This window comes from Bartonella sp. AP19HLJMH, assembly GCF_042196245.1.
In the GTDB taxonomy this organism is placed as follows: Bacteria; Pseudomonadota; Alphaproteobacteria; order Rhizobiales; family Rhizobiaceae; genus Bartonella.
In genome coordinates this window covers 1-57,671 of sequence record NZ_JBHIPX010000001.1, presented here as the reverse complement: position 1 = coordinate 57,671, position 57,671 = coordinate 1, and the positions used below count along the sequence as shown (strand labels likewise).

Genomic DNA, 57,671 nt, shown 5'->3' with positions numbered 1-57,671 from the left:
TTTGGTATTTAAGTAGAGCTTCTGGAGATACGGAAGGTTCTAATTCTGAAGTAGAGTGTGTGAATAAGAAAGCGAAGATTCCTCTTGCATTGTCTGCTGATACGGGTATACAGTCTGATCAAGGGGCTTCTTCTGAAGGAAAAAATACCGGTCCTCGTCCACTTACTAAAAAACAGCCATCTAAACCACGACCTCCACGTCATTTAAGAGGGGTACAGAATGTCTCTAGTGTTTCTGTATCTCCCTCTCAAGAAAATCAGACTCTTGTAGCGTTTCCTCTATCAGGTCTTCATCCTTTTTCTGATGAAAAACAACAAACTGCTGTTTCAACCTCTTCTCAATCTTTAGCCGATCAAATGACTTTGCGTCCAGTTCATAAAGAACACCCTTTTCCACAATTGAGTGAGAAACTTTCAGTTTCTCACTTTTTGACTACTCCCTCTACAGATGCGGTATTGTCTATGTCTGCGGCTCCAGCGATGATTTTTCACAATGAAATGCAAACCGTACGTGCGGGAAGAGGAATTCTAGATAAAAGTAAAAAGAATGCAGCTTTATGGACCTATGCGATTAAATCTAAAGAGAGTATTGCGACAGAGCATATAGATTTTAAGTTAGATCAGACAGGTATTGTTTTAGGGATCAATGGTTTAAGCGAGTGGGAAAATGGAGAATTTTATATAGGTGGTTTTGGCAGTTATGATCGTGCCCGTGTTGCGCATGCACGGGGGGGTAACAGTGGAATCAATACTTATGGTATTGGTGCTTATGTCACTTATTTTGATCATAGTGGATGGTATCTCGATGGTATTTTAAAATACAATCATTATCAAAATACTCTAAAAGCCGTTTCAACGAATGGTTTAGAGATTGAAGGAACATATACTCAAAGGGCATTGGGAACTTCCTTTGAAGCTGGTTATCGACTTAAGACGTCAAAGAACAGTTGGTTACAGCCTTATGGACAATTTACATGGTTACAAGTTGAGGGTAAAGAAATCAAGTTATCGAATGACATGACAGGTGACATGCGTCCATTCACTTCATTACGCAGTGAGGTTGGCTTATCTTTAGGATATGAATTTGGTTCTCACATGGATTCCTCATCGCTTGCGTATATTACAGCAGCATGGTTGCGTGAGAATAAAGATGACAATCAAACGTTAATTAATCAACGCCATCCATTTACCACTGACTTATCGGGGAATGCAGGTAAATTAGGAATAGGTTTAAGCAGTTTAGTGAGTGAGAAGTTAAAGTTATATGGTGAGGCACATTATATTAAAGGGCGTAAAACAAAACAGTCCTTTCAGGGTATTTTAGGTGTACGCTATCGTTTCTAACGATATGGTTATTTTTTAATTGATCTCAATGATAATTTTGATGGAAAGCGTTGAGGAATATAAAAGAAGTTCAACATTTGCTGAGGGGCGGTAGCGCATCTTTATGATGGGATGAGCAATTGCAGGTATTTTTATTAAAGTCTTCTTTATAATTCATTCTATATTTTTGAGAATTTGTATAGATTTTTGCAGAGTCACTTGGCAAAGGGCTCCTTGCTCGCTATAGAGATGGCTAGAGAATATTATAAATGAAATAAAGGTGGTTAAATGGCTTTAGAGCGTACTTTTTCGATGATTAAACCAGACGCAACCCGTCGTAATTTGACTGGCGAAATTACTAAAATGCTTGAGGATGCGGAGCTACGTGTTATTGCATCTAAACGTGTCTGGATGAGTAAACGTGAGGCTGAAAAATTTTATGCTGTTCATAAAGAACGCCCTTTTTTTAGTGAATTGGTTGAATTCATGTCTTCTGGTCCAACCGTTGTACAAGTTTTGGAAGGCGAAAATGCAATAGCTAAAAACCGTGAAGTAATGGGGGCTACGAATCCTAGTGATGCAGAAGAAGGGACAATTCGTAAGGTTCATGCTTTATCGATTGGCGAAAATTCTGTCCATGGATCCGATAGTGCTGAAACGGCAAAAACAGAAATCGCCTTTTGGTTTTCTGAGGCAGAAATTGTTGGTTAATAAAGCGTTTATAATAATAAAGCGTATATAAGAAGCAAAAATCCGAAACACTATGTTTCGGTTTTTTGCTTATAAGATTATAGATTTTTTTGAAAGTATATGAAGCATTAATCGTTTTTTTAGCTTTTAATATTGCAGCTGCTTTTACGAAAATATAAAGCCTATTTACTCTTTTCTGAAGAGTTTTTATCTACACGCTACCCTTACTTGTAATGTGCAAAAAAGTGTTTTATTGATCTATCATTAATAGATTTAAAATAAATCAATCTTATGCTATTCTCATCTCTTATTTAAGTACAAAAAGATAAATCACCATTATAAAATTCCATATGATTCATAGGATAACGTGTTTTAAACCTGCACGAAAATAATCCCACCCTGTCCACAATGTAAGGAGGGCAGAAATCCACAACATAGTAATGCCAAACTCTACTGTGTAAGGGAAAATTTTATTACCGGCTGGTCCAGCTAAAAGAAATACAATAGCGATCATCTGTACAAAAGTTTTCCATTTTGCAAGACGAGAGACAGGAACACTAACTTTTAACTCAGCCAAATATTCACGTAATCCTGATACAAGAATTTCTCTGCAAAGAATGATAATAGCTGCCCATAGTGTCCACCCAGCGATGGTACTGTCTGCGGCAAGCAAGAGCAAACAAGCAGAGACGAGAAGTTTATCGGCAATTGGATCTAACATGCGACCAATATTGGATGTTTGTTCCCAAATACGAGCAAGGTAACCGTCAAGAAAGTCAGTAATGGATGCAACGATAAAAATGGAAACAGCAATCCAGCGAGTGATATCACTTGATTGTAGCCGCCCTTCTAAAAAAAAGCATGCAACAACCATTGGGACTGCAACAATTCGTGCATAAGTTAAAATATTTGGAAAAGAAAAAGTATGATTTTTCATGGAGCCATTTTTAATTCTTGTGAAAGAGAATATATTTCCTTAACGTAACAAGGAGAAGGTTATGAAACAAGCCTATTTTTCATGAAAATGGTTATGAATTTTTTGTGCAATTGTCATAGAAATTCCCGTAACTTTTTTTAAATCTTCAAATGAGGCACTAGCAACAGCTTTGGCACTTCCAAAATGATGAAGCAATGCACGCTTTCTTGTCGGACCAATATTTTCGATTTCATCAAGTGGGTTTTTGAATGTTGCTTTCTTTCGTTTTATCCTATGAGTTCCAATCGCAAAACGGTGTGCTTCATCACGCAGACGTTGCAAAAAATAGAGGATAGGATCACGTGGAGGAAGTGTAAAGGGGGGAATACCTTTTATAAAAAATCGTTCACGTCCCGCATGACGGTCAACACCTTTGGCGATTCCAACAACTGTGAAGAGATCATTTAATTGTAATTCAGCAAGTATTGCATGTACGCTGTTGATTTGTCCTTCACCACCATCGATTAAGATAAGGTCAGGACAAATGGGAAAAAGATCATCATCTTTTATGTCATGACTTCTATTTGGCAGATCATACTCTTTGATAAGGCGTGAAAATCTTCGTTTAATCACTTCTTTCATCATGCCAAAATCATCGCCAGGCGTGATATCTGTTGAGCGAATGTTGAATTTTCGATATTGATTTTTAATAAATCCCATTTGACCAGCAACAATCATAGCCCCTACAGCATTTGTTCCCATGATATGAGAATTGTCATAGACTTCTATCCGGCGTGGAGGAACAGGTAGTTGGAATGTTTTAGCAAGACCTTGAAGCAATTTTGTATGGGTGGCTGTTTCAGAAAGCTTATGTTCAAGTGCTTCATGAGCATTGAGATAGGCACGATTAACAAGAGTTTTCCGTTCACCTTGTTTGGGTAAAGAGAGGGATACTTTGTGGTTTGCTTTGAGACTAAATGCTTCTGTAAGAAGTGCCTTTTCTTCAATTTCTTCAGATAAAAGGATGCTTTTGGGAAGTGGTTTATCATCGTAAAATTGGGCAAGAAAACTCGCTAAAATTTCAGTACGGGAAAAAGAGGGATCTGCTTTAGGAAAATAGGCACGGTTTCCCCAATTTTGCCCCATGCGAAAAAAGAACACTTGAATACAGGTCATTCCTTCTTTTTGCGCAATTGCAAATACATCCGCTTCTTTTATCGTTTGAGGATTAATACCTTGATGGCTTTGTATGTGAGAAAGGGCTGATAAGCGGTCACGATAGGAAGCTGCTTGTTCAAAATCAAGATTTTCTGCGGCTTTATGCATAGCTTGAACCATATCGCTTTTAATAGATTGATCTTTTCCCGAAAGGAACGCTTTTGCTCCTTTCACCAGTTCTTTATAATCACTGTCACTAATTTCATGAGTACAAGGTGCAGAACATCGCTTAATTTGATAAAGCAAACAGGGGCGTGTACGGTTTTCAAAAACTGAATCAGTACAGGTTCGTAATAAAAAGGCGCGTTGTAAAATATGAACTGTTTGTGTCACTGCACCAGCAGAAGCAAAAGGACCAAAATAGTGAGCTTTTCGTGTTCGAGCACCACGATGTTTGTAAAGTGCAGGCGCTCGATGATCATCTGTAATCATAATATAAGGAAAACTTTTATCATCACGTAGGAGTACATTAAAATGTGGATGCAATCTTTTGATGAGATTGGCTTCTAAAAGGAGTGCTTCTGTTTCTGTATGGGTGACGATAAATTCCATATGATATGTTGCACGAATCATGCGGGTAATACGATTATTGTGTCCTTGTTCACGTGTATAGTTTGAAACACGTTTTTTGAGATTACGGGCTTTGCCAACATAGAGAATATCACCATTTTCACCAATCATCCGGTAAACCCCTGGCTTATGCGGAAGGTGTCTAACAAACTCTTGTATGAATTTGATACCTTGGAACTGATTTTTCTCATTGCTTTGATTGGCATTATGCCATGTAACATTAGAGAGAAAAGAAAGTTTTTCCCGTTCATTTTGCGGACAATTTGTATTATTTTTCAGGACCATTCCGTTTGTTACGAATATGTTGTTTGTTGAATATATGAAATATTCTTTTTTATTAAATAATGATTATTTATGTCTTTATAATTTTTTTCTATAAATAATATCTTATAGCATAAGAGTATGATTTTAGAGAGCCGATCTTTCATAAAAAATATGAGAGTTGTTATTCTAAGACAGCTTTATGAATTTGCCCAATTTATCCATTAAAATGATTGAAATAAGAAATCCATGATGATTAAGAGGATAGACTTTCTAAAAGGAAAAAAATTAATTCACGCTGATCGTTATTAGCTTACCATTATAATATGTTGGTATTATCCAAAGAATCAAAGAACTTTATCATTTAATGCCTTTGTATTTTACAACATGATATTTGATTTAGAAAAAATATCAGAGAAAGATCTAACATAACAGATGTTCTTTTTGAAGCCACTTATGCGTTATTTGGGCATTTTCATCTTGTCCCAGACGGTTGATAAGAAAGGGGCTGAGTTTTTTCATTTCTTCTTCCAAAAGGTAGGGAGGGTTAATAATAATCATACCACTTCCATTCATTGTCGGTGGACTTGAACTTTTTCGGATACGCATTTCAAGCTGTAGAATCTTAGGAATTCCGGTTTGATAAAGCGCGTGAAGAAAACTTTCAATTTCTTTGTCATATTTAACAGGATACCATAAAGCGTAGATTCCTCCAGAAAAGCGACGATAGGCTTTCGTTAATCCATCAATAAGGCGGGAAAACTCTCCAGTTTTTTCAAAGGGAGGGTCAACAAGGATAAACCCACGTTTTTCTTTTGGTGGTACATGAGCATTTAAGGAAAGCCAACCATCTAAATGCAGAACTTTTGTTTGATAATCTCCTGCAAAGTTTTTTGCTAAAATATGATAATCTTCATTGTGCAATTCTATTGCGGTGAGGCGATCTTGTTTCCGTAATAATTGACGAATAAGAACAGGAGATCCAGGATAAAATACAATTTCTTTTTCCCCTTTATTGAGGGCATCAATGATATCACACCATGGACAAAGGAGTGTTCTTAAATCTTCTGGGATAGGAGTTGAAAAAAGTCGTTGGACACCTTCGCGCCACTCTCCTGTTTTATGTGCTTCTAAAGAAGAAAGGTCATAAATACCGATTCCAGCATGCGTATCTATAACGCGAAAAGCTTTTTCTTTGCGTTTGAGATATTCTACAATGCGAGTGACAATAATGTGTTTAAAAACATCAGCAAAATTGCCAGCATGATAAATATGCCGATAATTCATGGAGTAAACTCTATCATATGTATAACTGTACCGGATTATTAGCATAGAATAATAGAATTGATATCCATAAAAATACTCTTGTAGAAATCAAACAATACCCTCACTCCCACATTATACACTACAGAAAAAATATTAATGTCATCAGAGCATTTATTCACAGAGCTATTTTTATATAATGAGATTAATCGTTAAAATTTTAATTTTTTTATATGAAAGATAGACAAGAAGAGATCAAACATTTCAATAGAGATATTTATGTTGTAAGAGAATTTTTTTATGACCGCGGACTCTTTCAGGAAAACTATAAAAAACTCAATTAACGAGAATATTAGTGAAGTTTGTTGAAAAATTGAAGGGTATCTTTCAAATTCATTTTGTTTAAAGATTAAAGAATTTCAAATGCTTGATAAAAACATTGTTACATTTATAAGTTTTTTAGCAAGCGTAAAATTATGGATAGAGCAATAAAGTGCTGGTGTTATAGTGATAGATTTTTGTAAAAGTGTGAATGAATTTCATTGTTTTAAGCGGAGCCGAAGCTTTACATTATACACGCTAAATAGCTAGGTTATTGTGTATGATGCTAAAATAAAACTTTTGAAAATTGATATGTGCTCTGCAAGCTATCTCAATCAAAATGAGGAATTTTAAACTAAAGTAAATAGGTTTATCTATCTCTAACACTGTATTATCGAGCGGCTTTATGAGGTAATCTTATAAAAAAGGCTAGGATAAGAAATTCTTTTTATATGGATTATGCTTCTATACCATGCTTTTGATTGAATGTAATTTTCTATTCATGCCCATTCTGTTTTCAATACTGAGATAGGTTAAACACATGATATTATGAGAACGCATGCCCAGAATCCGGAGACTTGTAATAGTTAGAGCATACAGTGGCTTAGAGAGCTGGTTATATGGAGGTATTTTACTGAATAAAGGCACAAGCTGGTACCTTTTTTATTTTTTAGCAGTATTGCCATACCTCTTGGCACTTGAGTTGGTTCATAAAGTGCATTTTTACTCTTTCCGCTAATAGTTTTTACTTACACGCCAGATATTTAACTGAACGCGATGATGGCTCATATTTCGTATTGTACATAGAATAATGAATGATAAAATTCCTACCCCAACGCAAAGAATAAATGTTGTGCGTAAGATGATAGTTTTTGAAGAGACTGATGATGTGTTAAGAAAGTTTTTTAGAGATTTTTCTTTCTGAATTTTTTAATTGAATACGTAAAGTGTTTTACAACATGTTATGATCTTTATCAGTAAAGGATAATTTGACGGAAATGTTTGTAATGATACGTAAAACATTGTGTAAAAGGAGAGACATTAGCTATAGTATTTACAGGAAGATGAGTAACCTAGGAAATCAGATGAAGTTATTTTAGAAAAGTTTTTAAGTGTTTTGAATTTTGTATGAGGCGGTTTATCATTGTTGAATGGTTTGTGTTATAGTACGCTAAAAAGGGATGAGAGGATAAAAAGTTCTTTTGCAATAAAAGCGTGTAATTGTTTTTAAGTTAAGAAGAAAATATACAAGTAAGATATTATATTTGATACATTCTTCAGAGGAAGCATGAATAAATGAAATCAAATTTAAAAGCATAAGTTAGAGAGAGTAATGGGTAATATTTTTTCACCAACGCATTTAATTGTAATTTTATTGATTATCTTTGTGCTTTTCGGTCGCGGTAAAATTTCTGAATTAATGGGCGATGTTGCTAAGGGAATTAAAGCCTTCAAAAAAAATATGAAGGAAGAAGATGACAGCATTGAGGATAAAGTTGAAATGGCTCCTACTTCCCAAATAATTGATGTAGAATCACAACAATCTCAGCCGTTATCGGTAAAACATGCAACAGCGCGCAGAAAGGTTTCTTCTGCTTCTAAAAAACGCAAAACATCTGTTGCTAAAAAACAGTAACAAAAACGCAATCATCATTGTGCATTATTTTTTGATGAGAAAGTCGAATTAAGAGATGTTTGGGATTGATGGACCAGAGTTTATCGTAATCTTACTTGTTCTCATCATTGTCGTTGGACCGAAAGATTTACCTAAAATATTAAAAACAGTAGCAAAGGTAAGAGCTCATATGTGTTCAACAGCAAATGAATTGCGTCATCAGTTTGATGATGCAATAAGACAAATCGAGCTCGATGCTTTGCAAAAAACATGTTCGAATATTAGCGATTCAAGTAAGAAGTTGACAGAGACTTTTGATCCCATTCAAAATACATTAGAAGATATCCACGATAATTTGGATGTTAAGGCAACACACCATAAATCAAAAAAAGATAAAGAAATTTTGGAATGCGATCAAAACGTAACCAATAAAGATACGACAGTATCTATTGCTTCTAAAGAAAAAGAAGATGTGTCATGAATGTAAAAAAAAATGAAGTTGATGCTAATATGGCTCCACTTTTAGAACATTTAATTGAACTTCGTCAGCGAATTATTTCTGCCTTGGTTGCATTTATGATCGCTTTTATGATGTGTTTTCTTGTTAAAGATTATATCTTAAATTTTTTACTATGGCCATATCAGTGGGCAATGAAAATAGCAGGGGGTAACCCTGAGGGTATTCGTTTGCAATCAACGCAAGTATGGGAAACTTTTTTAACGAAGATGAAGCTTTCTGCTTTTGGGGGAATTATTTTATCTTTTCCCTATACGGCTTTTCAGTTTTATAGTTTTATTGCACCAGGGCTTTATAAAAATGAGCGGATGGCTTTTTTACCATTTCTCATTGGGGGGCCTATTTTATTTTGTATTGGGGGAGCGTTTGTTTATGGTCTATTAGCGCCAATAATACTATGGTTTAGCCTTTCTCAACAATTTCTTCCAGATGTTCATTTAAAAATAGAGTTTATAGTGCGTATTTCTGATTATTTGGGCTTTATGACATCATTTATCCTAATTTTTGGTTTGATTTTTCAATTACCTCTTGTCATCAGTCTTTTAACAAAAATTGGATTTTTAACGTCTCATGATTTGGTGTCTAAACGAAAATGGGCTATTTTGCTCTCTTTTATCATTGCGGCAATCATAACGCCGTCGGATTTTTTTACGATGTTTGCAGTGGCTTTACCAACAATAGCACTTTACGAGATTTCAATTTTAATTGCTTACAGTATAGAAAAGAGAAGAAAATCCGCTTAAGAAAAGTGTATAATCTTATGCGATAAGGAATGAATAAAAACAATATAAATGAGGAATTTTTATGCTTGATATTAAGTGGATTCGTGACAATCCTGAGAAATTAGATAAAGCACTCGTAAGTAGAGGTCTTGAGCCACAAGCTGAAAGGTTAATACAACTTGATCTTGCACGTCGGTCGCATATTGCTAAGGTGCAATTGGCGCAGGAACGTCGCAATGCTGTTTCAAAGGAAATAGGACAGGCTTTAGCGGTATCGGATCAGCAAATGGCTGAACGTCTTAGAGCTGAAGTTGAAGAGATTAAAGCTTTTCTTTCCTCTGCAACAGTGGAAGAAAAACAGCTGACGGAGAGTCTTGAGAAAATTCTTTCAGCACTTCCAAATATTCCATTAGATGATGTTCCAGAAGGTAAAGATGAAAGTGATAATGTCGTCATTCGACATTTTGGTACACCTCCAATATTTAATTTTACACCAAAGGAACATTTTGATCTTGGTCAAGATCTCAAACAGATGAATTTTGAACGAGCTAGTCGTTTGTCTGGAACACGTTTTACAGTACTTTCAGGGGCGTTAGCACGGCTAGAACGAGCATTAGGCCAATTTATGCTTGATGTGCATGTCAATGAGAATGGTTACACAGAAGTCTCAGTACCTCTTCTTGTTCGTGATGAGATTGTTTACGGAGCAGCACAATTACCGAAATTTGCTGAAGACCTTTTTCGTACAACAGATGGTCGATGGCTTATTTCCACAGCAGAAGTGCCATTAACCAATTTGGTCAACGATGAAATTTTTGAAATATCAGATTTACCACTGCGATTTTCTTCTTTATCTCCCTGTTTTCGTTCAGAGGCGGGAGCAGCCGGTCGTGATACGCGCGGTATGTTGCGTCAGCATCAATTTTGGAAAGTTGAAATGGTCTCGATTACCAGTGAAGAGCAGTCTTTAATTGAATTGGAACGTATGACGGAATGTGCAGAAGATATATTAAAACGGCTTGGTTTGCCTTTTCGCACAGTGGTTCTTTCTACGGGTGATATGGGGTTTGCAGCGCGTAAAACCTATGACATCGAGGTTTGGCTTCCTGGTCAAGAATGTTATCGTGAAATTTCTAGCTGTTCAGTTTGTGGAGATTTTCAAGGTCGTCGTATGAATGCGCGCTATCGTAAAGACGGCGATAAAAAATTGCATTTTGTTCATAGCCTTAATGGTTCTGGTACGGCTGTTGGACGTTGTCTTATTGCTGTACTTGAAAATTATCAACAGGCTGATGGATCAATTATTATTCCAGATGTTTTACAACCTTATATGGGAGGCATGCGCTGTATTACTGCTTAATTTTACGAAAGGAGAGACAATATGCGTTTATTGCCAAGAGGTGATGATACACAGACGCAAGTTTTTGCCATTTTAAAAGAAGCAGTTTGTCAGTATGATAAAAGTGTACCTCCATTGGAGATTGAATGATACTATGGGGCAAAAGGGTATTTTACAATTTCGTGAGGAGTTAGCCGCTCTTGTACTGAAAATGCGTAGCAAAGGCATTGATGACGTGCGATTTTTTTCGGCATTAGAGAAAATTCCGCGTCAACAGTTTGTTGCTGCTCCTTGGTTCAATAGTGCTTATGATAATAAAGTTATTCCCCTTGAGTGTGGTGAATATATGGAACGTTTGGAAGAACAACTCTTAATTCTTTCGGCATTATCGTTGAAAAAAAGGCATCGTGTCTTAGAAATTGGTACAGGATCTGGTTTTTGTACTGCTCTTATGGCATGTCTGAGTGACCGTGTGACAACGATTGATCGTTATAAAACGCTTGTTGATTTAGCACGCCAAAAATTTCAAACTTTAGGAATTGAAAATATTGTTATACGGCAGATTGATGGAAGTCATAGCGTGACAGGCTTAGGATCATTTGATCGCATTCTTATTTGGCCATCACGTTTTGATGAACCAAAGGAATTTTTAGAACTTTTAGCTGAAAATGGAATTCTCATTCAGGCGATAGGACCTGACGAAGGGGTACAAACGGTGACGCGCTATACAAAAATTGGTAGTCGATTTGAGTGTTTAGAACTGTTCCAAGTGCGTTACCAACCTTTTATTAAAGGCATTGCGGAGATACTTTAATTTTTACAAGCTAAGAAGTTTCTGCAAATTGTCTACGTTAAGTTCATTTTGATCTTATATAAAGATATTTATGAATAAAACATCTCATTTTAACTCTTCGGTAATTTAAAAAAGCTTTAATGGAGTGAGTTGATTATTGATGAGTGAGCAAAACGATGTGTCTAAAAGCTTTGGATAATATTTTCCAGCATAATTTTCAGAGAATAACTTTGTTAGCGGTGGTAACTATTGTTGCTGGTTGTAGTTCTGGTACACAGCGTTTTTCCAATACGTTCTCTCATCGTACGGTATCATCTCAATCAAATATATCAAGCACTATGTATACAGACCCGCGAATGCTATCATACGGTAGTGGTATGATACAAAGCACTGAATTGCCACCTGTGGAATCAAGCGATGATTCGTGGGGAGATGATAATTCCCCCTATAATTTTCCACATCAAGATAGGATAACTTCTTCTGATGGTCGCGTTATGGGCTCCCCTCCACGTAATCTTGGAACACTTTCTCGTTCACAAATGGATAAATCTCCTATTTTTCGGCGGAATTCTTATATTGTCCAGAGTGGAGATACACTGCTCAATATTGCACGACAAGTAGGGGTTAGTGTTGAGGCATTAAAATTAGCAAATGGTATAAACAGCAATTCCATTTATATTGGTCAGGTCCTTGTTGTTCCAAGCAGGCGTACATTAGCATCTTCAAATGCACACAATAATAACGATTGGGCAGTGTCAACAACAGAATCTGCATCCCAATCTCAAGTGATGTCCTCTATAAAAAACAAGAAGTCCTCTCCTATATATAAAGCTCCTGTAACAACGCCACCCTCTGCAAAGATGAACAAATCAAGTTCTGAGAAAAATTTTTCTAAACAGATGACGCAATTGAAACATGAGACTGGTTTGTCAAGTACTGTTACGAATACAGATAATATGACGACTCCGCAAGCCACAGGAATTTCTAAGATGCGTTGGCCAGTACGAGGGCGTTTATTAAGCCAGTTCGGTCAAAAAAAGGGAACAGTAATGAATCGAGGAATAGATATTGCAGTGCCTGAAGGGTCTTCGGTAAAGGCGGCAGAAAATGGTGTGGTTATTTATGCGGGAGATGGACTAAAAGAGCTTGGTAATGTTGTGATGATTCGACATGAAAATGATATTATCACTATTTATGGATGTAATAGTAAGCTTGTTGTTAACAAAGGACAAAGGATAAGGCGCGGTGATGAGATTGCTAAATCTGGTGTTTCAGGAAATGTTAAAACGCCACGTGTCTATTTTGAGATGCGTAAGAATTCATTACCTGTTGATCCCCTTAAATATTTAGAAAACTAATTTATTGATAACTTTGACATTTGAATAGTCTTACAGTTTATAGAAAATTCATGAAAAACAATTGATTTTCTTAAATCAATAATATAGCAGCAAAAAATCATTGGTTTCAGGAGAGTAGTTCGTTGGGGTCGTTAGATATTACCATCTTTGTATTTATGAAAGTGTAAGACAATAGTATCATACTGTTTGTCAGCTTTGAGTATTCCAATTGCTCTTGCATTTGAGAGAAGCATGAAAAAAGATATTTCACGCCTTTCTTAAAAAGTTTTTATCGACAGGCTCGTTTCATATGTGTGACGTGCAAGAAAATCGTTTTGATTAATTCAGAAGGTTTGAAATGAGATCGTTTTATTGTATTTAGATCTGTCATTTGATATCAAAAACGATAAATTATCTATATAAATTAAGTTTGTTCATTAGAAAAATTATCTTGTATAATTTATTGAGTTAGTGAAAAGATTTGTATTGTAGGATATACAATAGGGGAAAGTGAATCTATTTTTTAAGATTTTTCTCATTGTATTTTGGTATTCTGCCTCTTAAGGATTTATTGTATTTTTGTAAAGCTGTGATTAGATTATGTAGTTATTGCTTTTTATGATAAATTCTTTAGGAATTTTTTCTGTATCGGAATTTCATTTTAATAGAGTGGGAAATACCTGAGGTTTAACTATAGGAGATAAAAATGTTTATTACGAACGCTTATGCTCAAGTTGCAGGCGATGTTTCCGGTGGAATTTCATTTGCTAGCGCTGTCCCATTCATTTTAATTTTTGCAATTATGTATTTTTTTATCATTCGTCCACAGCGTGCCCAAATGAAAAAACGCCAAGAAATGCTTAATGCAGTACGTCGTGGTGATACAGTTATAACGGGTGGTGGTATTATCGGCAAGGTTACGAAGGTTCACGACGAGAGCGGTGAATTAGAGGTTGAAATTGGTGAGAGTATGAATATTCGTGTTATTCGCTCAACATTAGCTGATGTGCGCGTTAAAGGTGAGCCGGTTGCAGAAAAAAAATCAAAACTTAATGCTAAAGCAAAAAGACCACAAAAGTCTAAATCTAAAACGACAACGAAAGAAGATATGAGTATCTCTAAAGAGAAAAAAGCTATATCAAAGGAAAATGCATCTTAAGGTGTAATGGCAGTTTATTACATTTTTTAAGCATTTTTATAAAAAGCTTGGCAAGATCAAGACAATTTCATTGAAAAAGAGGCTTTTATAGTGGCTACAGAAAATGGAGTTTTTGTTTTCTTTAGATGATTAAAATAGTTGTTTTATTTATAGAATATTACGCAATTTTTTTCTGTTTTTTAAACAAGATCATTGTTTTTATAAAAAGCAATTTGTGAGTAAATAAGCTGAGGAAACTTTTTAAAAGATAGATTTATTTAAGCAGGTATAGCATTTTACCGCGGTTTATTCGCAAATTTTCATATATTTGTTGTATGAGAAGATTAGGGCATTATATAAAATTTTCACTTCAATACTAGGCTATGTTTAACATATCAATGTTTATATTAGCCTTACTTTAATTTTTATGATGAGAAGAAGCAAAGACAATTGGATTATTCAAAAATAAAAGGTGCATATTCATGTTCGATGCAATTCAAATTCGTGAAGCACATTTTCCAAGTCGCGCACCTATTGATGCTTATGGAAATGGTGGGTTTCGTTTTGCTGATATGTCTCATAGAGGTTCTATTATTTGTGTACCATCAGGTATTTATGGCATTGAGATGGCAGGGCCTGTTCCCACTCAAAGGGATATATCTCGTATTTTAGAAGAAGCTTCTGAAATCGAAGTTTTATTAATAGGTACTGGAATTGAATTATTACGATTACCTGAAGAGTTACGGGTGCTTTTATGGGAAAAACGTATTTCATCAGATACAATGAGTACGGGAGCAGCGGTGCGTACATTTAATGTTTTATTGGCTGAAGATCGCGCTGTTGCGGCGTTATTATTTGCGGTAGAATAGAGTATTGTTTAATAAAACAAAGGCTCTGGTCTAGCATGAAAGACTTGTGTGATTATTTTCTGCGCTGTAAAATACTGTCGTTTAAGGCGGTGATATAAGGGTATAGAATATACATAACTTAACACATTAAGTGTTTTTTAAATACAGCAGCAAGTATTCAGGACAAAGTTTGCTCATAGTTCCTAATGAATCACATGAGTGATCACCTCTTGGGACTTAAGACAGTTCATAAGAGGCATTTTAATTCTTTCTTATACAATTTTTACCTACAAGCCAGTTCCGCTTATGACGTGCAAGGGAATAGTTTTTATTGATGTAACATGGAATTGGTTTGAAATGAAAGCATATCTACGATATTTGGGATTCTAATTTAATATACAAAACACAAAATTATCATTATAAATCAATGCGTTTATAGTAACAGAAACGCACCGAGAGCAATTGGATTTTTTACAAATTGGTGTTGGTAAGAACCTTTGTCTTTTAGGATGGGGAGGAGGTCAATGATTGATGAAGTTTTTGTGATCAGTGCATTTTTTATAAAATAACATTGTCATCTATCCACTGAAAAAGTGTTTTGCGTTGCTTGTTGTTCAAGTTTTACTATGCATGTTACGATAGGTTTTTAGCTTTTTTATTGCAAATGAAAACTTGAAGTCCGATAAGATAAGTTTTATCAGAAAAATTATTTATTTAATTTTTTTCTTTCTAAAACGAAAAGGGATTAGAAAAGAAATTTTAATTCATAATACAGTTAAGAGACACATTTAAAAATCTTATTTTCTGAACTGTATTTGCTTATCCTTCATTTTTTAATATGAATAAAAAGAGGGTATTAATTTAATTGCTAAAAAAGGGACGTTAATAGGTTCATAGAATGATAGGCTCTCTTCCTTATTGTCTTGATATTTTACGTACCATAGATCGTGATCGCTATATATCGGTTTTATTTGCACCTAAAAAAAAGCGCCAAGCATTGGCTGCTCTTTATGTATTTAATGCTGAAGTTTCTCGTATCCGCGAAAGTGTACATGACCCACTCATAGGAGAAATACGGTTACGTTGGTGGTATGATGCTATTGCTCATGGTGAAATGCAAACGAGTGGAAACAATCCGATTTTGAATGATTTATTAAAAGCAATCACTCTTTTTAATTTACCTAAGACAGCTTTTTTACGTTATTGTGATGCGCAAATTTTAGATCTTTATCACAATCCAATAGAAACACTTCATGATCTAGAGCATTATTGTGGTGAGACAGCAGGCATAATTTTACAGCTTTCTTGTCAGATATTAGATCCTGAAACTGCACAAGAGTTTACAGATATCTATGAACATGGAGGGATTTCTCAAGGATTAAGCGGTGTATTGCGTCTTTTATCATTCATGCAATCACGATATCAATATTATTTACCCACTGATATATTAAAGGCTGTAGGAGTGAATAGGGAAGATTTGGAATCTCATCGTCTCAGCGATCAACAAAAGGGTTGTATTGTTGAAGCTATGGTAGCATTATCGCGCGATCATTATACCCAATTTTACGAGTATTCTTGTACTTTACCGAGAGTTCTTAAGCCAGCTTTTCTTCCATTGGTCATTGTACCAGCTTCTCTTCAAAAAGCTATACAGCTGGGGGCAGCAATTTTTCAAGAGAGTGCAACTTTGCCATTGATGTATCGCTATTGGTTGATAACAAGGGCAGCAATAAGCGGCAATTTTCCAAAGATATTGTAAAAAAATATTACTACGTTGGAATGCGTAACATGTAGACTGATTTTTTCATATGAAGATAAAAGGAGCTATTGTGATTCCAAACCATTTTTTTGTTATAAAAAATGTTGATGTTTTGGTTGTTATGAACGCAAAAGAATAAGAAATTTTATGATCTTGAAAATACGCTGTATTTCTTCATCAGTAATATGTTTTATTCAGTGTATTGGATGGGTGAGATGCAGAGAAAGAAAAACATGAGATAAATCTTAATACATTGGTTTGTTTGAAGAAGAACTTTTAAGTACTCTGAATGTATTGATTGTATCTCATTTGCAAATGAAATGAAATTTCTATTTTATGAGAGAAGTTATCTTAGCAGTCTATAAGTCTATAAAAAACTCTTATTTTTGAGAAATTATAACATCATAATTGATGACTGTTATGATTGATGAATATATTGATTTATAATGATAATACGTTTTTTCTTATATTGAATGAGAGTCTTGAATAGAAAAAGATTTCTCCATTTTTATAATGAATTTTAAAAATAGTTTTTTTATCTATTATAAGTTGGATGTGTAAATGAAATCATTTAAGGAAGAAGCAATACGCTCCCTATGAATGAATATTAAGAGTAGCAATATAATGAGCTATGAATGAATGACGATAGGGATGATGTTTATAGCTTTAATGGGCGGCAACCTTTACGACCTTTGGATGGATAATGTTTTTTAATGCATTGCAAAAACGATTCTACATTCCATTGACTATTTTCTCGCAAATCCATACATGCACTGTTTTGCGAGAAAATGAATCATTATACAAACGCTGATCCTAAGATATGCAGACAAGAAATCCGTCTTACCTCTTCAACTATAGACGAAGAGCTGATGAAAACTTTATCAATAAGTTCTTAAAATTATGCACAATCTTTTTATTGGAGAGCGTTAAAGATCTGATTATAATTTGTGCTATTAATTTCCAAAGGATGTTCTTTATTGGCAACTTGTAGCATTTCTAGCTTGAGATCTTCTCTTATCATCATATCTATATTGGCGCGGACCTCAGTTGAAAGATTATGAGACGTGATATCTTTAGGCATGGTTACAGTCTTTATTTGATAAATGATACGGTTTGTTGCAACCGGACCTTTTATGATGCCATAATGACCTTTGGGAGCAGCAAATAATGCTTTAATCCCTTCAACGCCAAGGGTTTCAGATGAGTCTTGACGCCGGAGGGTTGGTGTTGTTTGTTTTGTAACACCAAGGGTATGAGCAAGAGCAACAAGACTTTTTCCTTCCGTGAGCTGTTTGAGAGCATTTTGGGCTTTTTCATCAAGAAGACGTTGGATTTCCTCATTTTTCCATTGAGAAAGAACATCTAGCTTAGCCTCTTCAAGTGTCTTATCGCGGGAAGGAATAATTTTATCGACCTTGTACCAGAGATATCCACCATTTTGAAAAGAGAGAGGATCAAGATCGACTCCTTCGTTTGATTGATAGATGGCATTCAGTAAAATATCTTTTTGAGGTAAATCCGTGAGTATTGCACCTTCAAGCGTTTTTCCCGTTTTATCAATAGTAATTGTGCGCAAAGATAACTTGTATTGGTCAGCTAACTCTTTGAGAGAAGCACCCTCAAAACGAGCATTTTCAATGGCTACATAATTGTTACGGATATCATCAGTAGCACGATTTTTGGCAAGTGTTTGGCGAATATTTTCTTCTACACTTTCAAAAGGAAGAGAGCTTGAAGGTTCAATATGCGTAACGCGAATGAGAACAGGTCCCTGTAAGTCATTTATCACAGGACTGACTTGGCCTTGTTGAAGTTCAAAAATTTCAGATGTCAGATGATTAGGAAGTTCGTTTTCTGCGAGAGGACCTTTTTTTATGTCATTAAGAGTCTTTTTTTCAGCTTTTACCAGTTCATCAAAACTCAATCCATCAGCTATTTTTTTTGCTGCATTATCGGCTTCTTCGCGTGAGGGGAATCGCAGTTCTTCGAATGTACGCTTTTCAGGCGTTACAAAACGTGAAGCATTTTGTGTATAATAGGCTTTCGCCTCATCTGTTGAGATATCTTTAGGTTTTACAAAATCATTAAGTTCCATAGATAGCAAAGAGACAGTACGGTATTCTGGAGCACGAAATTGACTTTGATGTGTTTCAAACCATTTTTGTAATGTTTCGTAATCAGGATCAGCAATTGTTTTCTTTTCTTTTAGATCAATAACGAGATAATCAGCAATACGCATTTCTCCTTGATAAAGAGCAAGTGCTTTATAAAAGAGATTTGGTGCCTTCATATCAGAAAGTAAAGCAGCAATAAGCTGATTACGCTTTTCTTGTTTGGTGTAATAATTAAGAAAAGCACTTTCACTAATACGTAAATGCTGAAGATAGTTATAAAACAAGTTTTTATCAAAAGTGCCATTTACCTGGAACATCTTATCAGAACCAATCGTATGAGCTATTGTATCTTTTGAAAGACTTATTTTCATTTTACGTGCTTGTTCATCAAGCAGTACATTTTGTTGTAATTGATTAAATACAAAAGCAGGAATTTGGTATTGCTGCATTTCATTTGTTGTAAACATTCGTCCAAGATGAGCAGCATATGCTAAACGTGCGCTTTGATCGGCGAGTGCAAGACGATAATCATCGACAGTTACTGTGGACTTTCCAGAAGTAATAAGATCTCTTTCACTTTTTTTGTGTAACTGCGGTACCCCCCATAAAAGAATGAAGCATAAGAGTAAAATAGCAAGGAAAATTCTAAAAATCCAAGAATTTGTAGCATTTCTTATGATGTCAAGCATTGTTCAAGTCCATTTTTAATGTGAGTTATTATCAAAGCTGTAATGGAATTTGCAATAAAGAGATGAAAGATGCAAGCTTTAAAGACTTGCTTTCATTTTATAATTTGGTAACTACAGATAAACAATGTATTGTAAAAGCTCTTGAGGTGAAAATATGTCTCAAAATATTCGGCCTTTTCTTGCTGGAAATTGGAAAATGAATGGAACGAGTGAATCGCTTGGAGAGTTGCGTGCTATTGCTACAGGCGTTAGCTCTGATCTAGGTCATCTATTTGAAGCCCTAATTTGTGTTCCAGCAACGCTTTTATCGCGTGCTTCTAATACGCTGAATGGTGAAAATCTCCTTTTAGGAGGACAAAATTGTCACTTTGATGATCATGGTCCTTATACTGGAGATATTTCAGCTTTTATGCTTAAAGAAGCGGGAGCAAGTCATGTTATTATTGGGCATTCAGAACGTCGTACAGTGTACCAGGAAAATGATGCGATTGTCTGTGCCAAAGTGCAAGCTGCGTGGCGAGCAGGTCTTGTGGCTCTTGTATGTATTGGTGAAACATTGGAGGAGCGTAATAATAATAAAGTACTGGATATTCTCACGCAGCAGCTTGAAGAATCTCTCCCAGATGATGCAACAGCAGAGAATACCATTATCGCTTATGAACCAGTTTGGGCGATAGGCACCGGCAATACAGCGACTCCAGAAGATATTGCAAAAGTACATCATTTCATTCGTGATAGGGTGCGCTCTCGTTTTGGTGATGAAGGCAATAAGATACGTTTGCTTTATGGTGGATCCGTAAAACCATCCAATGCATTTGAGCTTTTAAGCATTGCTCATGTTAATGGTGCTTTGATAGGTGGAGCAAGCTTAAAAGCGATTGATTTTTTAACTATTTGCGATGTTTGTCGTAAACTATAGCAGAGAAATTTGAGTTTCCCCTTGGATTGTGCGTTATTTATGTGTAAATAGCTATTAAAGAGTTATTTGAAGAGCAGGGTTTATGCAAACAGTACTTATAGTTATTCATTTTTTGATTGTGATTACTTTGGTTGGTGTTATATTAATTCAACCTTCAGAAGGTGGTGGGCTAGGTGTGAGTAATAGCTCAGGGTTGATGAAAACTCGTGGATCTCGAAACCCTTTAACACGTTTGACTGCTATTTTAGCCTGTTGTTTTTTTGTTGTGTCTATTGGACTTACCGTGGTGAGTAATATATCAAATTCTAGTTCTGATATCTTAAAGCGTATACCGGTTAATTCAGAACAGAATTCTACCAATAAAGACTCAGGATCAGTCCCATCGTCAGATGGTGAGTCTTCCCCTTCTATTCTTGAACAGCTAGGAGGCACTTCGAATTCTTCGCAGGAACAGAAACAGTCCACAAATCCTGAAGCAGAAAGTCCAGTTCCTCAGGTTCTTGAAAATACAGTTCCCGATAACAGTACAAAATAGTTTTTTAAGAAAACATAGACTTTTTAAAAAAGGTGATTTTTTTCGCCTTTTTTATTTTAGAAGAAAAATTGTTTCTTTTTGCATTTTTTGCTGGAAAAATCATTATAAATTGCTTATCACCATAAGCCCATGGCACGTTATGTTTTTATTACTGGTGGTGTGGTTTCTTCCCTTGGAAAAGGCATCGCAGCGGCGGCGTTAGCAGCGTTATTACAGGCTCGTGGCTATCGCGTACGTCTTCGCAAACTTGATCCTTATTTAAATGTTGATCCAGGTACGATGTCGCCTTATCAACATGGTGAAGTATTTGTGACCGATGATGGTGCAGAAACGGATCTTGATCTTGGTCATTATGAGCGTTTTACTGGGCGTTCTGCAAATAGCCAAGATAATATTACAACAGGGCGTATTTATCGCAATATCATTGAACGAGAGCGGCGTGGTGATTATTTGGGGGCAACAGTCCAAGTTATTCCTCATGTTACAGATGAAATTAAGAGATTCATTACGATGGGAAATGAAGAATTTGATTTTGTTTTGTGTGAGATAGGTGGAACGGTTGGTGATATTGAAGCAATGCCTTTTCTAGAAGCGATTCGTCAGCTTCGCAATGAGCTACCGAGACAAAATGTCGTTTATGTCCATCTCACATTAATGCCTTATATTCCTTCAGCAGGTGAATTAAAAACGAAACCAACACAACATTCTGTCAAAGAATTGCAAGCAGTTGGTATTTCTCCTGATATTTTGCTTGTACGTGCAGATCGATCTATTCCAGAAACAGAACGGTGCAAATTATCACTTTTTTGCAATGTTCGCTCCAATGCAGTCATTCAGGCATTAGATATGCCAACAATTTATGATGTTCCTATGGCATACCATAAGGAGGGTTTGGACTCTGAAGTTCTTTGCGCTTTTGGAATCGATTCGGCACCTTCCCCCAAGATGGATCGTTGGGAAGATATTACGCATCGTATTCATCATCCTGAAGGAGAAGTTACGATTGCTGTTGTGGGAAAATATACGGGCTTAAAGGATGCTTATAAATCTCTTATTGAAGCGATTGCGCATGGTGGTTTAGCGAATAGAGTGAAAGTTAATATTGAGTGGATTGATTCGGAGCTTTTTGAAAAAGAAGATTCTGTTTCAGCTTTACAAAAAGCCCATGGAATTTTAGTTCCAGGTGCTTTTGGGGCACGAGGGGCAGAAGGGAAGATTCGAGCAATTCAATTTGCGCGAGAGCGTAAAGTTCCATTTTTAGGGATTTGTTTTGGGATGCAATTAGCTTGTATAGAAGCTGCGCGCAATATTGCACAGATTGAGAATGCTTCATCAAGTGAGTTTTGCGAAACAGACAATCCAATTGTAGGTTTAATGACAGAATGGCTTAAAGGAGATGTTCTTGAAAAACGTACAAGAAATGGTGATCTCGGCGGTTCAATGCGCCTTGGTGCTTTTGCTGCTGAATTAAAAGAAGAGAGTCATATTGCTCAAATTTATGGGATGACCAAGATTGTCGAGCGACATCGTCATCGTTATGAGGTCAATATTGATTATAAGGATAAGTTAGAACAGTGTGGTTTGATTTTTTCAGGGATGTCTCCTGATGGTATTTTACCAGAAACGATAGAATATGTAGATCATCCATGGTTTATTGCTGTTCAATATCATCCAGAATTAAAATCACGTCCTTTTGATCCACATCCTCTTTTTTCTTCTTTTATTGAAGCCGCTGTAGAACAAAGTCGATTGGTTTAATGCGTAAATTGGATTACTTTGCTTTTGAGGGATAAAATGACTAAACCAAATGCCCGTGTGAAAGTTGGAAATATGATTTTTTCAAATGAAATGCCTCTTTCATTAATTGCAGGGCCGTGTCAGATGGAAAGTCGTGATCATGCTTTTGAAATGGCTGGTCGTATTAAAACAATTACCGATCAGCTTGGTATCGGGTTTGTTTATAAATCAAGTTACGATAAAGCCAACAGAACCTCTTTGGGGGCGGCACGTGGTATTGGTCTTGAAAAAGCAATGTCCATTTTTTCTGATTTAAAAAAAGAGTTTAATTGTCCCATATTAACTGATGTGCATACAGAAGAGCAATGTACAATTGTTTCTTCTACAGTTGATATTTTACAAATACCGGCTTTTTTATGTCGTCAAACAGATCTTTTGGTAGCAGCCGCCAAAACAGAATGTGTTATTAACATTAAAAAAGGTCAGTTTTTAGCGCCGTGGGACATGGAGAATGTTTTAAAAAAGGTTGTTTACAGTGGTAATCCGAATGTTATGCTTTGTGAGCGAGGCACGTCATTTGGTTACAACCGACTTATTTCTGATATGCGTTCGTTGCCTATTTTACGTTCATTTGGTGCTCCTGTTATTTTTGATGCAACGCATTCTGTTCAAGAACCTGGGGGGCAGGGGGCTTCATCTGGTGGGCAGCGTCAATTTGTTGAAATTTTAGCGCGTGCAGCTGTCTCTGTTGGGGTAGCTGGTATTTTTTTAGAAACACATCAAGATCCAGATAATGCACCTTCTGATGGACCCAATATGGTTAAAGTTGATGATTTACAAAGATTGCTTGAGACTTTAATGGAATTTGATTATCTGTCAAAAAAGTTGAGTTGAGAAGAGAAAAAATATTTCATTAATAGGGCATTATAAATGAATCGAGACTTTTATTGGATAAGGAAACACATATGACTATAATTGTCGATATCATTGGGCGTGAAGTTCTTGATAGCCGTGGTAATCCAACGGTAGAAGTTGATGTTCATTTGGAGAATGGAGCTTTTGGTCGCGCTCTGGTTCCTTCGGGAGCTTCAACAGGAGCACACGAGGCTATAGAGCTTCGTGATGGTGGTTTGCGCTATCAAGGGAAAGGTGTTGAAAAAGCGGTTGCTGCAGTTAATGGCGAAATTCTTGAAGAACTTGGTGGGCGGGATGCAACAAATCAAATTGCTATTGATCAAGCAATGATTGCTTTGGATGGAACGCCAAACAAAGCCCGTCTTGGTGCCAATGCACTTCTTGGTGTTTCATTAGCTGTTGCAAAAGCAGCTGCGGATTCATTAAATTTACCTTTGTATCGTTATATTGGTGGTACACAAGCGCATATTCTTCCAACCCCCATGATGAATATTATTAATGGTGGTGTTCATGCTGATAATTTGATTGATTTTCAAGAGTTTATGATTATTCCTATAGGAGCTCCTACTGTAAAAGAAGCTATCCGTTATGGCGCTGAGATTTTCCATGCATTGAAAAAGCGTTTAAAAGATGCGGGTTATAATACCAATGTTGGTGATGAAGGTGGTTTTGCTCCTCAATTTAAAAGTGCTGATCAAGCAATTGATTTTATTATGGAATCTATCATGATATGTGGCTATAAACCAGGTGAACAAATTGCCATTGGTTTAGACTGTGCTTCAACCGAATTTTATAAAAATGGTTCGTATTTTTATAAAGGTGAGGGGAAATGCCGTGACACCCAAGAGCAGGTAGATTATTTAGCGCAGCTTGTGAAAAATTATCCTATTATTACAATTGAAGATGGAATGGCAGAGGATGATTGGGAAGGTTGGAAGCTACTTACTGACACAATTGGAGAAAAATGTCAGCTTGTTGGCGATGATTTGTTTGTAACGAATTCAGCACGTTTGCGTGATGGTATCAAAATGGGGGTAGGCAATTCTATTCTCATAAAAGTTAATCAAATTGGTACATTGAGTGAAACACTTGATGCTGTAGAAGTAGCACATAAAGCAGGTTATCGTGCCATTATATCTCATCGTTCAGGCGAGACAGAGGATTCTTTCATTGCAGATCTTGCTGTTGCAACGAATTGTGGACAAATTAAAACAGGTTCTCTTGCACGTTCGGATAGATTAGCAAAATACAATCAACTTATCCGTATTGAAGAAATGCTAGGAGCCCAAGCGCATTATGCTGGTGATTTATATCGTGTATAGTTGTGAGCACAAAATATGAAAGTATAAGATCATTTAGATTATGAAATTGATATTTCTTATCAAAGGCATATACGCAATAATTTTTAAGTGTTTAAATTTATAGGGATTAAGATGAGAGGTATAATTATTAGTCAAGATCAAGGAAATTATCTCGTTTCGGGTGATGATGGTAAACGTTATCAGTTTGCGACTTGGGATTGGTTGGGAAAGAATCCACCAAGGATTGGTAATGCTGTTGATTTTGTCTGTGAAGGAGGTGTTGTCAGTTCTGTTTTCCCATTGTTGAGACCAGGTACAGAGAACACAAAGATAATGTTCGCACTGCTTTGTTGGGTTGCAGGTATCTTTGGTGTCCATCGCTTTATGGTTGGTAAAGTTAGGACTGGTGCTTTAATGCTGGTTCTATCTTTATCATTGTTTGGATTGATAATTACCGGAATTTGGGCAGTTGTTGATTTTATAGTCATTCTTGGAGGAAGATTTACGGATAAAGATGGGAATCAGATTACAGATTTTTAAAAATTTTATAATAAAGAGAAAGTAATTCAGTTCGCTTTTTATTTTTATAAATAATTAAGTTGCATTATGCGAAATTATTGTACTATATTTATTTGATATGAGATATTAAAAAACATGTATAGCTAAGTAAAAGTATTGAAAAAGGTAATGCTATTTTATACGGGTAAAGAAAAGACGCAAATTAATTAAGGCGTGCATTATTTTTCTGCTTATAGCAGTGGATAGCATTGGATTATTGGAGGCTTCAAACTATCCTAATTTCACGTTTATTACGGCTGCTACAAATTGTATTTACACCGTGAGGTTAATCCGCATATTATCAAATTAGAAATAATCTCTTTATGAATAACACATAAGGAGCGTGGGTAAGGATGAAGAGTAAAATTATTGTTCAAAATCAAGGGGTTTATTTCGTTTTGGGAGGTGATGATAAGCGTTATCAATTTGAGGATTGGAATTGGTTAGGAAAAAACCACCAAGCATAGGGGATACCGTTGATTTTATCTTCATTTTAATAGGAAATTTTAGGAAAAAAGCTACAAATTAGAGGATATCCAATATTTATAATATAAAAAGTGAGGCATTCAACTTACTTTGATCGTATTAAGGGGGGGATAAATTGAAATAACAAATTATTTTGGTGTAGATTTGGTAATGAGGTATTAATCAAAATCATGCATAGTTGGGCAAAATATCAAGAAATTTGTGCTGTAAAGACTGTGCTATTTTATGTGGACAAAGCAGAAACGTCGATCAATCAAAGTACGCTTTGTACTACCTCTTATGACGGTGGGAGTCTTAAGCTATTTCAGTTATCACATTTATCATGGTGAGTATGGATTGTATTCACGCAGTGAAGTTAATCAGCATATTAGCGAATTAGAAAAGGAGCTTCATGAAATAGAAGCTGAGCGGATATTCATGGAAAAGCGTATTTCTCTTTTACGCAATGGGCATATAGAAAAAGATATGTTGGATGAGTATGTCCGAAAGAATTTGAACTTTTCTAAGCCAAATGAATTGACAATCTTAATACCTTGAAATGATACCAAAGGTAAATGAAAAATCGCTTAATTTAAACAACAATCAGCAATGATATTGTTTAAGCCGATTGATAAGGCTTGTAACTTTTGTTCGTAAAGGTTATTCCTAAATAATCATAAAAGGGAGTTTAATATGGCAGAACGACTTAAAAAAAATTCTGCGTCGGCGGCGCGCACTGCATTATCAAGCACCACAAAGAAAGCACCAATAGCAGATTTTACAAAAGAAGAAGAAATTGATGCCTATCGTGAAATGCTTTTAATTCGCCGTTTTGAAGAAAAAGCAGGACAACTTTATGGTATGGGGCTTATTGGGGGATTTTGTCACCTTTATATTGGTCAGGAAGCCGTTGTTATAGGAACATTGAAAGCGGCAAAAGAAGGTGATCAGGTTATTACGTCTTACCGTGATCATGGTCATATGTTAGCCGTTGGGATGAGTCCGCGTGGTGTTATGGCAGAATTAACGGGACGTCAAGGTGGCTTTTCCAAAGGGAAAGGTGGCTCGATGCATATGTTCTCTAAAGAAAAGAACTTTTATGGGGGACATGGTATTGTTGGTGCGCAGGTTCCCATTGGTTCAGGTTTGGCATTTTCGAATCAGTACCTTGGTAAAGATAATGTGACATTGGTTTATTTTGGTGATGGTGCTGCAAATCAGGGGCAGGTTTACGAGAGTTTTAATATGGCTTCACTTTGGAAGCTTCCCGTTGTTTATATTATTGAAAACAATCAGTATGCTATGGGAACGTCAGTTTCACGTGCATCTGCAGAAACTGATTTTTCCCGACGTGGTCTTTCTTTTGAAATTCCAGGTATTGTTGTTGACGGTATGGATGTTCGATCAGTAAAAGGAGCTGCTGATGAAGCAATTTCTTGGGCACGCTCAGGTAAAGGACCGATCATTCTTGATATGCAGACCTATCGCTATCGTGGTCATTCCATGTCTGATCCAGCAAAATATCGTTCAAAGGAAGAAGTCCAAAAAATAAAAGAGGAGCACGATCCGATTGATCAAGTAAAAAGTCGGATTCTTAAAAAAAATTGGGCGAGCGAAGACGATTTAAAATCTATTGAGAAAGAGGTCCGTGCAATTGTTGCTGATGCGGTAGATTTTGCACAAAGTGATCAAGAGCCAGATGCTTCTGAGCTCTATACTGATATTTTAGTTTGATGCGAGGGAAGCAAGTATGTCTATTGATATTTTGATGCCGACGCTTTCACCAACTATGGAAGAAGGTAAACTGTCTAAATGGCTCAAGAAAGAAGGTGATAAGGTTAGCTCTGGCGATGTTATTGCTGAAATTGAAACGGATAAGGCTACAATGGAAGTAGAGGCCGTTGATGAAGGTACTCTTGGTAAAATTTTTGTGCCTGAAGGTTCAGAAGGCGTAAGGGTTAACACTGTTATTGCAATTTTGTTAGAAGAAGGTGAGCGTGCTGAGGATATTTCGCAACCTACTGATACAGCACAAAAAACTAAGGAATCTGCTCTTTCTCTGCCTTTGTCAGTTCCGCAGGCTGCTCCTACTTTTGATACATCTCTTAATTTTGATATTCCAGCGGGAACACAAATGGTTACAATGACAGTTCGTGAAGCGCTTAATCAGGCTTTGGCTGAAGAAATGCGGCGTGATGAAACAGTTTTTCTTATGGGGGAAGAAGTCGCGCAATATCAAGGTGCCTATAAGGTTAGTCAAGGTTTGTTGGAAGAATTCGGAGAACGCCGAGTTATTGATACCCCAATTACAGAACACGGCTTTGCTGGGCTGGCTGTCGGGGCTGCTTTTGGTGGGTTACGTCCTATTGTCGAGTTTATGACCTTTAATTTTGCGATGCAGGCGATGGACCAAATTATTAACTCAGCAGCCAAAACACGTTATATGTCTGGTGGACAAATGACCGCTCCTATGGTTTTCCGAGGTCCCAATGGCGCGGCTGCCCGTGTTGGTGCTCAACATTCTCAATGTTATGCTGCATGGTATAGTCATGTACCAGGTCTGAAAGTTGTCATGCCTTATAGTGCTGCAGATGCAAAAGGTTTGCTGAAATCTGCTATTCGTGATGATAATCCTGTTATTTTCCTTGAAAATGAGATTTTGTATGGGCATCAATTTGATGTTCCTCAACTGGATGATTTTCTTTTGCCTATTGGTAAGGCACGTATTCATAAGTCTGGACAAGATGTGACGATTGTTGCATGTGGAATTGGGATGCATTATGCTGTTCAAGCGTTACCAGAAATTGAAAAACTTGGTATTGATGTTGAATTGATTGATTTACGAACCATTCGCCCGATGGATCTTCCAACAATTCTTTCGTCAGTTAAAAAAACAGGTCGTTTGGTCACAATTGAAGAGGGATTTCCTCAGTCATCTGTGGGAACTGAAATAGCAACGCGTGTTATGCAGCAGGCTTTTGACTATCTTGATGCGCCAATTGCTACGATTTCTGGTAAAGATGTTCCGATGCCTTATGCCGCTAATCTTGAGAAGTTGGCTTTGCCTAATACTGCTGAAATTATTGAGGCCGTTAAGGCTGTGACATACAGAGCATAACGGAGGAAAGCATAATGCCCATTAAAATTACAATGCCAGCGCTTTCCCCTACGATGGAAGAGGGAAATTTAACAAAATGGAATATTAAGGAGGGAGATAAGGTTTCCTCTGGTGATGTTATTGCTGAAATTGAGACGGATAAAGCGACAATGGAAGTCGAAGCCGTTGATGAAGGTAGGGTTGCTAAAATTGTTGTTCCTGCTGGAACACAAGGCGTTAAAGTAAATGCTTTAATTGTTGTTTTAGCAGAAGAAGGTGAAGATTTAGCTGAAGCTGCAAAAGTTACAGAAGAAATCTCTTCTTCTACAAGACAAGAATCAGAGGGCATCAAACAGACAGATTCTCTGAAACAGACGGACTCAAAGGGAATAAAAATGTCTCATGAATCATCAACTGGGCAATTAATACAGCAAGATAAAAAAGAAGCTCGTCTTTTTGCCTCTCCCTTAGCGCGGCGATTAGCATCTCAGGCAGGTCTTGATTTATCCTTTATTTCTGGAAGTGGTCCGCATGGGCGTATTATTAAGCGCGATGTAGAAAAAGCTGTGAGCAGCGATATGTCTAAAGTGTCTTATTCATCATCGATAGGGGAGCTAATAGCTACAGGTGCTTCGGACAAACAGATATTGAAACTCTTCAAAGAGGATGAATATAGCTTCGCTCCCCATAATAATATGCGTAAAACAATCGCGACACGTTTGGTGGAATCAAAACAGAGAGTCCCACATTTCTATGTAACGGTAGATTGTGAACTTGATGCGCTATTAGCACTGCGTACACAACTGAATGCTGCTGCTCCAATGGTTAAGGGGCAGGAAGAAACTCAGCCTACTTATAAGCTTTCTGTTAATGATATGGTGATCAAAGCTGTCGCACTTTCTTTGAAAGCGGTTCCCGATGCGAATGTTTCTTGGCTTGAAGGCGGGATGCTTCATCATAAACATTGTGATGTTGGGGTTGCTGTTTCTATTCCCAATGGATTAATTACACCGATTATTCGCCATGCAGAGGAAAAGCCGTTATCACTTATTTCCAAAGAGATGAAGGATTTTGCAAAGCGTGCGCGCGAGGGCAAGTTAAAAATGGAAGAATATCAGGGTGGAACAACAGCTGTATCAAATATGGGGATGTATGGTATAAAAAGTTTTTCGGCTATTCTTAATCCACCGCATGCGACGATTTTTGCGATTGGTGCAGGGGAGCAACGCGCCGTTGTTAAAAATGGTGCATTAGTTGTTGCGACAGTTATGTCAGTTACGCTTTCTGCGGATCATCGTGCTGTCGATGGTGCTTTAGCAGCAGAGCTCGCGCGGACTTTTAAGAAGATGATTGAAAATCCATTAGCAATGTTGGTTTGAACTGTTTAACAGTTCTTCACGTAAATTGTGAGAAAGCGTGTTAAGAGAATAGAAACAAATTTAAAGAGTTTAAAGAGCAATGTTATTGCTATTTCTGGTTTGGATAAAGCATTTGCGTGAAGCTTAAAGCAAAGACATAAGATAATTCTCTCATGTTTTTTTACAGACTTAAGTTCAAAAAATGCATATCCATTTTATATATATCCATGGAGGAATTACTGTGGTAAATCTTTATGATGTAATTGTGATTGGATCAGGTCCAGGCGGATATGTAACCGCAATTCGTGCAGCACAATGTGGCTTTAAGACTGCGATTGTTGAACGTGAACATTTGGGAGGGATCTGTTTAAATTGGGGATGTATTCCAACAAAGGCCCTTCTACGTTCAGCGGAAATGAAACATTTTGCTGAACATGCGACAAATTATGGATTAAAAATTAATGGTTCAATTGAGGCAAACATCAAAGATGTTGTGGCACGTTCACGGGGTGTTTCAGCACGTTTAAATGCTGGTGTTGGTTTTTTAATGAAAAAAAACAAAATTGATATTATCTGGGGTGAAGCAAAGCTTACTAAAGAAGCAAAGGGAAGCCTTCCTGCGGAAATTATGGTTTCTTCATCCTCCAAACCGATTATGCAACCGCAAAATCCAGTCCCTAAAGGGACGTTAGGGGAGGGAACTTATCAAGCAAAGCATATCATTATTGCAACGGGCGCACGTCCTCGTGTCCTTCCTGGTATTGAGCCAGATGGAAAATTCATTTGGACTTATTTTGAAGCTATGATACCGCCAGCAATGCCAAAATCGCTTTTGGTTATAGGGTCTGGGGCTATTGGCATTGAATTCGCTTCTTTTTATCATGATATGGGGGCGACAGTAACTGTTGTTGAAATGATGCCCCATATCATGCCTGCTGAAGATATTGAAATTTCAACGTTTGCTCGTAAACAGTTAGAGAAAAAAGGTTTACGCATTCTTCGTCAAGCAAAAGTAACAAAGGTTGAAAAATCTTCCGATTCTGTAAGTGTACATATTGATGTTCAAGGTAAAATAGAGTCAATGACTGTTAACCGGTTGATTTCCGCTGTTGGGGTGCAAGGTAATATTGAGAATCTTGGTTTAGAAGCTTTGGGAATAAAAACCGATCGCGGGTGCATTGTAACTGATGAATGGAGTTGGACGGGGGTGGAAGGCATTTATGCTATTGGTGATGTAGCAGGTCCTCCTATGTTGGCCCATAAAGCAGAAGAAGAAGGTGTGATATGTATTGAGCATCTTGCAGGTTTGAAGAGTGCTCATCCGCTTGATAAAAGAAAAATTCCAGGGTGTACATATTGTACACCACAGGTTGCCTCTGTAGGGCTTTCAGAAGCGGCAGCAAAAGAAGCAGGTTATGATATACGTATTGGGCGTTATTCTTTTGCTGCGAATGGTAAGGCGATTGCTTTGGGTGAAGATCAGGGGTTAGTAAAAACGATTTTTGATAAAAAAACAGGACAGCTTCTCGGGGCCCATATGGTAGGGGCTGAGGTAACAGAATTGATACAGGGTTTTGTTATTGCTATGAATCTTGAAACAACAGAAGAAGAATTAATGCATACTATCTTTCCACATCCGACCTTATCGGAAATGATGAAAGAAAGTGTATTAGATGCTTATGGTCAAGTTTTAAACGCTTGATGACTGGATTGTATGAAAAATTTTATATTTTTGATTGTTACTTCGTATTTATAAGGCAAAGGCTTAAATGGTTACGGTTGTTGATAGAGTTGCAAATAGACGATTGCGTCATCCTGAAAAGGCACATCGTCCTGATACAAGCGTTCAAAAAAAGCCAGATTGGATTCGTGTAAAAGCGCCAACATCACCAATTTATAAGGAAACACATGGTATTGTACGTACGCATAAGTTAGTGACTGTATGTGAAGAAGCTGGTTGTCCTAATATTGGCGAATGTTGGAGCCAGAGGCATGCTAGCTTTATGATTTTAGGTGAAATATGTACGCGTGCTTGTGCTTTTTGTAACGTTGCAACAGGTATTCCACTTGCCGTTGATGATAATGAGCCAGAACGTGTCGCTGATGCTGTTGCAAGGATGGAATTAAAACATGTTGTCATTACATCTGTTGATCGTGATGATCTTGCTGATGGTGGTGCTGAGCATTTTGCAAAAGTTATTTATGCGATTCGTCAAAAAACTCCTAAGACAACAATTGAAGTTCTTACACCTGATTTTCGTCATAAGGATGGCGCTTTAGAAGTTGTTGTTGCTGCTAAGCCTGATGTTTTTAATCATAACTTAGAAACAGTTCCTTCTAAATATTTGAAGGTCCGTCCAGGGGCACGTTATTTTCATTCAATTCGTTTATTACAACGTGTTAAAGAACTTGATCCAACAATTTTTACAAAATCGGGAATTATGGTTGGCCTTGGGGAGGAGCGAAATGAAGTTTTGCAATTGATGGATGATTTGCGCGCTGCTGATGTTGACTTTATGACAATTGGACAATATTTGCAGCCTACACGAAAACATCATCCAGTTGTTCGTTTTGTGCCTCCTGAAGAATTTGAGTCTTTTGCCAAGATTGGTAAAGTAAAAGGATTTTTACATATGGCCTCCAATCCTCTAACGCGTTCATCTCATCATGCTGGAGATGATTTTGCCATTTTGCAAAAAGCGCGTGATGAAAAATTTTCCTTACAGAGATAATTATGCCGATTTTTACAATACATCGGCAGATCACCCATAGTGCCAGTGAAATGTTTGATCTGGTTTCAGATATTGAGCGTTATCCTGAATTTTTACCAATGTGTGAGTCTTTAATAATACGTTCTCGAAAAGAATATGGAAAAAAAATATTGCTTCTTGCAGATATGACCGTTGGCTATAAGATTATTCGTGAAACTTTTACGACTCAAGTATTTCTTCAGCCGGAAAAAAGTCTTATAGAAGTTAAATATATTGATGGTCCATTCAAATATCTTGAAAATCGTTGGGCCTTTCATGATATTGAGAATACCAATGCATGTAATGTAGAGTTTTTTATTGATTATGAATTTAAAAGTAAAACGCTTGGATTAGTGATGGGCTCAATGTTTGATATTGCGTTTCGTAAATTTACCGAGGCTTTTGAGAAGCGTGCGCATCAGATTTATGGCTCTACGGTAACATAGTCTATTCTGTTATTTTTTAACAATACCTATTGCTTAAACAGCGTGAAGGTGAAAACTGGTTTTCATCTTTACTATTTGTTTTTAATTCAGCTTTCAAAAGCATATTGAAGGAATATCATTTTAAATGATGAAGATGATGCACAGATTCATGCTTTTGTTTCTCTCTTTTTTAATGGATGCACACTCGTTAAACAAAACGCCCAAATAGAACCTGCTTGCGTCATACCCATTTCATAATAGTGCTCATAATAAATAGTATAGATTCTCGTAAAAGTATATAAAATCTACATCTGTACACTTATGAAGAAGTCCTCCTGCATCATTTATTTGCTATCTCTCAAGATGTTGCGCGCCAGCTCTTAGCACTTAAGAGAAGTACAAGTGTCTCTTTCTTTAATCATTTTATTTATACAGTTTTTTCTCTTGTGGCGTGCAAGTGAATAAATTTGATTAATTCAACCTACACAGGACTGAAGTGAGATAACTTTACGCTATTCAGATCTTTCATTTTCAAGTTGTGATACAATAAAATTTTTTCAAGATGTTGACGATTATAGACACGATGGGGAATAAAGAATTTTGAAATTAGTATGGGGAATTCAGTGAAGCAATTCCAGAATCATTTTAAAAGCATTTTCAACAGTTGCGTGGCGGATAGCATTGCGACTAAGATGAGCAAAGTGCATTTCTTTGTGCAGGGGGGAGTGGTTTTTGTAAGCAACTGCGCAATGCACAAGTCCTACAGGTTTATCAAGACTTGCACCTCCTGGACCAGCAATTCCTGTTACAGAAACTGCAATGTCAGCTTGTGAATGTTTTAATCCACCCTCAGCCATTGCAAGAGCAACTTCTTTTGAAACGGCACCATGGGTTCTTATAAGTTCAGCACAAACGCCAACAAGGCGTGTTTTGGATTCATTTGAATAAACAACAAATCCACAATCGAGAACATCTGACGATCCTGCTATATTTGTGAGGCATGCAGCAATGAGTCCCCCTGTACAAGACTCTACAGTTGTTAACAGCAAACCTTTTTGGCGAAAGGTATTAAGGACTTCATGTGCGTGTTTTTCACAAAGATATGTCATTGGGGAATTTCTCCTGAATAAAGGACGCTCACTGTTGCAAGAGCAGCAATTCCCTCACCACGACCAATAAATCCAAGCCTTTCATTTGTTGTTGCTTTGATAGAGATTCGATCAGGTGTTATTGCAAGTATTGTTATAAGATTTTCTGTCATGGCATGACGATATGGACTAATTTTAGGATTTTCAGCGATAATTGTGATATCAACATTGGCGATACGACCACCTGCTTGTTTTATAATATCAAGAGCATGACGGAGAAAAATTTCTGATGATACATTTTTCCATTGAGGATCAGAGGGAGGAAAATGTGTACCGATATCTCCAGCACCTTGAGTTGCAAGAAGGGCATCTGTTAATGCATGAAGAGCAACATCCGCATCGGAGTGTCCATTTAATTTTTTATGAAAAGGGATTTTTATACCACATAATATAAGAAAATCACCATCCTCAAAAGAGTGAACATCATAACCATTGCCGGTACGAATATCAGGAAATATTTGCATTTTCTTTTGGAGATATAAATGTGCAGTATTAAAATCTTCATGCCATGTAATTTTTATGTTGTTAGGATCCCCAGGAACGGTACGCATAGGAATTCCAAACCATTCGGCAATTGCGCAATCGTCAGTGAATTCTTGTTTGCAAGCTTGTTTTGCTTGTTTATGGGCCGCTAAGATATGTTCAAAGGGAAAACACTGTGGAGTTTGTGCACTATAAAGATGGGTACGGGGAATTGTTTCTAAAACATGCTGATTATTTATACGTTTAAGGGTATCAGAGATGGGCAGAACAGGAAGAACACCTTCTTGAGGCGTGATAGTGTTGTGAATGTTATTAAGAAGCTTGTTTTCGATAAAAGGGCGTGCACCATCATGAATATGCACATATTGGGGGGCAAATTTTTTGAGTGCCTGAAGTCCATATAAGGTAGAGATTTGACGTGTATTGCCTCCTTCAACGATAGTAAGGCGCTCTTTAAAATCGTCAATAGCTTGTTCACAGATTTGACGATCTTCTGGATGAATAACAAGAATAATTGTTGTGATAGCTGGATGCTGCAAAAAACAATGCACGGTATGATAAATAATTGGCTTTTGTCCTAGAAGCCGATATTGTTTTGGAATTTTATGGGGAGATCCTGCTCTTTCACCCCGTCCAGCGGCTAATATTATTGCTGCAATAGAAATACTTAATCTCCTTGTATTATAATCTTAGTTTGCTTTTTTGTCATTAATTTTAAAATGATTTTGAAAGGATGGTTGTTGTAGATCAGCAAGGGATATCACGGATAACACCTCAAAAAAAGCATTTAATGCTTTTTGAAGTGCGGTATTTAAACCACAAAAATCAAACAAGGGGCAAGTTGGTTCTGCAGTATCGAAACATTCTGCGAGGGAAAAGTTGTCTTCTGTTACTTTCACAACATCCGCGACTGAAATTTCTGCTGCGGGTTTAGCCAATCTAACTCCACCATTGCGTCCACGCACTGTTTGTATAAAACCTGCTTGAACAAGCAGCTGAAGGATTTTAAATAAAAAAAGCTCTGAAACGGCATATGCTTTAGCAATTTCTGGAACACGACTGAGAGTTCCCTGATTATCTGCACAATACATAAGCATTCGAAGAGCATAATTTGTTTGTTTTGTTAATCGCATCTCATTTCCTTCGTAAAGTATCGTCGAACACAGTCTATTTTAAAGATATTTTGCAAAATGTAGAAGTTTTTTCTCGTTGACTATATTTGCCTATTTTAAATGTAGTATTAGTATTGTCAATTTTTGCTACAAAAGGTTATATGAGAATAATGGGATAAGGGTATGTAAGCTCATGACGAATATAACATCTGTGACGAATCTTCAAGACATAGATAAAAATACTTATAACGATGAGTTGTATCGTTTAAGTAAGGTATATATTTTTTTAGGGATTACAATTATTGTATTGGCTTTACTTACGGCCTCTGTTTCATTTATTATTCTTATTGGATTAACTCCTGTTGTTCCCAGTAGAACAGTAACCCTTATTCTTATAGGAATTAATAGTTTTTGGGTTTTAGGGCTTATTGTCATCGTTTTTTATGAGATGATACCGATCATTCGTGCTTGGCGTTCAAGGCGTGCAGGATCGCGTCTTCATGTGCGCCTTATTTCATTGTTTGCACTTGTTGCGACAATGCCAGCTGTTGCTGTAGCTCTTGTATCGGGTCCAGCACTAAATTTGGGACTTGATCGATGGTTTGATACAACAACGCGGCAAATTGTGGGCTCTTCTATTGATTTAGCAAATGCTTATGCAGATGAAATGCTTCAAAATTTAAAAAATTTATCCTACGCGATGGCATTTGCACTTGATAACAAAAAACTCTTAGAACGTAATCCAGCTGAATATAGGATGCAATTGACGCGTCATGCTCTAGGACGCAATTTGCGTGGTGCATTTTTGTTAAGTTCTAGTGGAGCTATTTTTGTATCGAGTGCTCTTGGTGATGAAGATAAACTGCCAATTCCTCCTTCTCATCTTATTGAACGTGCAACCAGTGCGAGACCTTTTTCTTTTCAACCAGGCGTTCATGATTATTTTGGTATTATTTTAAAATTTACCAATATTCCAAACACATTTTTATATTTGGTGCGTGACGTTGATAAAGGTGTTTTATCTGCTTTGCGTTTGACAGAAGTTAATACAGATCGTTATCGTGATTTAAATGAGAATCGCCTGCTGACACAGATTGCATTTGGTATGCTTTATTTGTGTCTTTTTTTTAGTTTATTCTTATCAGCCATTTGGGCTGCTATTGCTGTTGCTGATCGCTTAGTACGTCCTATTCGTCTTCTCATTAGTGCTGCCGATGATGTTGCTTCTGGAAATATGGAAATTTTCGTGCCAGTACGAGCAAAAGATGGAGATATTGGGCAATTATCCAAAACTTTTAATTACATGGTCAGTGAATTGAAAAGTCGGCGTAATGAATTGATTGCAGTGCGTGATCAAATTGATGAAAGACGGCGTTTTTCTGAAGCTGTGTTATCGGGTGTAACAGCGGGAGTAGCAGGTATAGATGATAATGGTGATATCACCATTATCAATCGGTCTATTGAAGCGATGTTTGATATTCGCTCAGAGCGCGTTGTTGGAAAAAGTCTTTTATCTTTAAGCGCTGAAATTTGGCAGGTTTTTCAGTTTGTGCGTTCATTGGATCGTAAAAACCATCGTGAGCAGGTCACTTTAAACGTTGCAGGAAAAGAGCGTGTCTGTAATGTCCAAGTTACGATGGAGGAGGATGATGGACAAGGGCAATCTTGGGTTCTAACAATTGATGATATTACAGACCTTGTTGCAGCGCAACGTACAGCGGCGTGGGCGGATATTGCGCGGCGTATTGCACACGAAATTAAAAATCCTCTTACACCTATTCAGTTATCCGCTGAACGCATTCGTAAACGTTATAACAAAGCTATTACACAAGATAGAGAGGTCTTTGAGCGGTGTATTGACACAATTATTCGGCAGGTTGGAGATATTGGGCGTATGGTTGATGAGTTTTCCTCTTTTGCACGTATGCCCAAACCCAAAATGCATATTTTAGATATACGAGAATTGTTGCGCGAAGCATGTTTCTTGATAGAGGTGACGCGACATGATATTCATTTTGAGCAAGATTTAGGAACTCTACCACTTATGGGTGCATTTGATAACCGTCTCATTGTACAGGCTTTTTGCAATGTTATCAAAAACGCGAGCGAATCCATAGATTCAGTTATGCGAGAGGAAAATATTCACGGTCATATTCTTATCCGTTCTTATCGTCAGGAAGAATGGGTGGTTGTGGATGTTGTTGATAACGGGAAAGGACTTCCTAAAGAGCAAAGACAAAAGTTATTAGAACCCTATATAACAACGCGGGAAAAAGGAACAGGGCTGGGGTTAGCTATTGTGCGCAAAGTTATTGAAGATCACGGTGGTTTCATGGAGCTTCATGATGCACCGGAGAGTTTTTATGAAGGTCGTGGTGCGATGATCCGTTTGATATTTCCAGCGGATGGGGGTAAGCAGGGTAATATTATACAAGCCATAAATCATAAGATAGGGGAATAGTATGGTATCAGATATCTTGATTGTTGATGATGAAGCAGATATTCGTGAGCTTGTTGCTGGTATTTTAGATGATGAAGGTTATGAAACGCGTGTTGCTTGTAACTCTGATGAAGCATTGGCTCAAATTAGTGAGCGTATTCCAAAGCTCATTTTTTTGGATATTTGGCTACAGGGTAGTCGTCTCGATGGTTTAGCACTGCTTGATGAAATTAAAACACAATATCCGGCTCTTCCGGTCGTTATGATCTCTGGTCATGGTAATATTGAGACGGCTGTTTCCGCTATAAAGCGAGGGGCATATGATTTCATTGAAAAACCTTTTAAAGCTGATAGACTTGTATTGGTTGCAGAGAGAACACTTGAAAATTCAAATTTAAAACGTGAGCTTTTAGAATTGCGAAAGCGTTCGAACGAGACATTAGAGTTGCTCGGAAAATCGACAGTTATAAAAAATTTGCGTCAAATCATAGAAAAAGTAGCACCAACCAATAGTCGCATCATGATAACAGGTCCTTCAGGGGCAGGAAAAGAGACTGTTGCACGAGCTATTCATGCGCTCTCAACGCGTTCGAATGGGCCATTTGTTACAATAAATGCTGCAACGATTACTCCGGAAAGAATGGAAATAGAGCTGTTTGGCAGCGAAATGGAGGGAAGAGAGCGTAAAATTGGTGCCTTAGAGGAAGCTCATGGCGGTATCTTATATCTTGATGAAATTGCTGACATGCCGCGTGAGACTCAAGGGAAGATTCTTCGGGTTTTAACGGGGCAAACATTTGAGAGAATTGGCGGCACAAAACGTGTTAAGGTGGATGTCCGTATCATTTCTTCGACAGCGCAAAATCTTGAAAACCTCATTTCTGATGGGCGCTTTAGGGAGGATCTTTTTCACCGTCTTTCCGTTGTTCCTATTGTTGTTCCGCCCCTTTCAGCGCGTCGTGAAGATATTCCAGAACTTGTACATCATTTTGTAAAAACAATATCACAGCAGGTTGGGATTAAACCGCGTGCAATCAGTGATGATGTGATTGCTATTTTGCAAACGCACGCTTGGCCGGGTAATGTGCGGCAATTACGTAATAATATTGAGCGTCTTCTTATTCTTGTGCGGGATGGTGATGGTCCTATAACAGCGGACTTTCTTCCCAGTGAAGTAAGTGATTCTTTGCCACGTCTTCAAATGGATTCAGATGAAAGTATAATGGATTTGCCGTTACGTGAAGCTCGAGAATTATTTGAAAAAAGATATTTAGTGGCGCAGATTGGGCGTTTGGGTGGAAATATATCACGTACTGCTGAATTTATAGGCATGGAGCGTTCAGCTTTGCACCGTAAACTTAAAGCGCTTGGAGTTTCTTAAAGCGATGCGTATTATTATTTGTGGAGCAGGACAGGTTGGTTATGGGATAGCAGAGCGTCTTGCTGCTGAAAATCACGATGTTACTGTTATTGATATTGAAACGAGATTAATTGAAAAGATTCGCGATACATTGGATGTGAGAGGTTTTGTTGGTCACGGTTCACGGCCTGAAGTTCTTTTGGCTGCAGATGCAGACAAAGCTGATATGTTGATTGCTGTCACTTTGTTTGATGAAGTTAATATGGTAGCTTGCCAAGTAGCACATTCATTATTTAATGTGCCCACAAAAATTGCTCGTATTCGCTCACAATCTTATTTAGAACCACGTTATAAGACGCTTTTTTCCAGAGAGAATATTCCCATTGATGTGGTTATTTCGCCAGAAGTTGAAGTTGGGGAAATGGTTTTGCGCCGTATTGCTTTACCTGGTGCAATAGATGTTCTTTATTTTTGTAATGATGATATTGTGGCACTAGCTTTGGAATGCATGGAAGATTGTCCCGTTATTAATACACCTTTGCGTCAATTAACAGAGCTTTTTCCAGATCTTCATACGACGGTTACTGCTATTAAACGTGGCGCGGAATTATTGGTTGCACATTCAGAAACGCAACTACGCGTTGGTGATATAACCTATCTTGTTGTTTCTCGTGAACAGATGCGTCGTGCTGTTGGGCTTTTTGGTCATAAAGAACAAGATGCCCACCGCATGATTATTGCAGGGGGTGGTCACATTGGCCTTTATGTTGCACAGGCTATTGAAAAGCGTTTTCATAAATTAAAATTGAAGATTATAGAAGCGCATAGAGAAAGAGCCCTCACAATTGCTGATCAGCTTGAAAAAACAACAGTTTTATACGGTAACGTGTTAGATCCAGTGATTCTTCAAGATGCGGGAATTGATCAGTCCGATTTAATGATTACATTGACCAATCAAGATCAGGTTAATCTCTTAAGCGCTATTATTGCTAAAAGATTGGGCTGCAAAGCCAATATGGTATTGATTAATAATGTTGCCTATCAAGAATTTAGTCGTGCTGTTGGTGTGGATGCATATCTTAATCCCCATAGCGTTACAATATCGAGAATTTTGCAACAAATGCGCCGTGGGCGTATTCGTTCTGTTCATTCAGTTTTTAATGGCCGAGCAGAAATTATTGAAGCTGAAGTGATGCAAACATCTTCATTGGTTGGTAAGTCATTATCAGAGCTCAATTTATCAGATGGTTTGAGAATTGGTGCAATTTATCGCAATAAGACAATAATACAGCTTTCGGCAGATACGCGTATTTTGTCTGGTGATAGAATAGTGATTTTTGCTCTTGCTGATAGGGTTCGTGATGTTGAACAACTCTTTCGCGTAAGTTTAGAATATTTTTGATATATTATCTATGGATATTTGTACTTTTTGGTATAGTGGACAATTAAGATTGGTGGATAGGCTTTGTTTGTCTTCAATGGTTAAAACTGGACAGCGCGTTAAGCTTTTTAGTTATGATAAAAAATAGATAATCTCCCTGCTGGTGTTGAGCTGCATGAAGCCGAATCAATTTTACCACGCTCAGCAATTTATCGCCTTGATCCCGATTTTTCTGATGATAAATTAGGGTGTACAATTGTTCAGTTCTCGGATTTTTTTCGTGTTATGCTGATGAAATATCAACAAGGTGTTTGGTTAGATACAGATGTTTACCTTGTTAAACAATTTCATCCAGATGCGGATAAGGTTTGGTTGGCAAGAGAAAATAATACAAGAGTAGGCGTTTCTGCACTTTATTTTCCGCCCAATAACCCTATTATAAAAATATTTGAGGATTATTGGGCTGGCACAGAAATTATTCCTCATTGGCTTGGGTTTAAGCGTCGTGTTTGGAGACCGTTCTGGTTAAAGAGGAAAAAAATGCCGATTTTACTGGGAAATCTTGGCGTTACAATATTTGGCAATGATGGTATTTCACGATTAGCAAAACGATATGGTTTTTTTCATGAAGCAAAGGAAAAGGAAACTTTTTATTATTGGACTGGGCGAAAAACTGAACGTATTTTTGAACCAGCTTTTGGCGTAAAGCCGCTTACAGATTCACGCTTGATAGGTTTTCATATTCACAGAAAGACAAAGACTACGAAAAGACCTCAGGAAGGAAGTTTTTACCATTGGGCGGTATCTCGCATTCCGGATGTTCATCATTTGTTTAGGTAGAGTTATTATTGCTATTTTAACTATTGAGATTTTAATCTATCTTATACAATCTCTTGATTGTAGCTTGCACAAGAGAGTAATGTTAACATATGGACAAAAACATTGAATGTGTAAAGAGCGGTTGTTATATGAACGGAAAGTAAAAATATGAGTGATCCAATGAAAACAGCATTAAGCCTTGTTCCTATGGTTATTGAACAAACAAATCGTGGTGAACGGGCCTATGATATTTTTTCCCGTCTTTTAAAGGAACGGATTATTTTTATTAATGGACCTGTTGAAGATGGTATGGCAATGCTTGTTTGTGCACAATTGCTTTTTTTGGAAGCGGAAAATCCTAAAAAAGAAATTAGTCTTTATATTAATTCTCCAGGTGGTGTCGTAACATCTGGTATGGCTATTTATGATACTATGCAGTTTATTCGCCCTCCTGTTTCTACGCTTTGCATGGGGCAAGCGGCATCTATGGGGTCTTTATTATTAACGGCTGGAGCAAAAGGTCATCGTTTTACATTGCCAAACGCACGTATTATGGTGCATCAACCATCTGGTGGTTTTCAAGGTCAAGCTTCAGATATTGAGCGACATGCGCAAGATATTATAAAGATGAAACGGCGTTTAAATGAAATTTATGTTCAACATACGAGTCAAGATTATGAGGTTATAGAGAGAACTCTCGATCGCGATCATTTTATGACAGCAGAAGAAGCCAAAGCGTTTGGCTTAGTTGATGATGTTATACAATACCGTGCAGAAACTGAAAAAGAAGAAAAAGATTAAGAATTTTTATAGAAAAAACAGCTACTTTAAATCAAGAGTTTTATAAAAAATATCGCAAAATAAGAGAAACACCTAAAAGTATTGAGACATGCATGGTTTTCTATATGTCTTTTAGTTTTCATGATGAAAGGCTTCCTTTGAAAAGGCAAAGTGTTCATATATTGTGGTGAAAGGAAAGAAAAATGAGCAAAATTAGCAATAGCGGGAACGAATCAAAAAATACTCTCTATTGCTCGTTCTGCGGCAAGAGTCAGCATGAGGTGCGTAAGCTCATTGCGGGGCCTACTGTATTTATCTGTGATGAATGTGTAGAGCTTTGCATGGATATTATTCGGGAAGAAAATAAGTCTTCTGGGGTTAAGGTGCGTGATGGTGTTCCTACGCCACAGGAAATTATAACAGTTCTTGATGACTATGTTATTGGTCAGCAGCATGCAAAGCGTGTTCTTTCTGTTGCTGTTCATAATCATTATAAACGGTTGGCGCATCAGTCTAAAAGCAATGATATTGAGTTGGCTAAATCAAATATTCTTCTTGTTGGTCCAACGGGTTGTGGTAAAACTTATCTTGCACAAACATTAGCACGTATTATTGATGTGCCTTTTACGATGGCGGATGCGACCACTTTGACTGAAGCGGGTTATGTGGGAGAAGATGTTGAAAATATTATTTTGAAGCTTCTTCAAGCAGCAGATTATAATGTTGAACGTGCGCAGCGTGGTATTGTTTATATTGATGAGGTTGATAAGATTTCTCGTAAAGCAGACAATCCTTCTATTACAAGAGATGTTTCGGGGGAAGGAGTTCAGCAAGCATTATTAAAAATTATGGAAGGAACGATTGCTTCTGTTCCTCCTCAAGGTGGACGTAAGCATCCGCAACAAGAGTTTCTTCAGGTTGACACCACAAACATCTTATTCATTTGTGGGGGAGCTTTTGCAGGTTTAGAACGGATTATTTCAGGGCGTGGTGAAAAAACTTCTATTGGTTTTTCTGCGACTGTTAAGGCTCCAGATGAGCGTTGTGTCGGTGAAATTTTTCGTGATTTAGAGCCTGAAGATCTTATTAAATTTGGTTTAATACCAGAATTTATTGGGCGGCTTCCTATAGTCGCTACCTTAGAGGATTTAGATGTTAACGCCCTCATGCAAATTTTATCCCAACCTAAAAATGCGTTAGTAAAGCAATATCAGCGTCTTTTTGAAATGGAGAATGTTGAGTTAGCATTTCATGAAGATGCTTTACGTGTTATTGCAAAGAAAGCAATTGAACGTAAAACTGGTGCTCGTGGTTTACGTTCTATTATGGAGAAGATCCTTCTTGAGACGATGTTTGAGCTACCGGCTCTTGAAGGCGTTCAAAAAGTGGTTATTTCGAGTGATGTCGTTGATGGTAAAGCGCGTCCTCTTTATATTTACTCAGAACGTGCAGAAGATAAAGAAAATGTATCAGCATGACATTGTGCGATGCACAATATAAAAGGTGGTAGTGAACGGTATTTGATAGGTGTTTCTAATAATATCATTATAATGCTTGATTTATGTATGAGTAATTACCACTTCATGTACAGTGAAGAGCTGAGATTTTCTAAAGGTGGGCTAATTGTTGTAGATAGCTCATAGGCTCCAGAAAGGAGAGTTATGCAATATATTGATGAAAAGACAGATGAAGTAAGAGATGGGGTTTATGCTGTTTTACCTCTTCGTGATATTGTTGTCTTCCCCCATATGATTGTTCCACTTTTTGTGGGCCGCGAAAAATCAATTCGTGCTCTTGAAGAAACGATGGCGGTTGATAAGCAAATACTATTGGTGACACAAAAAAATGCTTCTGATGACGATCCAAAATCAGAGGATATTTATCATATTGGTACATTTGCTAATATTCTTCAACTTTTAAAGCTTCCTGATGGTACTGTAAAGGTTTTGGTTGAAGGAACTGCACGTGCAAAAATTAGTCAATTTGCTTTAAGTGAAGGTTATCATCAGGCTTTTGCAACTGTTACAGAAGAACCTAGAGAGAGTGATGTTGAGATTGAAGCTCTTTCAAGGTCAGTGATTACTTATTTTGAAAACTATGTAAAGCTTAATAAAAAAATCTCTCCTGAAGTTGTGAATGCGATTGGCCAGCTTGATAATCCTTCTAAGCTTGCCGATACGATTGCTTCTCATTTGATGATTAAACTGGCAGAAAAACAGGAAATATTAGAGCTCTTACCTGTGCGGGCCCGTCTTGAACGTGTTTTGTCCTTCATGGAAGGAGAAATTTCTGTTTTGCAGGTTGAAAAACGTATTCGTTCGCATGTTAAACGGCAAATGGAAAAAAACCAACGAGAATATTATCTCAATGAGCAGATGAAGGCTATTCAAAAAGAGTTAGGAGCAGGTGATGATAGCCGAGATGAACTCTCTGAATTAGAAGAACGTATCAAAAATACAAAACTATCCAAGGAAGCGCAGGAAAAAGCTGGAGCAGAATTGAGAAAATTACGGAATATGTCTCCGATGTCTGCAGAAGCGACAGTTGTACGTAACTATCTTGATTGGTTATTAGCAATGCCTTGGGGTAAAAAATCTAAGATTAAAAACAATTTAGATTTTGCTGAAAAGGTCATGAATAATGAACATTTTGGTCTTGAAAAAGTTAAGGAGCGAATTATTGAATATTTGGCCGTACAAAGTCGCGCGTCAAAGATAAAAGGTCCCATTATTTGTTTGTTAGGTCCTCCAGGTGTAGGGAAAACATCATTAGCGCGCTCTATTGCAAAGGCAACGGGACGTGAGTATGTTCGTATCTCATTGGGAGGTGTCCGAGATGAAGCAGAAATTCGTGGACATCGCCGAACATATATTGGCTCGATGCCTGGGAAAATTATCCAGTCTATGAAAAAAGCAAAAAAATCTAATCCGCTTTTCTTGCTTGATGAAATTGATAAAATGGGCCAAGATTTTCGTGGTGATCCTTCATCCGCTTTATTAGAAGTTCTTGATCCTGAACAAAATGGTACATTCATTGATCACTATTTGGAAGTTGAATATGATCTTTCTGATGTCATGTTTATCACAACTGCCAATACGCTTAATATTCCAGGTCCGTTAATGGATCGTATGGAAATTATTCGTATCGCTGGTTATACTGAATGTGAGAAAATGGAAATTGTTAAACAGCATCTTTTACCAAAGGCACTAAAAGATCACTGTTTGTCTAAAAAAGAACTCAGTATTTCTGATGGAGCACTAAGGTCAATTATTCAGTTTTATACACGTGAGGCAGGCGTTCGTAACCTTGAACGTGAACTCATGAAAATTTCCCGCAAATCCGTTACAAAAATTCTCAAAACACATCAAAAATCTGTAAAAGTTACAGAAAGTAATATTCATGATTTCTTGGGTGTTAAACGTTATCATTACAATCAGATTGAAGGAGAAAATCAAGTTGGTGTTGTAACAGGTCTTGCGTGGACAGAAGTCGGTGGAGAGTTATTGACTATTGAAGGAGTTATGATGCCCGGCAAAGGGAAGATGACTGTAACTGGAAATTTACGTGATATTATGAAAGAGTCCATTTCAGCGGCAGCATCTTATGTACGTTCTCGTGCTGTTGATTTTGGTATTGAACCTCCACTTTTTGAAAAACGCGATATCCATGTTCATGTTCCAGAGGGTGCGACACCAAAAGATGGCCCATCGGCTGGGATTGCAATGGTGACAGCAATTGTTTCGGTCCTTACAGGAGTAGCTGTGCATAAAGATATTGCAATGACTGGTGAAATTACTTTACGTGGACGCGTTTTACCCATTGGTGGATTAAAAGAAAAACTCTTAGCAGCTCTTCGAGGAGGGATAAAAAAAGTACTTATTCCTGAAGAAAATGCAAAAGATTTGGTTGATATTCCTGATGATGTCAAAAATAATATGGAAATTATTCCGGTAAATCATGTGAGTGAAGTTTTGAAACACGCTTTGGTTCGTTTTCCAGACACTATTGAATGGAAAGAACCCTCTACAGGGGCTGTGCCAATCCGGTCAGAGAGCAGTGATAGTGAAGGGATACAGATTGCGCACTGATTCACTTATCTCATTTATAACGGCATTTTTTAGGTGGTAGAAGGTGTTGTTGAGGTTATTATTCTGTTTTTTGTTGGAAAAAGTGAAAAATTCCGTGAATAACTGTGATTATTGCTAAAAAAACAATGTTTTGGATAAAAATAAGACTTCTGTTTGCTGTACTTTTCAATAAACTGACCAATAACATGATTAAGTCATGTTCAGGTAATATAGGGAAAGGAAATATTTTATGAATAAAAGTGAATTCGTTAGCTCCGTTGCTGAAAAGGCAGGTGTTTCGAAAGCGCAAGCTGGTGCTGTTGTTGATGCTTTTATGGCTTCTGTAACAGAAGCTTTGGCTTCAGGGGGAGATGTTCGTCTTCCAGGTTTTGGCACTTTTGAAGTTTCTCATCGTGCTGCAACAAAGGGGCGTAATCCTTCAACTGGTGCTGAAATCGATATTCCAGCACGTTCTGTACCCAAATTTTCTGCAGGAAAAAGCCTTAAAGAAGCAGTTAATAAAAAATAATTTAAGCTACATTAAAAAAACCCGATTTATTTATAAGCGGGTTTTTTTAACACATGTGTTATGCTTGTTTTTCACATAAAACTTTGAGATCCTTGCGATATTTTTTATTTTCATGTATTGCTGAAATATATTGTTTTTAGTCTTTTCAATGAAATATTGTACTGTATTAATTGAGCGCGGGTATGGCTTATAAAATGTAATATTAACTTTTATTACGCTGAAGTGTTACGGTATTTATTTCAAAACAAGATCCGTAAATAATATGAAGCGGAAAACTCTGTAAAGTCCATAAAAGTTATTATATATCACCATTTACGCTTAATAAAAGTGCATGTTGGTGCCACCGTGCTATCTATTTTCTCAGTTCCTATAATGTTGCGACTAGCCCCAGATATCTGAGACGAGTGCATAAGGGATAGTTTTATTCTTTTACTCTTATACGCCAACCTTTCTTGTGACGCACCAAGAGGATAATTTTATTGATTTATTATAAGATCCTGAAATAAAAAAATCTTTTGATATTCAGATTTGGTTTTTAATATTGGGATTTTTCTTGGCATTTGAGAGGGGAGAGATAGCTCCAGCTCTATCCTACAAATATTTTTTCCATATCTTTGTTTCACTTGTGATATGCAAGCGAGTATTTTTCCTTCATCATACAAGAGTTAAAATGAGAGAACATCACAAATTTTGAGGGAGGAAGTTAAAAAACAGAAAAATTACTCTTATAAAATAATATACATTACGTAATATAAAAAATATTAATAAAGATAGTACAGTATTACTTGTGTATCTCCATTTATTTATTTTGATTATTCATAATATGTTTATATAATTATTTTGTTTTTAGTCATTAAATCATATTAAATTATTGATAGCGGTAAAGTTTTTTTATAGCCAAAAGTTATTTTACAGCATCTACATAATTGAATAAATGATGAAACGTAGGGTAGTATTTATTGATTGGGGGAGACAGTCTTTAAAAGGCTTTAGAATGATTTTTTCACGAGAGTTATAAAGATCTATTCAGTAGGAGAGAGGCGAATCGTGTGTTTTTTATAAACAGGAGCTCTTTGATTCTTTATTTGCTAACCACTGAGTACAATCATTGAGAGCTCTCGCTGTTATGGCTTGTTTTTTTACTAATTTTTTTTCTTTACTTGGTAAGCGTTTTCCTGAATGTTTAATAGAAGCAATAGGCGGAAAGAGTCCGAAATTGATATTCATTGGCTGAAAAGATTGTGTTTCTGCTTTTTCATCTATGATGTGTCCCCCTGTAATATGATTCAAAAGGGCTCCGAATGCTGTAGTTTGTGGGGGTAGGCAAGGGGAAATATGATGATATTCGGCAGCAGCAAAACGTCCAGCAAGAAGCCCTATTGCCGCTGATTCTACATAACCTTCACATCCGGTAATTTGCCCTGCAAAGCGTAGTTGTTTTTTTTGTTTTAAACGAAGGGTTTGATCAAGAATAATTGGCGAGTTGAGGTAGGTATTGCGGTGAAGACCACCAAGACGCGCAAACTCTGCTTTTTCAAGACCGGGAATCATTCTAAAAATGCGAATTTGTTCACCATATTTCAATTTTGTCTGAAAGCCGACCATATTATAAAGCGTTCCAAGTTTATTATCTTGGCGTAATTGAACGACAGCATAGGGTTTAACTGTAGGGTTATGGGCATTAGTTAAGCCCATAGGTTTCATAGGACCATGTCTTAACGTTTCAAGTCCGCGCTCAGCCATAATTTCAATGGGGAGGCATCCATCAAAATAGGGCGTTTTTTCAAAGTCACGAAACTCTGTTTTTTCAGCATTTTTTAACGCTTCAACGAATGTTTCATATTGTTCTTTGTTGAGGGGACAATTAAGATAATCTTTTCCTGTTCCCTCAGGACCAATTTTATCATAGCGAGACTGATACCAACAAATGTTGATATCAATACTGTCGGTATGGATAATAGGTGCAATTGCATCAAAAAAAGAAAGAGCTTTTATACCGGTTATTGCTTGTAATTTTTGAGCAAGTGCAGGCGATGTAAGGGGGCCTGTTGCAATGACAACATGTTTCCAAGCTTTAGGAATTTCTTGAACTTCTTCACGTTTGATTGTTATAAGAGGGTGGTTTTCAAGTGCTGTCGTAACGGTTTTTGAAAATCCATCACGGTCAACAGCAAGAGCACTACCTGCGGGAACTTTGTTGGCATCAGCAGCTTTCATAATTAACGATTTTGCTAATCGCATTTCAGCATGTAAAAGTCCTACGGCATTTGTTAATGAATCATCGCAACGAAACGAATTTGAACAAACCAGTTCTGCCAATTTATCGGTTTTATGGGCATCTGATTTTTTTTCGGGTCGCATTTCATGCAAAACAACAGAAATTCCTGACTGAGCGATTTGCCAGCTTGCTTCACACCCCGCAAGACCGCCACCGATGATATGAATTGGGATATCAAATGTCTTTAACATAATTGACTTTTAGCGTAAGCAGTTATGTATGAAAAGCATAGATTTTGTTTTTTTTAATATATTTGTTTGCTTTTTTTCTGTAATTAATGGTATAGAAACGCCGCTTGTATAAGGTTATTAGCTTGTAAGTTTGAGCGGATGTGGCGAAATTGGTAGACGCACCAGATTTAGGTTCTGGCGGGAGACCGTGGGGGTTCGAGTCCCTCCATCCGCACCAAAGCAATCCCTTAGGTGCTACGGATTTCTACGTGTCTGAAATTCCGCTTCATGGTAAATGTAACACTCGAAGTGTTAGAATGTAATGATTATTAGAGTGGGTTGATCCCTCTCCTTAGAAAAATGAAGGTGTTTAATGCAGGTTACCGAGACGCTTAATGAAGGACTGAAGCGCGAAATTAAGATCGTGGTTCCAGCGAAAGATTTAGAAGAAAAGTTGAATGAACGATTGGATGATACCAAGGGAAAAATCAAGCTTAATGGTTTTCGTCCCGGTAAAGTGCCTAGTGGGCATTTGCGAAAAATGTATGGTAAATCCTTTATGGCGGAGATTCTCAATGAGATACTCAGTGATGCACCCCGTTCTATTTTAGCAGACCGCAATGAACGTGCAGCGATGCAGCCAAAAATTGATATAGATGAAGATGAAAAAATTCTAGATGGCAAAGCTGATTTTACTTTTAGTTTAAAGTATGAAGTTTTACCAAAAATTGACATTAAAGATTTTGAACATATTAAGGTTATTCGTGAAATTGCAACTATTCCTGAACAGGATATTGATGATCAAGTCAATCGCGTCCTTTCTTCTACGCGTAATTATTCCCTAAAAGAGGGGAATTCTGAAGAAGGTGATCGCATTACCATAGATTATCAAGGTAAGCTTGAAGGCGTTCCATTTGAAGGTGGGACAGATAGTGATGCACAACTGATTCTTGGGTCAAAACAATTTATTCCTGGTTTTGAAGAGCAATTGGTTGGTGTGAAAGCTGGGGATGTAAAAACGATTTTTGTTAAATTTCCTGATAATTACAGTGCGGCACATTTGGCGGGACGGGAAGCGGAATTTGCCATTACTGTCAAAGCTGTCTTTAAACCAGATGAATTAAAAATTGATGATGAAGCAGCGCAAAAAGTTGGTTTAGAGTCTCTAGATCGCTTACGTGAGGTCGTTCGTGGGCAGATTGAAAGCCAATATGGTTCAGTGACACGTCAAAAAGTTAAGCGTCAAATTCTTGATGCTTTAGATGCTGATTATAATTTTGAGATTCCTGAAGAACTTTTAGAGGTTGAGTTTAACAATATATGGGCTCAGGTTAATGATGATTTGAAAAAGGCTGGGCGCAGTTTTGAAGATGAAGGTATTACAGAAGAAAAGGCACGGGAGGAATATCGTGTCCTTGCGCAGCGTCGTGTTCGTCTTGGTTTGGTGCTTTCTGAAATTGGAATGAAGGTTGGTGTTAAAGTTAGTGAGGATGAGCTAAAAGCAGCAGTTTTTGATCAGGTTCGCCAATATCCTGGACAAGAGAAAGAGATTATGGATTTTTTCCGTAAGACTCCGGAAGCTGTTGAAAATCTACGTGCTCCGATTTTTGAAGAAAAGGTCATTGATCATTTATTAGCACAGATAAAAGTCACAGATAAAGAAGTGACGGTTGAAGAGTTGATGAAAGAATATGACGAATCAGATGTCCCTGAAGAAAAGCAGGCAAAGAAAAAGTCTGAAGTGAAAGAAAAGTCTACAGAGAAAAAACCAGCTAAGAAAAAGGCTCCTAAAAAAGCTTAATATTTATGCAAACAACACAAGCCCGATAAAATCGGGCTTGTGTTGTAAGATTTATATCCTAGGATTGCACTGAGAGAATGGTTTTAGATAAGCCATGAGTGAATTTTAAAATATTGGTAGTGGATTGGCAATGAGCATCATTGATACGCGTACTCCTGATTCTAAGCGTTTTATTTCTGGAGTTACAGGTGATTGGGAAGTCATCATTGGCATGGAAGTTCATGCGCAAATCATATCAAATTCGAAACTTTTTTCAGGAGCATCAACCAAATTTGGTGCAGAGCCGAACAATCATGTATCACTTATTGATGCAGCCATGCCAGGTATGTTGCCTGTTCTTAATCAAGAATGTGTTCGTCAAGCGGTTCGAACGGGGTTAGGATTAAAGGCGCATATTAATTTAAAATCTGTTTTTGATCGCAAAAACTATTTTTATCCAGATTTACCGCAGGGGTATCAGATTTCTCAATTTCGCTATCCCATTGTAGGAGAGGGAAAGATTATTATATCTGTTGGTCCAGATTCGAATGGCCAATTTGAGGATATTGAAGTGGGAATTGAGAGGTTGCATCTTGAACAGGATGCTGGAAAATCGATGCACGATCAACATCCAACGATGTCTTTTGTAGATCTTAATCGTTCTGGTGTTGCTCTTATGGAAATTGTTTCCAAGCCTGATATGCGCTCATCAGATGAAGCCAAAGCCTATATGACAAAATTGCGTACGATTGTTCGTTATTTGGGCACTTGCGATGGCAATATGGATGAAGGTTCTATGCGTGCAGATGTCAATGTATCTGTTCGTCGTCCTGGTGAAGATTTTGGAACGCGCTGTGAAATTAAAAATGTTAATTCTATTCGCTTTATTGGTCAAGCAATTGAATATGAAGCGCGTCGTCAGATCGCAATTTTAGAAGATGGAGGCGTCATAGATCAAGAGACTCGGCTTTTTGATGCCGCTAAAGGTGAAACGCGTTCTATGCGCTCAAAGGAAGAAGCGCATGACTATCGTTATTTTCCTGACCCTGATCTTTTACCATTAGAATTTGATCAAGCATTTGTGGATGCTTTGGCAGCAGACTTACCGGAATTGCCTGACGCTATAAAAGCACGTTTTATTAAGGAAATGGGATTGACAGTGTATGATGCTTCCATTCTTGTGACAGAAAAGGCTATTGCTGATTATTTTGAAGAGGTAGCGCGTGGGCGTGATGGAAAAATAGTTGCCAATTGGGTGATTAACGACCTTTTAGGGGCTTTAAATAAAGATAATCGTGAGATTGAAGAGTCACCAGTATCGCCAAATCAATTGGGAAGCATTATTGATCTTATAAAAGAAGGAGTTATTTCTGGAAAAATTGCCAAAGATCTTTTTGAGATTATTTGGAATGAGGGGGGAGATGCACGCCAAATTGTAGAAGAACGAAATATGAAGCAGGTAACGGATACAAAGGCTATTGAAAGAGCTGTTGATGAGATCGTTGCCAATAATTCTGATAAAGTTGCGCAAGCAAAGCACAAACCTGCTTTAGCTGGTTGGTTTGTTGGACAGGTAATGAAAGTAACAGGTGGTAAGGCAAATCCCCAAGCTGTTAATGAATTGGTTAAGATGAAACTTGGCATAGATTAAATTTTATGGGGTGGAGAAGAAGCCATACATATGATATCTTCTTGAAATTAAAGGATAGCACGTTAACCTATCAATTGGAATTGTAGTTGAATTTACTAGTAACTTTTTCGATAATTTCAATCGTTAATAATTTTATTCCAACGATTAATTTCATGAGCGCACTAAATGAATGGAATAGCAGATGGCTCGTTTTTTTAAGCAAATCTTCACATGGTGGAATGGTAATACCATTGGTACGCGTTTTTTCACATGGCGCAAAGGTAAGCGGATAGGGGAAGATCAGTTTGGAAATATATATTATGAAGGAGGATTTCATAAGGATGGTTATCCGCACCGTTGGGTTATCTATAAAGACTATTCTGAGGCCTCTACTATTCCACCAGGTTGGCATGGCTGGATTCATCATCGCTGTGAGTGTCCACCAACACAAGAGGATTATCATCCTTATGAATGGGAAAAGCCTCATGTTGCAAATATGACAGGAACAAGTGAGGGCTATCGACCAAAGGGAGCTATCACCTCCAATGGAGAGCGTTCTTGTGTGCATGAAGATTATGATGCGTGGTCACCTAAAAAATAACATGTTTTAATGTGCGTGTGTATTTTTGTCTTATTTGACTCTATGTTATGAAAAGAATTATTTTTTAAGGTGCGATTGATTTTGATATGATGAGATTTTTTTTATTGTTAGGGGTGAGGCATTTTATATATATTTTTTTAATGGGAATTTTAGTGTTTTTATCCTTAAATAATGGGGTGCGGGCTGAGCGTATTAGCAATGGAATTGCTGTTTTTGCAGGTCTTGACAAAATCACGGGACGGACAACACGTTTTGAAGTTACTCTTGGTAAAATTTATCAGTACGGTGCATTACAGGTAACACCACGTGCGTGTTATACGAGCTCTAAAGATGAACCCACGCGTACAACTGGTTTTGTTGAAGTCAATGAAGTAACATTAGATAAAAAAGTACGGCGTATTTTTACGGGATGGATGTTTGCAGATAGTCCTGGTTTGAACGCTGTTGAGCATCCTATTTATGATGTGTGGTTAAAGGATTGCAAGCAGAATGCTCAAGATCTTCCTCTTCAATAATTAGTGTGTTATCTATTTATAATACATTGATTTATAATGGTCCTTTATCATTTTACAACTTAATAGCAAATTCCTATGATTACCTCATTTAATTTTTTTTATATTGAATAATCCAAACTATTCTCTTGCGCGTTACAAGTGGCGGATGTGTCAATAACACTGTCTAAAAAAGGAATAAAAAATTCCGTCATGAACTGTTTAAATTCAAAGATGCATCATTAGAATCAACATATTTTTTAAGTGTTTCATAAGAGACAGTTCTTGAATTATATCTGTTAAAGATTGAAATGAAAGGCTTGTTTATATTTGTTAAAGAGATGAATTGACGCTTTTGCATGTATGAGGGAAACAGATTATCAAGTAAGTAATTTATCATGAAACACTAATTATTATATCTAGAGAACGCTGTATTGGTATTTTTTCTCATAGAGATGTCGTTTTTCGTTCAAAGCATAGAAGCAATGCAGGCCATATTAATGGAAAAATTGAGATTTAAGATTCTTTAAAGTTTATCAATCGAAGTATAGCGTGGTTAAAAAATGCAATAATCAATATATTTCTAGTAAGAAAATAATGTTTATATATTTTTATTATACACCACCTCATAAGTGAGTTTGTCTATTCGTAAGTTCTTGTATATTGCATGGTAACTTCACATTTAAGTAAGCGGGATACCACTAAGTTTGTAAATCATATTCTTGATATCCATGCTTTTTAAAATCTTTTGTATAAAATACACGTGTTTTCATGTAGAGCTATTGAAAATTTAAAAAGGGGTTTCGAAAAGGCGTTGAGAAGATTCTGCATCACTGGGAATGGTATATTTATTTTGTATAAAGTATAACCCATTTTCTAAAAAATACGAGATTTTATACAATGAAAGTTTCTAGTCACCAACATAATGATGTTTCCCGATTGCCAAAACAACCTAAAGAACCCTTATTGAATGTTCCATTTATTATAGTTGTTTTGATAGTATTTTGTTTTTGTCTTTATTGCATTTCTCAGTATTTTTTTTCTCATCAGGTTTATGTTGAAAGCCTTGAGCTTTTTTCATTTATACCAGCATTGTTTAAGAGGGATCCTGTAGCATTTTGTTATACCATGGTGAGTTATTCATTTATGCATAGTAGTTTTAAACATGTTGCTCTTAATATGGTTTGGCTTTTGGTTTTCGGCTCTCCTTTAGCAAGGCATTTTGGTGTTTTACGTTTTTTAATTTTTTGGGTGTTAACGGCAGTTATTTCTGTTTTGACTTATTTTACATTTCATCAAGAAAGTACCATATCACTTATTGGGGCGTCAGGTGCCGTATCTGGAATGATGGGTGCTATTGCACGTTATGGTTTTCCTAGTGGTAATCTAGCTGTCAATGCGCAGAACGAAAAACTTTTAGGACCTTTATTATCTGTCAAAAAAGCTCTGTGTTCTAAGGGGGTTCTTGTTTATATGAGTGTATGGCTGACGACTGATTTGATCATAGGTATTTCTTCTATTTTGTTTGAAGAAAATGGCATCTCAATAGCATGGGAAGCTCATATTGGCGGGTTTTTTGCGGGTTTTTTGTTGGTTGGTTTTTTTGATGTTTCACAAAAAATTAAAAACTAGAATCTAAGATATTGATGTGCCACATAAAGAGCTATTGTTGCTGCATTTGAAACATTTAATGATTTAATATTTCCAGGCATGTCAAGGCGTGTTAAAGCGCAAACGGTTTCGCGTGTTTTTTTACGCAAACCTTTACCTTCTGCTCCTAAAACAAGAGCAATTTTATTCCCTGTTAATGCTGTTTCTAGAGGTTGGTCACCTTCTGAATCGAGACCAAAGCTTGTAAAACCTGTTTGATGAAGTTCTTGAAGAGCTTCAGCAAGGTTTCGTACGGTAATATAATGAATCATTTCCAGAGCTCCAGATGCCGCTTTCGCAAGAACACCGCTTTCGTGGGGAGAGTGACGGCAAGTTGTAATAAGTGCTTTAGCTTTCAATGCAACTGCAGAGCGCATAATAGCGCCAACATTATGTGGATCGGTAATTTGATCCATGACAATGACCAGATCAGTATTGGTTAGTTCCGACAGTTTGCATGGTTTGAGGGGGAGAGTTTCCAAAACAATACCTTGATGAACAGCCTCACTTCCAACAAGCGAATCAAGATATTTGGGGGTGCATAATGTAACAGAGCAAGGATAATCTGATTCGGATATATTTAATCGTTTTAAGGCATTTTGTGTAACGTAAAGACATTTTAAAATTCTTTTTGGGTTTTCTAAAGCAGCCTGAACAGAATGAATGCCATAAAGATGGATGATCTCTTGCTGTAAAGAAGCAGCTTTCTTCTTTGGGTGTGTAAAAGATCGAGAAGGAGAGCCTTTTGTATCGCGATATCGGCGACGCAAACGAGCATAATGAGAATTTTGTGATGTTTTTTCTTTCATAGCTTCTTTATAACGTGTTAATAAGAAAAATAGAGAGAAAAAATCTATGATTTAAAATTATGAGCAGGAAATTTGTACAGAATTGTATTTATTCTGTTGACAGATACAATAGTAATCGTCATAACCACTTCGCAATCAGATTGAATTGAATGGGTATTCAAGATGGTTGTCGTGATGTCTCATTGCGCGACTTTATCGGTGTAATGGAGGGGTGCCCGAGTGGTTAAAGGGGGCGGACTGTAAATCCGTTGCGTATGCTACGTTGGTTCGAATCCAACCCCCTCCACCATTCATCGAAGGAGAGTTAGTACGTGGGTCATGCGGGTATAGCTCAATGGTAGAGCAGCAGCCTTCCAAGCTGAATATGCGGGTTCGATTCCCGCTACCCGCTCCAAATGGTTGTTGATGATTGGGCAAATAGGTATGATGGAGGATATTCCATTTATAGATTTGGTGGGGTTTTCCGTCTAAGAGTTGTGGTGATTGGGCTGTTTTCAGTCTGGTCAGACTTAAGTTTTGCAGAACTGTCCCTAGGTGCTAATAAAAATAGGGAATAAAACAAGAGATTAATAGCAATGGCGAAGAGCAAGTTTGAACGAACAAAACCGCATGTTAATATTGGTACGATTGGTCACGTTGATCATGGGAAGA

General features: G+C 37.1%; 45 protein-coding genes, 3 tRNA genes and 2 pseudogenes (1 of these 50 running past the window's edge). 41 read left to right on the top strand and 9 right to left on the bottom strand.

The window, feature by feature from the left end; genetic code table 11:
* Nucleotides 1-1,343, top strand: the 3' portion of a protein-coding gene (bafA, locus tag ACFINR_RS00250; RefSeq protein ID WP_375652274.1) for a BafA family autotransporter. It extends 1,246 nt beyond the left edge of the window; 1,343 of the gene's 2,589 nt are visible here — the last part of the coding sequence; its start codon lies off the left edge, out of view; it ends in the stop codon at nt 1,341-1,343.
* A 267-nt stretch (nt 1,344-1,610) separates the two neighbouring features.
* Nucleotides 1,611-2,033 carry a nucleoside-diphosphate kinase gene (gene ndk / locus ACFINR_RS00245; RefSeq protein WP_375652273.1) on the top strand — a complete coding sequence of 141 codons (423 nt, stop codon included), beginning with the start codon at nt 1,611-1,613 and terminating at the stop codon, nt 2,031-2,033.
* 334 nt (nt 2,034-2,367) lie between these two features.
* On the opposite strand, the gene pgsA is transcribed toward ndk, so the two are convergent.
* The 3 genes from pgsA to ACFINR_RS00230 form a co-directional block, all read right to left on the bottom strand.
* Nucleotides 2,368-2,949 carry a CDP-diacylglycerol--glycerol-3-phosphate 3-phosphatidyltransferase gene (gene pgsA, locus ACFINR_RS00240; protein ID WP_273723320.1) on the bottom strand — a complete coding sequence of 194 codons (582 nt, stop codon included), beginning with the start codon at nt 2,947-2,949 and terminating at the stop codon, nt 2,368-2,370.
* Nucleotides 2,950-3,021: 72 nt separating this feature from the next.
* A complete protein-coding gene (gene uvrC / locus ACFINR_RS00235) occupies nt 3,022-5,001 on the bottom strand; it encodes an excinuclease ABC subunit UvrC (protein ID WP_375652272.1) in 1,980 nt (659 codons plus the stop codon).
* A gap of 399 nt (nt 5,002-5,400) precedes the next feature.
* Nucleotides 5,401-6,264, bottom strand: a complete 864-nt coding sequence (locus ACFINR_RS00230) for a 23S rRNA (adenine(2030)-N(6))-methyltransferase RlmJ (protein WP_375631751.1) — start codon at nt 6,262-6,264, stop codon at nt 5,401-5,403.
* 1,630 nt (nt 6,265-7,894) lie between these two features.
* Between ACFINR_RS00230 and tatA the strand changes: the two genes are divergently transcribed.
* The 9 genes from tatA to ACFINR_RS00185 all read left to right on the top strand — a co-directional run bounded on the left by tatA (nt 7,895) and on the right by ACFINR_RS00185 (nt 16,629).
* Nucleotides 7,895-8,197, top strand: coding sequence for a twin-arginine translocase TatA/TatE family subunit (gene tatA / locus ACFINR_RS00225; RefSeq protein ID WP_375652271.1), 303 nt, complete (start codon nt 7,895-7,897; stop codon nt 8,195-8,197).
* 55 nt (nt 8,198-8,252) lie between these two features.
* Nucleotides 8,253-8,657 carry a twin-arginine translocase subunit TatB gene (locus ACFINR_RS00220; protein ID WP_375652270.1) on the top strand — a complete coding sequence of 135 codons (405 nt, stop codon included), beginning with the start codon at nt 8,253-8,255 and terminating at the stop codon, nt 8,655-8,657.
* Nucleotides 8,654-9,436, top strand: coding sequence for a twin-arginine translocase subunit TatC (gene tatC / locus ACFINR_RS00215; RefSeq protein WP_375611255.1), 783 nt, complete (start codon nt 8,654-8,656; stop codon nt 9,434-9,436). Before ACFINR_RS00220 ends, tatC begins: the two co-directional genes overlap by 4 nt.
* Nucleotides 9,437-9,497: 61 nt before the next feature.
* Nucleotides 9,498-10,775 carry a serine--tRNA ligase gene (serS, locus tag ACFINR_RS00210; RefSeq protein ID WP_375620754.1) on the top strand — a complete coding sequence of 426 codons (1,278 nt, stop codon included), beginning with the start codon at nt 9,498-9,500 and terminating at the stop codon, nt 10,773-10,775.
* A 133-nt stretch (nt 10,776-10,908) separates the two neighbouring features.
* The gene (locus tag ACFINR_RS00205) at nt 10,909-11,568 is read left to right on the top strand and encodes a protein-L-isoaspartate(D-aspartate) O-methyltransferase (protein ID WP_273791164.1); all 660 of its coding nucleotides are present in this window, start codon (nt 10,909-10,911) and stop codon (nt 11,566-11,568) included.
* Nucleotides 11,569-11,723: 155 nt separating this feature from the next.
* Nucleotides 11,724-12,905: a peptidoglycan DD-metalloendopeptidase family protein gene (locus ACFINR_RS00200; RefSeq protein ID WP_375630192.1), complete on the top strand. Its 1,182-nt coding sequence runs from the start codon at nt 11,724-11,726 to the stop codon at nt 12,903-12,905.
* A gap of 685 nt (nt 12,906-13,590) precedes the next feature.
* On the top strand, nt 13,591-14,043 hold the full coding sequence (gene yajC, locus ACFINR_RS00195; protein WP_375612910.1) for a preprotein translocase subunit YajC: 453 nt from the start codon (nt 13,591-13,593) through the stop codon (nt 14,041-14,043).
* 461 nt (nt 14,044-14,504) lie between these two features.
* On the top strand, nt 14,505-14,891 hold the full coding sequence (locus tag ACFINR_RS00190) for an Mth938-like domain-containing protein (RefSeq protein WP_375611259.1): 387 nt from the start codon (nt 14,505-14,507) through the stop codon (nt 14,889-14,891).
* An 877-nt stretch (nt 14,892-15,768) separates the two neighbouring features.
* A complete protein-coding gene (locus ACFINR_RS00185; RefSeq protein WP_375611260.1) occupies nt 15,769-16,629 on the top strand; it encodes a phytoene/squalene synthase family protein in 861 nt (286 codons plus the stop codon).
* A gap of 913 nt (nt 16,630-17,542) precedes the next feature.
* On the opposite strand, the gene ACFINR_RS00180 is transcribed toward ACFINR_RS00185, so the two are convergent.
* Nucleotides 17,543-19,432: a peptidyl-prolyl cis-trans isomerase gene (locus ACFINR_RS00180; RefSeq protein WP_375652269.1), complete on the bottom strand. Its 1,890-nt coding sequence runs from the start codon at nt 19,430-19,432 to the stop codon at nt 17,543-17,545.
* A gap of 154 nt (nt 19,433-19,586) precedes the next feature.
* Here ACFINR_RS00180 and tpiA point away from each other — a divergent pair, with 154 nt between their 5' ends.
* From tpiA to ACFINR_RS00115, 13 genes are all read left to right on the top strand, one after another.
* A complete protein-coding gene (gene tpiA, locus ACFINR_RS00175) occupies nt 19,587-20,351 on the top strand; it encodes a triose-phosphate isomerase (RefSeq protein WP_375612907.1) in 765 nt (254 codons plus the stop codon).
* A gap of 82 nt (nt 20,352-20,433) precedes the next feature.
* Nucleotides 20,434-20,886 carry a preprotein translocase subunit SecG gene (secG, locus tag ACFINR_RS00170; protein ID WP_375612906.1) on the top strand — a complete coding sequence of 151 codons (453 nt, stop codon included), beginning with the start codon at nt 20,434-20,436 and terminating at the stop codon, nt 20,884-20,886.
* Nucleotides 20,887-21,015: 129 nt separating this feature from the next.
* On the top strand, nt 21,016-22,644 hold the full coding sequence (locus tag ACFINR_RS00165; protein WP_375612905.1) for a CTP synthase: 1,629 nt from the start codon (nt 21,016-21,018) through the stop codon (nt 22,642-22,644).
* 36 nt (nt 22,645-22,680) lie between these two features.
* On the top strand, nt 22,681-23,517 hold the full coding sequence (gene kdsA, locus ACFINR_RS00160) for a 3-deoxy-8-phosphooctulonate synthase (protein WP_273791141.1): 837 nt from the start codon (nt 22,681-22,683) through the stop codon (nt 23,515-23,517).
* Nucleotides 23,518-23,588: 71 nt separating this feature from the next.
* Nucleotides 23,589-24,860, top strand: coding sequence for a phosphopyruvate hydratase (eno, locus tag ACFINR_RS00155; RefSeq protein WP_375628970.1), 1,272 nt, complete (start codon nt 23,589-23,591; stop codon nt 24,858-24,860).
* Nucleotides 24,861-24,971: 111 nt separating this feature from the next.
* Nucleotides 24,972-25,379 carry a TM2 domain-containing protein gene (locus tag ACFINR_RS00150; RefSeq protein ID WP_375612903.1) on the top strand — a complete coding sequence of 136 codons (408 nt, stop codon included), beginning with the start codon at nt 24,972-24,974 and terminating at the stop codon, nt 25,377-25,379.
* A 729-nt stretch (nt 25,380-26,108) separates the two neighbouring features.
* Nucleotides 26,109-26,420, top strand: a complete 312-nt coding sequence (locus ACFINR_RS00145; RefSeq protein WP_375612902.1) for a septum formation initiator family protein — start codon at nt 26,109-26,111, stop codon at nt 26,418-26,420.
* A gap of 135 nt (nt 26,421-26,555) precedes the next feature.
* Nucleotides 26,556-27,596 (top strand): pyruvate dehydrogenase (acetyl-transferring) E1 component subunit alpha, encoded by a 1,041-nt coding sequence (gene pdhA, locus ACFINR_RS00140; protein ID WP_273791144.1) that lies wholly within the window; start codon nt 26,556-26,558, stop codon nt 27,594-27,596.
* Between the two features lie 16 nt (nt 27,597-27,612).
* Nucleotides 27,613-28,980: a pyruvate dehydrogenase complex E1 component subunit beta gene (locus ACFINR_RS00135; RefSeq protein ID WP_375620767.1), complete on the top strand. Its 1,368-nt coding sequence runs from the start codon at nt 27,613-27,615 to the stop codon at nt 28,978-28,980.
* 14 nt (nt 28,981-28,994) lie between these two features.
* Nucleotides 28,995-30,338, top strand: a complete 1,344-nt coding sequence (locus ACFINR_RS00130; RefSeq protein WP_375652268.1) for a pyruvate dehydrogenase complex dihydrolipoamide acetyltransferase — start codon at nt 28,995-28,997, stop codon at nt 30,336-30,338.
* 220 nt (nt 30,339-30,558) lie between these two features.
* Nucleotides 30,559-32,019 carry a dihydrolipoyl dehydrogenase gene (gene lpdA / locus ACFINR_RS00125; protein WP_375631778.1) on the top strand — a complete coding sequence of 487 codons (1,461 nt, stop codon included), beginning with the start codon at nt 30,559-30,561 and terminating at the stop codon, nt 32,017-32,019.
* Between the two features lie 67 nt (nt 32,020-32,086).
* Nucleotides 32,087-33,049, top strand: coding sequence for a lipoyl synthase (lipA, locus tag ACFINR_RS00120; protein WP_375611273.1), 963 nt, complete (start codon nt 32,087-32,089; stop codon nt 33,047-33,049).
* Between the two features lie 2 nt (nt 33,050-33,051).
* The gene (locus ACFINR_RS00115) at nt 33,052-33,513 is read left to right on the top strand and encodes a type II toxin-antitoxin system RatA family toxin (protein WP_273791149.1); all 462 of its coding nucleotides are present in this window, start codon (nt 33,052-33,054) and stop codon (nt 33,511-33,513) included.
* 599 nt (nt 33,514-34,112) lie between these two features.
* On the opposite strand, the gene ACFINR_RS00110 is transcribed toward ACFINR_RS00115, so the two are convergent.
* The 3 genes from ACFINR_RS00110 to rirA are packed head-to-tail and all read right to left on the bottom strand — an operon-like array spanning nt 34,113 to nt 36,256.
* Nucleotides 34,113-34,601 (bottom strand): CinA family protein, encoded by a 489-nt coding sequence (locus ACFINR_RS00110; protein WP_375631780.1) that lies wholly within the window; start codon nt 34,599-34,601, stop codon nt 34,113-34,115.
* Nucleotides 34,598-35,788: a bifunctional 2-C-methyl-D-erythritol 4-phosphate cytidylyltransferase/2-C-methyl-D-erythritol 2,4-cyclodiphosphate synthase gene (locus tag ACFINR_RS00105; protein WP_375652361.1), complete on the bottom strand. Its 1,191-nt coding sequence runs from the start codon at nt 35,786-35,788 to the stop codon at nt 34,598-34,600. Before ACFINR_RS00105 ends, ACFINR_RS00110 begins: the two co-directional genes overlap by 4 nt.
* A 24-nt stretch (nt 35,789-35,812) precedes the next feature.
* On the bottom strand, nt 35,813-36,256 hold the full coding sequence (rirA, locus tag ACFINR_RS00100; protein WP_375611276.1) for an iron-responsive transcriptional regulator RirA: 444 nt from the start codon (nt 36,254-36,256) through the stop codon (nt 35,813-35,815).
* Between the two features lie 172 nt (nt 36,257-36,428).
* On the opposite strand from rirA, the gene ACFINR_RS00095 reads away from it, so the two are divergent.
* The 8 genes and pseudogenes from ACFINR_RS00095 to ACFINR_RS00060 all read left to right on the top strand — a co-directional run bounded on the left by ACFINR_RS00095 (nt 36,429) and on the right by ACFINR_RS00060 (nt 47,611).
* Entirely contained in the window at nt 36,429-38,696 is a 2,268-nt protein-coding gene (locus ACFINR_RS00095) for an ATP-binding protein (protein WP_375611277.1), read from the top strand.
* A gap of 1 nt (nt 38,697) precedes the next feature.
* Nucleotides 38,698-40,056, top strand: a complete 1,359-nt coding sequence (locus tag ACFINR_RS00090) for a sigma-54-dependent transcriptional regulator (RefSeq protein ID WP_375611278.1) — start codon at nt 38,698-38,700, stop codon at nt 40,054-40,056.
* Between the two features lie 4 nt (nt 40,057-40,060).
* A complete protein-coding gene (trkA, locus tag ACFINR_RS00085; RefSeq protein WP_375611279.1) occupies nt 40,061-41,437 on the top strand; it encodes a Trk system potassium transporter TrkA in 1,377 nt (458 codons plus the stop codon).
* A gap of 10 nt (nt 41,438-41,447) precedes the next feature.
* A pseudogene (locus tag ACFINR_RS00080) lies at nt 41,448-42,256 on the top strand (hypothetical protein).
* Nucleotides 42,257-42,403: 147 nt separating this feature from the next.
* Nucleotides 42,404-43,036 (top strand): ATP-dependent Clp endopeptidase proteolytic subunit ClpP, encoded by a 633-nt coding sequence (clpP, locus tag ACFINR_RS00075; RefSeq protein WP_375611281.1) that lies wholly within the window; start codon nt 42,404-42,406, stop codon nt 43,034-43,036.
* Between the two features lie 182 nt (nt 43,037-43,218).
* Nucleotides 43,219-44,493, top strand: coding sequence for an ATP-dependent Clp protease ATP-binding subunit ClpX (clpX, locus tag ACFINR_RS00070; RefSeq protein ID WP_273723371.1), 1,275 nt, complete (start codon nt 43,219-43,221; stop codon nt 44,491-44,493).
* 183 nt (nt 44,494-44,676) lie between these two features.
* Nucleotides 44,677-47,103, top strand: coding sequence for an endopeptidase La (gene lon, locus ACFINR_RS00065; protein ID WP_375612894.1), 2,427 nt, complete (start codon nt 44,677-44,679; stop codon nt 47,101-47,103).
* A 229-nt stretch (nt 47,104-47,332) separates the two neighbouring features.
* Complete coding sequence (locus ACFINR_RS00060) at nt 47,333-47,611, top strand: HU family DNA-binding protein (protein ID WP_375611283.1); 279 nt, start codon at nt 47,333-47,335, stop codon at nt 47,609-47,611.
* Nucleotides 47,612-48,667: 1,056 nt separating this feature from the next.
* On the opposite strand, the gene trmFO is transcribed toward ACFINR_RS00060, so the two are convergent.
* Nucleotides 48,668-50,080: a methylenetetrahydrofolate--tRNA-(uracil(54)-C(5))-methyltransferase (FADH(2)-oxidizing) TrmFO gene (trmFO, locus tag ACFINR_RS00055; RefSeq protein ID WP_375612893.1), complete on the bottom strand. Its 1,413-nt coding sequence runs from the start codon at nt 50,078-50,080 to the stop codon at nt 48,668-48,670.
* A gap of 134 nt (nt 50,081-50,214) precedes the next feature.
* Here trmFO and ACFINR_RS00050 point away from each other — a divergent pair.
* The 6 genes from ACFINR_RS00050 (at nt 50,215) to ACFINR_RS00025 (ending at nt 56,193) form a co-directional block, all read left to right on the top strand.
* A tRNA-Leu gene (locus tag ACFINR_RS00050) sits at nt 50,215-50,297 on the top strand.
* A 135-nt stretch (nt 50,298-50,432) separates the two neighbouring features.
* Nucleotides 50,433-51,860 (top strand): trigger factor, encoded by a 1,428-nt coding sequence (gene tig, locus ACFINR_RS00045; RefSeq protein ID WP_375631789.1) that lies wholly within the window; start codon nt 50,433-50,435, stop codon nt 51,858-51,860.
* 130 nt (nt 51,861-51,990) lie between these two features.
* Nucleotides 51,991-53,490: an Asp-tRNA(Asn)/Glu-tRNA(Gln) amidotransferase subunit GatB gene (gatB, locus tag ACFINR_RS00040; protein WP_375628991.1), complete on the top strand. Its 1,500-nt coding sequence runs from the start codon at nt 51,991-51,993 to the stop codon at nt 53,488-53,490.
* Nucleotides 53,491-53,671: 181 nt separating this feature from the next.
* Entirely contained in the window at nt 53,672-54,070 is a 399-nt protein-coding gene (locus tag ACFINR_RS00035) for an NADH:ubiquinone oxidoreductase subunit NDUFA12 (RefSeq protein WP_375652267.1), read from the top strand.
* A gap of 89 nt (nt 54,071-54,159) precedes the next feature.
* Nucleotides 54,160-54,585 carry a DUF2155 domain-containing protein gene (locus ACFINR_RS00030; RefSeq protein ID WP_375613043.1) on the top strand — a complete coding sequence of 142 codons (426 nt, stop codon included), beginning with the start codon at nt 54,160-54,162 and terminating at the stop codon, nt 54,583-54,585.
* 876 nt (nt 54,586-55,461) lie between these two features.
* On the top strand, nt 55,462-56,193 hold the full coding sequence (locus tag ACFINR_RS00025; RefSeq protein ID WP_375652266.1) for a rhomboid family intramembrane serine protease: 732 nt from the start codon (nt 55,462-55,464) through the stop codon (nt 56,191-56,193).
* Here the strand turns inward: ACFINR_RS00025 and ACFINR_RS00020 are convergent.
* Nucleotides 56,190-57,020 carry a TrmH family RNA methyltransferase gene (locus tag ACFINR_RS00020; RefSeq protein ID WP_375612889.1) on the bottom strand — a complete coding sequence of 277 codons (831 nt, stop codon included), beginning with the start codon at nt 57,018-57,020 and terminating at the stop codon, nt 56,190-56,192. The genes ACFINR_RS00025 and ACFINR_RS00020 overlap by 4 nt on opposite strands.
* 205 nt (nt 57,021-57,225) lie before the next feature.
* Between ACFINR_RS00020 and ACFINR_RS00015 the strand changes: the two genes are divergently transcribed.
* The 3 genes and pseudogenes from ACFINR_RS00015 to ACFINR_RS00005 form a co-directional block, all read left to right on the top strand.
* Nucleotides 57,226-57,309, top strand: a tRNA-Tyr gene (locus ACFINR_RS00015).
* A gap of 31 nt (nt 57,310-57,340) precedes the next feature.
* Nucleotides 57,341-57,414 (top strand) — tRNA-Gly (locus tag ACFINR_RS00010).
* A 181-nt stretch (nt 57,415-57,595) separates the two neighbouring features.
* Nucleotides 57,596-57,671, top strand: a pseudogene (locus ACFINR_RS00005) (elongation factor Tu); the annotation flags it as partial.

Bases quoted from the DNA above. Each gene is read 5' to 3' on its own strand.
- ACFINR_RS00060 (WP_375611283.1), top strand. From the start codon at position 47,333: ATGAATAAAAGTGAATTCGTTAGCTCCGTTGCTGAAAAGGCAGGTGTT.
- secG (WP_375612906.1), top strand. From the start codon at position 20,434: ATGCAAACAGTACTTATAGTTATTCATTTTTTGATTGTGATTACTTTG.
- ACFINR_RS00180 (WP_375652269.1), bottom strand. From the start codon at position 19,432: ATGCTTGACATCATAAGAAATGCTACAAATTCTTGGATTTTTAGAATT.
- ACFINR_RS00145 (WP_375612902.1), top strand. From the start codon at position 26,109: ATGTGGACAAAGCAGAAACGTCGATCAATCAAAGTACGCTTTGTACTA.
- lipA (WP_375611273.1), top strand. From the start codon at position 32,087: ATGGTTACGGTTGTTGATAGAGTTGCAAATAGACGATTGCGTCATCCT.
- kdsA (WP_273791141.1), top strand. From the start codon at position 22,681: ATGACTAAACCAAATGCCCGTGTGAAAGTTGGAAATATGATTTTTTCA.
- clpP (WP_375611281.1), top strand. From the start codon at position 42,404: ATGAGTGATCCAATGAAAACAGCATTAAGCCTTGTTCCTATGGTTATT.
- ACFINR_RS00025 (WP_375652266.1), top strand. From the start codon at position 55,462: ATGAAAGTTTCTAGTCACCAACATAATGATGTTTCCCGATTGCCAAAA.
- rirA (WP_375611276.1), bottom strand. From the start codon at position 36,256: ATGCGATTAACAAAACAAACAAATTATGCTCTTCGAATGCTTATGTAT.
- trkA (WP_375611279.1), top strand. From the start codon at position 40,061: ATGCGTATTATTATTTGTGGAGCAGGACAGGTTGGTTATGGGATAGCA.
- clpX (WP_273723371.1), top strand. From the start codon at position 43,219: ATGAGCAAAATTAGCAATAGCGGGAACGAATCAAAAAATACTCTCTAT.
- ACFINR_RS00230 (WP_375631751.1), bottom strand. From the start codon at position 6,264: ATGAATTATCGGCATATTTATCATGCTGGCAATTTTGCTGATGTTTTT.
- uvrC (WP_375652272.1), bottom strand. From the start codon at position 5,001: ATGGTCCTGAAAAATAATACAAATTGTCCGCAAAATGAACGGGAAAAA.
- yajC (WP_375612910.1), top strand. From the start codon at position 13,591: ATGTTTATTACGAACGCTTATGCTCAAGTTGCAGGCGATGTTTCCGGT.
- ACFINR_RS00185 (WP_375611260.1), top strand. From the start codon at position 15,769: ATGATAGGCTCTCTTCCTTATTGTCTTGATATTTTACGTACCATAGAT.
- trmFO (WP_375612893.1), bottom strand. From the start codon at position 50,080: ATGTTAAAGACATTTGATATCCCAATTCATATCATCGGTGGCGGTCTT.
- gatB (WP_375628991.1), top strand. From the start codon at position 51,991: ATGAGCATCATTGATACGCGTACTCCTGATTCTAAGCGTTTTATTTCT.
- ACFINR_RS00095 (WP_375611277.1), top strand. From the start codon at position 36,429: ATGACGAATATAACATCTGTGACGAATCTTCAAGACATAGATAAAAAT.
- ACFINR_RS00190 (WP_375611259.1), top strand. From the start codon at position 14,505: ATGTTCGATGCAATTCAAATTCGTGAAGCACATTTTCCAAGTCGCGCA.
- pgsA (WP_273723320.1), bottom strand. From the start codon at position 2,949: ATGAAAAATCATACTTTTTCTTTTCCAAATATTTTAACTTATGCACGA.
- ACFINR_RS00165 (WP_375612905.1), top strand. From the start codon at position 21,016: ATGGCACGTTATGTTTTTATTACTGGTGGTGTGGTTTCTTCCCTTGGA.
- ACFINR_RS00135 (WP_375620767.1), top strand. From the start codon at position 27,613: ATGTCTATTGATATTTTGATGCCGACGCTTTCACCAACTATGGAAGAA.
- pdhA (WP_273791144.1), top strand. From the start codon at position 26,556: ATGGCAGAACGACTTAAAAAAAATTCTGCGTCGGCGGCGCGCACTGCA.
- ACFINR_RS00130 (WP_375652268.1), top strand. From the start codon at position 28,995: ATGCCCATTAAAATTACAATGCCAGCGCTTTCCCCTACGATGGAAGAG.
- tatC (WP_375611255.1), top strand. From the start codon at position 8,654: ATGAATGTAAAAAAAAATGAAGTTGATGCTAATATGGCTCCACTTTTA.
- tig (WP_375631789.1), top strand. From the start codon at position 50,433: ATGCAGGTTACCGAGACGCTTAATGAAGGACTGAAGCGCGAAATTAAG.
- ACFINR_RS00020 (WP_375612889.1), bottom strand. From the start codon at position 57,020: ATGAAAGAAAAAACATCACAAAATTCTCATTATGCTCGTTTGCGTCGC.
- ACFINR_RS00035 (WP_375652267.1), top strand. From the start codon at position 53,672: ATGGCTCGTTTTTTTAAGCAAATCTTCACATGGTGGAATGGTAATACC.
- eno (WP_375628970.1), top strand. From the start codon at position 23,589: ATGACTATAATTGTCGATATCATTGGGCGTGAAGTTCTTGATAGCCGT.
- serS (WP_375620754.1), top strand. From the start codon at position 9,498: ATGCTTGATATTAAGTGGATTCGTGACAATCCTGAGAAATTAGATAAA.
- ACFINR_RS00030 (WP_375613043.1), top strand. From the start codon at position 54,160: ATGAGATTTTTTTTATTGTTAGGGGTGAGGCATTTTATATATATTTTT.
- lon (WP_375612894.1), top strand. From the start codon at position 44,677: ATGCAATATATTGATGAAAAGACAGATGAAGTAAGAGATGGGGTTTAT.
- ACFINR_RS00110 (WP_375631780.1), bottom strand. From the start codon at position 34,601: ATGACATATCTTTGTGAAAAACACGCACATGAAGTCCTTAATACCTTT.
- ndk (WP_375652273.1), top strand. From the start codon at position 1,611: ATGGCTTTAGAGCGTACTTTTTCGATGATTAAACCAGACGCAACCCGT.
- ACFINR_RS00115 (WP_273791149.1), top strand. From the start codon at position 33,052: ATGCCGATTTTTACAATACATCGGCAGATCACCCATAGTGCCAGTGAA.
- ACFINR_RS00090 (WP_375611278.1), top strand. From the start codon at position 38,698: ATGGTATCAGATATCTTGATTGTTGATGATGAAGCAGATATTCGTGAG.
- ACFINR_RS00150 (WP_375612903.1), top strand. From the start codon at position 24,972: ATGAGAGGTATAATTATTAGTCAAGATCAAGGAAATTATCTCGTTTCG.
- ACFINR_RS00200 (WP_375630192.1), top strand. From the start codon at position 11,724: ATGTGTCTAAAAGCTTTGGATAATATTTTCCAGCATAATTTTCAGAGA.
- tatA (WP_375652271.1), top strand. From the start codon at position 7,895: ATGGGTAATATTTTTTCACCAACGCATTTAATTGTAATTTTATTGATT.
- ACFINR_RS00205 (WP_273791164.1), top strand. From the start codon at position 10,909: ATGGGGCAAAAGGGTATTTTACAATTTCGTGAGGAGTTAGCCGCTCTT.
- ACFINR_RS00220 (WP_375652270.1), top strand. From the start codon at position 8,253: ATGTTTGGGATTGATGGACCAGAGTTTATCGTAATCTTACTTGTTCTC.
- tpiA (WP_375612907.1), top strand. From the start codon at position 19,587: ATGTCTCAAAATATTCGGCCTTTTCTTGCTGGAAATTGGAAAATGAAT.